Below are 55,443 nucleotides of genomic sequence, written 5' to 3'. Positions count from 1 at the left end.
CCGGAAAAGCCCATCGGCGCCTTCCTGTTCTCCGGCCCCACCGGCGTGGGCAAGACCGAAGTGGCCCGCCAGCTCGCATTCACGCTGGGCGTGGAGCTGCTGCGCTTCGACATGTCGGAATACATGGAACGCCACGCCGTGTCGCGCCTGATCGGCGCGCCTCCCGGCTATGTCGGGTTCGACCAGGGCGGGTTGCTGACCGAGGCCATCACCAAGCAGCCGCACTGCGTGCTGCTGCTCGATGAAATCGAGAAAGCGCATCCGGACGTGTTCAACATCCTGCTGCAGGTCATGGACCACGGCACGCTGACCGACAACAACGGCCGCAAGGCGGATTTCCGCAACGTGATCCTCATCATGACCACGAACGCGGGCGCCGAGACGCTGAACCGTCCGTCCATCGGCTTCGCCAACTCGCGCGTGGTCGGCGACGAAATGGCCGAGATCCGCCGCATGTTCACGCCCGAGTTCCGCAACCGCCTGGACGCGATCATCCCGTTCGCGGCGCTGGACCGCGAGATCATCCTGCGCGTGGTGGACAAGTTCCTGATGCAGCTCGAAGACCAGCTGCACGAGCGCCGCGTGGAGGCCGTGTTCACCACGCGCCTGCGCGATCATCTGGCCAAGGAGGGTTTCGACCCGCTGATGGGCGCGCGTCCCATGCAGCGCCTCATCCAGGACACCATCCGCCGCGCGCTGGCCGACGAGCTGCTGTTCGGCAAGCTGGTCGAGGGCGGCACGGTCACGGTGGACCTGGACGACGAAGGCAAGGTCACGCTGAGCTTCGACGACAACGGCAAGCCGCCGTCCTCGGACGCGCCGGACAAGCAGGAAGTCGAGCTCGTCGACTAGGGCAACGCAACCCCCTCTATGACCGCGGACCGCCAGCCGCTGATCGAGTGCGAACACTGCGCGAGCATCTATCGCCGGCATCAGCTCGAACCTGACGAGACTGCCAATTGCGCCCGCTGCGGCGCCACCCTGTGGCGCTACAGCGGGCTTAGTTTGTCCAATTGGCTGGCTCTCGCCATCGCCGCCCTGATCGTGTTCGGGGTGGCCAACGCCTATCCCGTCGCGTCCATGTCCGTGCAGGGCATGACGCAGCAGGCCTCGCTGCTGGACGCCATTTCCATCACCTGGCGCCAGGGGCACTGGGTGGTGGCCGTCATGACCGGTCTGGCCGGCTTCGCGTTGCCGCTCTTGCAGCTGGGAGTGCTGCTGTGGGTGCTGGGCCCGCTCTCGCGGGGCCGCGAGCCGCTGGCTTTCCGTCCTGCCATGCGCTTGCTGGGTATCTTGCGTCCCTGGTGCATGGTGCCGGTGTTCCTGCTCGGCGTGCTGGTGGCGGTGGTCAAGCTGGCGGGCATGGCGGCCGTGTCCCCCGGGATCGGGCTGGGCGCTTTCGGCATACTCACCATCCTGCTGACCATGCTGGGGCGGTTGTCGCCGCATGCGCTGTGGCGCTACGCCGAAGACACCGGCGTGGTGCCGGTGCACGTGCCGCAGGCCGGCCCCGACCGGGTGCTGACCGGCTGCCACGTCTGCGGCCAGGTGCAGGCGCTGCCGCGCGAGGCCGACCCCGAGGCGCTGCATCATTGCGTGCGCTGCGACGCGCTGGTGCACCACCGCAAGCCCGACCATCTGGCGCGCACCTGGGCGCTGTTGCTGGCGGCCATCGTGTTCTACATTCCCGCCAACGTGCTGCCCGTCATGAAGGTCAGCTCGGTGCTGGGCGACAGCGCCCACACCATCCTGGGCGGCGTGGTCGAACTGTGGGAGATGGGCTCCTGGGACATCGCGCTCATCGTCTTCATCGCCAGCGTGGTGGTGCCGCTGACCAAGCTGCTCGCGATCATCCTGCTGCTGCTCACCGAGCAATGGCGCAGCACCACCAATCTGCGTCCGCGCACCCGGCTCTACCAGATGGTGGAATTCATCGGCCAGTGGTCCATGCTGGACGTGTTTGTCGTTATATTGCTGGCGGCGCTGGCGGATTTCCAGGGCCTGATGGAAATCAGCGCGGGGGCGGGCGCGGCGGCCTTCGGCGTGGTGGTGATCCTGACCATGCTGTCGGCCATGAGCTTCGACCTGCGCCGCAGCTGGGACCTGGAAACGCAAAGTGAAATAGAATCGGCGCCGGTCGAAAGCCGGCGCCGCCCGACGACTGGCGCGGGCCAGGAAACGGGCTAGGAAATTGGGCGGGGACGGGGGCCGACCCTCGGCTCCCCCCACTAAAAAGGAAGAATAGATGTCCGAGCAAGCACCCGGATCGGGCGAGGAACCGTTCGCTTCGCCCTCGATCTCGCGCAAGCAGAAAAGCCGGGTCTCGTGGATCTGGCTGGTGCCCATCGTGGCCGCGCTGATGGGCCTGTCGCTGGTCGTGCGGACCTGGATGCAGGCCGGGCCGGACATCTCCATTTCGTTCAACACCGCCGAAGGGCTGGAAGTCGGCAAGACCCAGCTGCGCTACAAGGACGTGACCATCGGCACCGTGCGCGCCATCGGCTTCAACGAAGACCGCAGCAAGGTGGTGGTGCGCGCCGAACTGGCCAAGGAAGTCTCGGACCTGGCGCGGGAAGGCACCAATTTCTGGGTGGTGCGCCCGCGCCTGGACGTCAGCGGCGTCTCCGGCCTGGGCACCTTGCTGTCGGGCGCCTACATCGGCGTGGACGCCGAGGAAGGCAAGAACGGCAACAAGGCCACCAAGCTGGAATTCGAAGGGCTGGAAGTGCCGCCCGCGGTCACCCACGACCGCGCCGGCAAGCGCTTCAAGCTCAAGGCGGCCGACCTGGGGTCGCTGGACATCGGCTCGCCGGTCTATTTCCGCCGCATCAACGTCGGCCGCGTCATCGGCTATGCCCTGGACCAGACCGGCAAGGCCGTCAACGTCGAGGTGTTCGTGGACGCGCCCAACGACAAGTTCGTCACCAACGCCACGCGTTTCTGGAACGCCAGCGGCGTGGATTTCAGCGTCAACGCCGACGGCCTGAAGGTGCGCACCCAGTCGCTGGTGTCGATGGCGATGGGCGGCGTGGCGTTCGAGCCGGTGCTGAACACGCGCGATTCCGGCACGCCGGCCGCCGACGATACCGAATTCGAACTCTATCCCACCGAGACCGCGGCCAAGGCCAACCCGGATGGCGAGGCCTTCCCGATCCGCCTGCGCTTCGACCAGTCGATCCGCGGCCTGACGGTGGGCGCGCCCATCGATTTCAGCGGCATCACGCTGGGCAACGTCACGCAGATCAACCTCGATTTCGATCCGCAGGCCAAGCGCTTCTACTCGCTGGTGGACGCCACGCTGTATCCGGAACGCCTGGGCCGCGTGTTCGACGAGGTGCGCGAGCGCGCCGTCCAGAACGGCGACGTGGCCGGCAACCGCCTGCTGGGCAGCATGATCAAGCACGGCCTGCGCGCCCAGCTGCGCACCGCCAACCTGCTGACCGGCCAGCTTTACGTGGCGATGGACTTCTTCCCGAACGCCAAGCCGGTCGAGTTCGTCGATTCCGAGCCGGCGCAGATACCGACCGTGCCGGGCAACCTCGACCAGCTGCAGCAGCAAGTCAGCAACATCATCGCCAAGGTCGAGAAGATTCCGTTCGACAAGATCGGCGAAGACCTGCGCGCCACGCTGGCCAGCACCTCCAAGCTGATGGGCCGGCTCGACAAGCAGGTGGCGCCCGAGGCGCAGAAGATGCTGAAACAGGCCAGGGATTCGATGGCGCAGATCAACTCGCTGCTGGCCTCCGACTCCTCGCTGCCGGTGAACACGGAGCGCGCCATGCAGGAGCTGGGCCGCGCCGCGCGTTCGCTGCGCGCGCTGGCCGATTTCCTGCAAGCCAACCCCGAGGCCCTGCTGCGCGGCCGCGGTCCAGACCCGATTCCAGGCGCCGGTCCTGTCAGGAACTGATACCCATGAATAGACGCCCATTCCGCTGTACCCGCCCGCGCGCGGCCCTGTCCTCGCTGCTCCTGTCGGCCGCGCTGGCGGGCTGCGGCGCCTCGGCGCCGGTGAACTACTACACGCTGCAAGGCCCGGCCGCGCCGGGCGGCGCCGGCGCCGGCGCCGGCGCTTCCGCTCCCTACCTGATCGACGTGCAGCCGGTCAACGTGCCGACCCAGGCCGACCAGCCCCAGCTGATGGTGCGCACCGGCGACGGCAGCCTGTCGGCGCTGTATTCCGAGCGCTGGAGCGCGCCGCTGGGCGACGAACTGCGCGGCGCGCTGTCGGACGCGCTCAAGCGCGAGCTGGGCGCGCTGGACGTGCAGATGGTCAAGCCCGGGCCGGGCGCCGCCACCTGGCGGGTGCAGACCGACGTGCAGCGCTTCGAACTGGTCTCGGGCCGCATGGCGCAGCTCGACGTCACCTGGCGGGTGCGGCCGGTCAACATGAAGGGCACGGGGCTGCTGTGCCGCAGCGTGGTGACCGAAACCGTGGCCGACGCCGGCGTGCCGGCGCTGATCGCCGCGCAGCAGCGCGCCGTGGCCGCCCTGGGCGGGGCCGTCGCGACGGCCATCCGGGGGCAGACCCCGGCGGGATCGGGCGCGGTCCAGATGTACGGCTGTTCGGCGCTCAAGGACTGACTCCCGGATTTTTCCGAAATCCGGTAGTTCTCAAGCGGTTAACCTAGGGTTAACCGCAATATATGCGCGGTTGCAACCTGTCTAGCATACGGTTCGAATCCGGCTCCAGTCCGGTTCCACTCCCAGGGCCCGGTCGGGCCCGAACGAACTCTGCCCTGTGACAGGAAGCAATCTCTCATGGCCAGCACGACCCTAGGCGTCAAAGTCGACGACGCGCTGCGCGACCGGCTCAAGGCCGCCGCGCAAAAGCTCAACTGCACCCCGCACTGGCTGCACAAGCAGGCGATACTCGCGTACCTGGACCGCATCGAGCGCGGCCAGCTGCCGGCCGAGATGTCGCACCTGGGCGCCGACGGCGACGGCGAGGACGAGTCGGGCGACGGGCACGCCGCGCCCACGCCGCCGTTCTACGAGTTCGGCCAGGATGTGCAGCCGCAATCGGTGCTGCGCGCGGCCATCACGGCGGCCTACCGCCGTCCCGAACCGGAATGCGTGCCGCTGCTGCTGGGCCAGGCGCGCATGCCCAACCTGGAAAAAATCCACGCGATGGCCGCCGACCTGGTCAGGAAGCTGCGCGGCAAGCGCAGCGGCGGCGGCGTGGAGGGGCTGATCCAGGAATTCTCGCTGTCCAGCCAGGAGGGCGTGGCCCTGATGTGCCTGGCCGAGGCGCTTTTGCGCATCCCCGACCGCGCCACGCGCGACGCGCTGATCCGCGACAAGGTGGCGCGCGGCGACTGGAAGTCGCACATGGGCGGCTCGCAGTCGCTGTTCGTCAACGCCGCCACCTGGGGCCTGATGATTACCGGCAAGCTGGTCGCGGTCAGCAGCGAGCAGTCGCTGTCGCGCGCGCTGACCCGCCTGATCGGCAAGGGCGGCGAGCCGCTGGTGCGCAAGGGCGTGAACATGGCCATGCGCATGATGGGCGAGCAGTTCGTGTCGGGCCAGACGATTTCCGAGGCGCTGGCCAACAACCGCAAGATGGAATCGCGCGGTTTCCGCTATTCGTACGACATGCTGGGCGAGGCCGCCACCACGGCCGAGGACGCCGAGCGCTACTACGCCTCGTACGAGCAGGCCATCCACGCGATCGGCAAGGCCGCCGCCGGCCGGGGCATCTATGAAGGCCCGGGCATCTCGATCAAGCTGTCGGCGCTGCATCCGCGCTATTCGCGCGCCCAGCGCGAGCGCGTCATGGCCGAGCTGCTGCCGCGCGTCAAGGCGCTTACGCTGCTGGCGCGCAGCTACGACATCGGCCTGAACATCGACGCCGAGGAAGCGGACCGCCTGGAAATCTCGCTCGACCTGCTGGAAGCGCTGTGCTTCGAGCCGGAGCTGGACGGCTGGAACGGCATCGGCTTCGTGATCCAGGCCTACCAGAAGCGCGCGCCCTTCGTCATCGACTACGTGATCGACCTGGCCCGCCGCAGCCGCCACCGCGTGATGGTGCGGCTGGTCAAGGGCGCGTACTGGGACACCGAAATCAAGCGCGCCCAGGTCGACGGCCTGGAAGGCTATCCGGTGTACACGCGCAAGGTCTACACCGACGTGGCCTACCTGGCCTGCGCCCGCAAGCTGCTGGGCGCGCCCGAGGCGGTGTACCCGCAGTTCGCCACGCACAACGCCTACACGCTGGCGGCCGTCTACCACCTGGCCGGCCAGAACTACTATCCCGGCCAGTACGAGTTCCAGTGCCTGCACGGCATGGGCGAGCCGCTCTACGACGAAGTGGTGGGGCCGCTGGCGCAGGGCAAGCTGAACCGCCCGTGCCGCATCTACGCGCCGGTGGGCACGCATGAAACCCTGCTGGCCTACCTGGTGCGCCGCCTGCTGGAAAACGGCGCCAACACCTCGTTCGTGAACCTGATCGGCGACGACAGCATTCCGGTGGAGCAGCTGGTGGCCGATCCGGTCGAGGCCGCCTCGCGCATCGCGCCGCTGGGCGCGCCGCACGAGAAGATCCCGCTGCCGCGCGAACTCTACGGCGATCCTCAGGCCGGCGCGCGCGCCAACTCCGCCGGCCTGGACCTCAGCAACGAGCACCGCCTGGGCTCGCTGTCGGCGGCGCTGCTGGCCAGCGCCTCGATGCCGTGGCGCGCCGCGCCCATGCTGGGCGAGGGCGGCGAGACCTGGGACGCGGCCCGCGCCGTCGAGGTCCGCAACCCCGCCAATCTGCGCGACCTGGTGGGCCACGTCATCGAGGCCAGCCCCGAAGAGGCCGAGGCCGCGCTGCGCGACGCCGCCAACGCCGCGCCCATCTGGCAATCCACGCCGGTGGCCGAGCGCGCCCAGTGCCTGCGCCGCGCGGCGCAATTGCTGGAAGAGCAGATGCAGACCCTGCTGGGCCTGATCGTGCGCGAAGCCGGCAAGTCGCTGCCCAACGCCATCGCCGAGGTGCGCGAGGCCGTGGACTTCCTGCGCTATTACGCCGACCAGGCCGAAAGCGAATTCGACAACGACACGCACCGTCCGCTGGGCACCGTGCTGTGCATCAGCCCGTGGAACTTCCCGCTGGCCATTTTCACCGGCCAGGTCGCGGCCGCGCTGGCCGCCGGCAATACGGTGCTGGCCAAGCCGGCCGAGCAGACCCCGCTGATCGCGGCCCAGGCGGTGGCCATCCTGCGCGCCGCCGGCGTGCCGCCCGGCGCCGTGCAGCTGCTGCCCGGCCGCGGCGAAACCGTGGGCGCCCAGCTGGTGGCCAGCCCCGGCGTGCGCGGCGTGATGTTCACCGGCTCCACCGACGTGGCGCGCATCATCTCGCGCACGCTGGCCGAGCGCCTGGACGACGCCGGCCACACCATTCCGCTGATCGCCGAGACGGGCGGCCAGAACGCCATGGTGGTCGATTCCTCGGCGCTGGCCGAACAGGTGGTGTACGACGTGCTGACCTCGGCCTTCGACTCGGCCGGCCAGCGCTGTTCGGCGCTGCGCGTGCTGTGCGTGCAGGAAGACAGCGCCGACCACGTGCTGACCATGCTGCGCGGCGCCATGCGCGAACTCAGCGTGGGCAATCCCGACCGCCTGTCGGTGGACGTGGGGCCGGTGATCGATGCCGAGGCCCGCAACGGTATCCAGCGCCACATCGAAACCCTGCGCACCGCCGGCCACCGCGTGGACCAGGTGGAGCTGAACGGCGAATGCCGCCACGGCACCTTCGTGCCGCCCACGCTGATCGAGATCGACGACATCGGCGAACTCACGCGCGAAGTGTTCGGCCCGGTGCTGCACGTGGTGCGATACAAGCGCGACGAGCTGGACGGCTTGCTCGAGGCCATCAACGGCACCGGCTACGGCCTGACTTTCGGCGTGCATACCCGCATCGACGAGACCATCGCGCACGTGACCGGCCAGGTCATGGCGGGCAACGTCTACGTCAACCGCAACATCGTCGGCGCCGTGGTGGGCGTGCAGCCCTTCGGCGGCGAGTGCCTGTCCGGCACCGGCCCCAAGGCCGGCGGCCCGCTGTATATGTACCGTCTGCTGGCCACCCGTCCGGCCGGCCTGCCGCCGGCGCTGGACGCCTCGGCGCCGCTGCCGCAGCGGCTGGCGCTGCCCGGCCCGACCGGCGAGACCAATACCTACGTGGTCGAGCCGCGCGGCGCCGTGTATTGCGTGGCCGCCACCGAGGCCGGCGCGCGCGCCCAATGGTCGGTGGCCCGGCTCACCGGCAACCATGCCTGGTTCGCCGATACGCCGGCCGCGCAGGCGCTGCTGCAGAGCCTGGACGCCGAGCAGCGCGAACGCGCGGGCATCCTGGCCGACGAAGACGTGGACCAGGCCGACTACCAGGCCGTGCTGTTCGAAGGCGACGGCGACGCGCTGCAGGCGCTGAACCGGCGCATCGCGCAGCGCCCCGGGGCCATTCTGTCGGTGCAGGGCCTGACGCCGGACGCGATCGCGGCGGGCGCGGCCTACGTGCCGGAACGCCTCCTGGCCGAGCGTTCCGTCAGCGTCAACACGGCCGCGGCCGGCGGCAACGCCAGCCTCATGACCATAGGTTGACGGCCGGGAGAGGGCCTTTGGACACCCAAGGGTTATCTCCAATATCGGGCAAGGTTGCACTGGAAGCAAAATCCGGTCGCACCGCAAATCCGGATGTCGCAACCCGGCATCCGGACGCAACAAGCCAGGCAGGCGCAGCGTCCCGCCACCCTCGGGACCTGCCTCGTAAAAAACCAGAAACCTGGCTAAAAGCTCAGGTATAACAAGGTCTAACGTCCGACACACCGGAGGATACCCATGAAGTTCCGCACCACTTTGAAGCTCGTCGCCGCCAGCCTCGCCGCCGCCGGCATGGTCGCCGCCGCGCAGGCCGCCGACATCAAGTTCGGCTTCGCCGCGCCGCTGACCGGCCCGCAATCGCATTACGGCGAGGACATGCAGAACGGCCTGAACCTGGCCCTGGAAGAGGCCAACAAGAAGGGCATCAAGGTCGACGGCAAGCCGGCCACCTTCGTGCTGGTGTCGCGCGACGACCAGGCCGATCCGCGCGTCGGCGTGCAGGTCGCCCAGCAGCTGGTCGACCAGGACGTGGTCGGCATCCTGGGGCACTTCAATTCCGGCACGACGATCCCGGCTTCGCGCGTCTACCATGACGCCGGCCTGCCGCAGATCGCCATGGCCACCTCGCCCGAATACACCAAGCAGGGCTACGAGACCACCTTCCGCATGATGACCAGCGACACCCAGCAGGGCGCCGCGGTCGGCAAGTTCATGGTCGAGAAGCTCAAGGCCAAGAAGATCGCCATCATCGACGACCGCACCGCCTACGGCCAGGGTCTGGCCGACGAGGTCGAGAAGGCCGTCAAGGCCGCCGGCGGCCAGGTCGTGCGCCGCGAGTACACCACCGACAAGGCCAACGACTTCACCGCCATCCTGACCAACATCAAGGGCGCCGCGCCCGACGCGATCTTCTACGGCGGCCTGGACGCGCAGTCCGGCCCCATGAAGCGCCAGCTCGCGACGCTGGGCCTGAAGGCGCCGCTGGTCTCGGGCGAAATGACCCGCAGCGACACCTTCATCAAGCTGGCCGGCGACGCCGCCGACGGCACCTACGCCTCGCTGGCCGGCGTGCCGCTGGACAAGATGGCCGCGGGCAAGGACTTCGCGCAGCGCTACGAAGCGCGCTTCAAGAAGGCGCCCGGCGTCTACGCCCCGTACGCCTACGACGGCGCATGGAACATGATCACCGCCATCGAGCAGGCCGGCTCGGCCAAACCCGAGAAGTACCTGCCGGCGCTGGCCAAGCTCAACCGCAAGGGCGCGACCAGCGAGCACATTTCCTACGACGCCAACGGCGACCTCAAGGAAATCTCGGTCACCATCTACGAAGTCAAGAACGGCAAGTGGGAGATGGTCGAGACCATGGTCAGCCAGGCCAACTGACGGCTGCTGACCGGGGCGGACGCGGCCGGGCCGCGACCGCCTCTTCATAAGCGCGCGCCCCGCGGCGCGCGCTGCGCGGCGACGCGGCGGGCCCGACGGCCCGCCCGGCGCGATTCTTCCAGGCTCAAAGCGCGGCCCCTATGGACATCTTCATTCAACAACTGATTAACGGCGTCACGCTAGGCAGCGTGTACGCCCTGGTCGCCCTTGGCTACACCATGGTGTACGGCATCATCGGGCTGATCAACTTCGCGCATGGCGACGTCGTCATGATCGGGGCGATGGCCGCCACCACGGCCGCCATCGCGCTGGTCGGCGGCGACCCGGGCACCTCGGCCTTCGTGGTGCTGGGCGTGGGCCTGCTGGTCTCGGTGCCGCTGTGCATGGCGGTGGGCTGGACCGCCGAGCGCGTGGCCTACCGGCCGCTGCGCCGGGCGCCGCGGCTGGCGGCGCTGATCACCGCCATTGGCGTTTCCATCATCCTGCAGAACGTGGCGATGATGAGCTGGGGCCGCAACTACCTCAACTTTCCGCAAGTGCTGTCGCCGCAGGTCTTCGAGATCGGCGGGGCCCGCATGAGCACGCTGCAGATCGCCATCGTGGTGATCGCGGCGCTCATCATGGGCGGGCTGCTGGCGGTGGTGCACAAGACCCGCCTGGGCACGGCCATGCGCGCCACGGCCCAGAACCGCGAAGTCGCGGGGCTGATGGGCGTGAACATCAATACCGTGATCTCGGCCGCCTTCCTGATCGGCTCGGCGCTGGCCGCGGTGGCCGGCATGATGGTCGCGACCTACTACGGCGTGTCGCAATACACCATGGGCTTCATGCTCGGCCTGAAGGCGTTCACCGCCGCGGTGCTGGGCGGCATCGGCAACCTGGTGGGCGCCATGGCCGGCGGCCTGCTGCTGGGCATCATCGAATCGCTGGGCGCCGGCTACATCGGCGACCTGACCGGCGGATTCCTCGGCAGTCACTACCAGGACGTGTTCGCGTTCTTCGTGCTGGTGCTGGTGCTGATCTTCCGTCCGTCGGGCCTGCTGGGCGAACGCGTGGGGGACCGGGCATGAGCGCGCAAGCCAACCGCAGCGGGTTCTCGACCCGCAACCTGATCGGCATCGCGCTGATCGGCATCGTGCTGGCGGTGCTGCCCTTCGTGCTGGGCATGGCCGGCCAGAGCTGGGTGCGCATCCTCAATTTCGCGCTGCTGTACGTGATGCTGTCGCTGGGCCTGAACATCGTGGTGGGCTTCGCCGGGCTGCTGGACCTGGGCTATATCGCGTTCTACGCGGTGGGCGCCTACGCCTGGGCGCTGCTGGCCTCGCCGCACTTCGGCCTGCACCTGCCGTTCTGGGCGATCCTGCCGATCGCGCTGGCCGTGGCCTGCCTGTTCGGCGTGCTGCTGGGCGCGCCCACGCTCAAGCTGCGCGGCGACTACCTGGCCATCGTGACGCTGGGCTTCGGCGAGATCATCCGGATCTTCCTGAACAACCTGAACGCGCCGGTCAACATCACCAACGGCCCGCAGGGCATCAACCGCGTCGACACGTTCAAGATAGGCGAATTCGCCTTCGGCCGCACCGAGAGCCTGCTCGGCATCCGGGTGACCGGGCCCGAGAAGTACTACTACCTGCTGCTGGCGCTGACGCTCATCATCGTGGTGGTGTGCGTGCGCCTGCAGAACTCGCGCATCGGGCGGGCCTGGGAAGCCATCCGCGAAGACGAGATCGCCGCCAAGGCGATGGGCATCAACACCCGCAACATCAAGCTGCTGGCGTTCGCGATGGGCGCGTCCTTCGGCGGCGTGGCCGGCGCGCTGTTCGCCTCGATGCAGGGCTTCGTCAGTCCCGAGAGCTTCTCGCTAATGGAATCCATCTCGATCCTGTGCATGGTGGTGCTGGGCGGCATGGGCCATATCCCGGGCGTGATCCTGGGCGCGCTGATCCTGGCCGCCTTGCCCGAATTCCTGCGCGCGGTGGTCGAGCCGGTGCAGCACATGCTGTTCGGCGCCGTGGTGCTGGACCCCGAAGGCATACGCATGCTGCTGTTCGGCCTGGCCATGGTGTGCGTGATGCTGTTCCGGCCCGCCGGCCTGTGGCCGTCGGCGGTGCGCCGCCGCGAGCTGGCCAGCAAGACCCAGGGAGGCGCGGCATGAGCAATAAACTGCTGCAAGCCCAGGGGCTGGGCAAGCGCTTCGGCGGCCTGCAGGCCTTGTCCGAAGTGAGCTTCGACATCGAGGAAGGCGAGATCTACGGTTTGATCGGGCCCAACGGCGCGGGCAAGACCACGCTGTTCAACGTGCTGACCGGCCTGTACATCCCGGAGGAGGGCTCCTGCACCTTCAACGGCGTGTCGCTGTCGGGCAAGAAGCCGCACGAGGTCGCCTACGCGGGCCTGGCGCGCACCTTCCAGAACATCCGCCTGTTCGCCAACCTCAGCGCCATCGAGAACGTCATGATCGGGCGCCACATGCGCACCCGCTCGGGCGTGTTCGGCGCGGTGCTGCGCACGCGCGCCACGCGCGCCGAAGAGGCGGCCACCGAGGCGCGCGCGCACGAACTGCTGGAATACGTCGGCATCGGCCATCGCGCCAACGACGTGGCGCGTTCGCTGCCCTACGGCGACCAGCGCCGCCTGGAGATCGCGCGCGCGCTGGCCACCGATCCCAAGCTGCTGGCGCTGGACGAGCCGGCGGCCGGCATGAACGCCTCTGAGACGGTGGTGCTGCGCAAGCTCATCGAGAAAATCCGCGCCGACGGCATCACGGTGCTGCTGATCGAACACGACATGAAACTCGTCATGGGACTGTGCGACCGCGTGCTGGTGCTGGAATACGGCAAGGTGCTGGCCATGGGCAAGCCCGCCCAGGTCCAGCGCGACCCCAAGGTCATCGAAGCGTATCTGGGCGCGGGCGCCGCCCAGGACCCGCTGATTCACCAGGAGCGCCCGGCATGACGGCAGCAGCATCCCAACCCTTGCTCGAATTGCGCGGCCTGCAGGTCGCCTACGGCGGCATCCGCGCGGTGCGCGGCATCGACCTGCGTGTCGACGAAGGCGAGCTGGTGTGCCTGATCGGCGCCAATGGCGCCGGCAAGAGCACCACCCTGCGCGCCATCTGCGGCCTGGTGCCGCTGGCCGGCGGCGAAGTGGTCTACGCCGGGCAATCCATCGGCGGCCAGAAATCGCACGAACTGGTGCGCCGCGGCCTGGTCATGGTGCCCGAGGGACGCGGCATCTTCGGCCAGCTCACCATCGAGGAAAACCTCGCCATGGGCGGCTACGTGCGGCGCGACGCGGCGCAGGTGCGCCAGGACACGGACCGGGTCTTCACCCTGTTCCCGCGCCTGGCCGAGCGCCGCAGGCAGGCGGCCGGCACCCTGTCCGGCGGCGAACAGCAGATGGTGGCCATGGGCCGCGCCATGATCGCGCGCCCCAGGCTGCTGCTGCTGGACGAGCCCTCGATGGGACTGGCGCCGCTGATGGTCGAGAAAGTCTTCGAGGTGGTGCGCACCATCGCCAGCGAAGGCGTCACCATCCTGCTGATCGAGCAGAACGCGCGCCTGGCGCTGGAGAACAGCCATCGCGGCTACGTGATGGAGTCGGGCGAGATCATCCTGTCCGGTCCGGCAGGCCAGATGCTGCACGATCCCAAGGTCCGTGCGGCTTATCTGGGCGAGACGGAGTAGGGCGCGACGCTAGACGGTGGCCGGCTCCCGGCCCACCGCCGCGACCACGCCGGCTTCGATCAGCGCGCCGATCTCCTGCTCGCCGTAGCCGAATTCCCCCAGGATCGCGATCGTGTCCTCGCCCAGGCGGGGCGCGGCGCGATGGTACTGCGCGGGCGTGGCCGACAGCTTGACGGGCATGCCGACGGTGCGGACCTTGCCCGCCACCGGATGGTCCTGTTCCACCACCATGCCGCGCGCCAGCGTCTGCGGGTGCGACAGCGCCTGCGCGATCGAGTGCACCGGGCCGGCCGGCACGCCGGCCGCGTCGAAGATGTCCAGCCACGCCTGCGCGGGGCGGGTTTTCAGGATCGCCGACATTTCCTCCACCAACTGCTCGCGGTTCTGCATGCGGTCGCGGTTGCGCGCGTAGCGCGGGTCCTCGGCCCATTGCGGCTGGCCCAGCGCCTGCGCGATGCGCTGCCAGTTCTTTTCGTTGGCCCCGCCGATGATGATCCAGTCGGTGGCGGTGGGGAATGCCTGGTAGGGCGCGCTCAGCACGTGCGCCGAGCCGGTGGGGCCGGGCGAGACGCCGCTGCCGAAGTAGATGGCGGCATGCCAGTAGAGCTGCTGCAGGCTGGCTTCGAGCAGCGAGGTCTCGACGATCTGGCCTTCGCCGGTGCGCTGCTTGTGCTGGTAGGCCGCCAGCACCCCGAAGGCCGCCAGCAGGCCGGCGTTGATGTCGGCCACGGAGTTGCCGGTGCGCAGCGGCGGGCCGCCAGGCTCGCCGGTGATCGCCATCAGGCCGGAGAAACCCTGCGCCACGAGGTCGAAGCCGCCCTTGTCGGCGTAGGGGCCGGTGGTGCCGTAGCCCGACACCGCGCAATAGATGAGGCCGGGGTTTTCGCGGCGCAGGGTGTCGTAGCCCAGGCCCAGCTTTTCCATCGTGCCCTTGCGGAAGTTCTCGGTCACCACGTCGGCGTCGCGGATCATGCGCAGCAGGATTTTCTTGCCCTCGGGATGCTTGAGGTCCAGCGCGATGGCGCGCTTGTTGCGGTTGAGCATGAGATAGGGCGCCGAGATGCCGTTGATCTGCGGGTCGCGGTACTGGCGCGAATCGTCGCCGCCGTCGAGCTTCTCGACCTTGATGACGTCGGCGCCCAGATCGGCCAGCATCATGCCGCAGGTCGGGCCGGCCATGATCTGCGACAGCTCGATCACGCGCATGCCGGCCAGCGCGCCGGCCGGACGCCGGGTATCGTCGTTATGCATGTGGACTCCTAGCGCCGCGTTCAGCGGCCGTTGAATTGCGGCTTGGCCTTGGCCAGGAAGGCGCGGTAGCCCGCGCGGAAGTCTTCGGTGTCGAAACAGTCGAACGCCTCGTCGCGGTCGGCGTCGGTCAGGGCCTTGCCGCCGACCAGGTTGCGGACGAATTTCTTGTGCCAGCGCGCCACCAGCGGCGCGCCGTCGGCGATGCGCCGGGCGGTGGCCTGGGCCTGCGCGGCCACCTGGTCGTCGGGCTCCACGCGCGTGACCACGCCCAGCCGCAAAGCCTCCCGGGCGTCGAAGATGCTGCCTTCGAGCAGCACCTGCAGCGCCGCCGACGGGCCGACCAGCCGCACCAGCGGCGCCAGCTCCGAATACGACATCACCAGGCCCAGGTTCTTGATCGGCACGCCGAAGCGCGAGCTTTCGCCGCAGATGCGGATGTCGGCCAGGCTGGCGATCTCCAGCCCGCCGCCCACGCAGATGCCGTGGATCTGCGCGACCACCGGATGGCGGCACCCGCCGATGGCTTCGATGGTGCGGCGCATGACGGCGCCGTACTCGATCGCCTGGCGCTTGTTGCTGCGCGCGGTTTCGAATTCGCCGATGTCGTTGCCCGGCGAAAAGGCCTTTTCCCCGGCGCCGCGCAGCAGCACGCAGCGCACGCTGTCGTCGGCGTCCAGTTCCAGGAAGGCGTCGCCCAGCAGCCGCCAGCTGTCGATGGTGAAGGCATTGAGCTTGTCGGGACGGTTCAGCACCACCGTCACGATGTCGCCGTCGCGCTGGCGCAGGATGAGGGAGGCGTCGGAAGAGGGGGATGCGCTCATGGCGTTCCTTTGCATGGGCGGGGGCGCGGCCCCCGCGGGGTTACTGTTTGCTCAGGCCCAGGCTGGCGGTGAGCTTGCCGTACTTGCTCCATTCGTCGCGCACATAGCTGGCGAAGGCCGCCGGGGTCTGCGGGCCGCCGCCCAGGTCCATGCCCTGTTCGGCCAGCTTGGACTGGATCTCGGGATCGGCCAGGGTCTGGGCCAGCGCGCGGTCGAGCTTGTCCAGCACCGGCTGGGGCAGCCTGGCCGGGGCCAGCACCGCGTACCACTGCACCACGTCCAGGCCCTTGATGCCGGACTCGGCCAGCGTGGGCACGTCGGGCAGCCGCTTGCTGCGCTCGGCGCTGGTCACGGCCAGGGGCCGCAGCTTGCCGGCCTGGATCTGGTTGATGGCGCCCGGCAGGGTGTCGAAGTTCAGGTCCACGCTGCCGCCCAGCAGGTCGGTCATGGCCTGGCCGCTGCCCTTGTAGGGCACGTGCTCCATGGTGACGCCGGCGATCTGCGAGAAGCGCGCCGCGCTCAGGTGCTGCGGGCTGCCCATGCCGGAGGAGGCATACAGCAGCTGCTTGGGCTTGGCGCGGGCGTCGTCGACCAGGTTCTGCACGCTGGTGTAAGAGTGCTTGGCGGGATTGACCACCAGCACGTTGGGCACCGAGCCGATGTAGCGCACTGCGGTGAAGTCCTTGATCGGATCCAGGTTGGACTGCACCACATACGGCGCGGCGACGGTGGACTGCATATTGGCCAGCAGCAGGGTGTAGCCGTCGGCGTCGGCCTTGGCCACGTAGTCGGCCGCGATCAGTCCCGAGGCGCCGGGCTTGTTCTCGACCACCACCTGCTGGCCCAGCACCGTGGACAGGCGGGCGGAAAGAATACGGGCCGATACGTCCGTGCCGCCGCCGGGCACGAAGCCGACGATCAGGCGCAGCGGCCGTTGCGGCCAGGCGGATGCGTCCTGGGCCAGGGCGGGGCCGGCGGCGGCCAGGCCGGCGCCTAGCGCCAGTGCGCCGGCCCAGGCGCGAGCATGCTTGTTCATGAAGGTCTCCTTGGTGGGGGGATACCTGCCCGCGTGTTGCTTGCTCTATGATGGGGTCAGGTTGGTATTCCGGTGGTGTCTGGTATACCAGATACAAAAATAATCGAATCAGCGAGCACGTACAACTCATGGCTAACCCTGAAGTCCTGGATCAATCCGTCCCCGATCTGGCCATCCATCACCCGACGCTGCCGGCCGTGGTGGCCGAAAAACTGCGTCAGCTCATCATCGACGGCACCTTCAAGCCGGGCACCTGGCTGAACGAGCGCGACCTGTGCGATCAGTTGAAGATTTCACGCACGCCGCTGCGCGAGGCCTACCGCATGCTGGCCTCGGACGGGCTGCTGGCGTTGCAGCCCAAGCGCGGCGCGATGGTGATCGAATTGTCGGCCGACGACGTCGAGAACATTTTCGATGTGCTGTCGGTGCTGGAAGGACTGGCGGTGCGCAGCGCCGCCGAACGCGCGAGCGACGCCGAACTGGCGCAGATTGCGCAATTGCACGCGCAGATGCGCGAGAACTATGAAAAGCGCGACATCCGCGCCTATTTCGCCGCCAGCATGGGCACCCACATCGCGATCAACCGCGCGGCGCACAACCCGGCGCTGACCCATGCCTATGACCGCCTCAACCTGCAGGTGCAGGCGCTGCGCTACAAGTCCAATTTCGACAGCGACGAATGGACCGCGGCGGTGGCCGACCACGAGGCCTTCGTGCAGGCGCTGATGCGGCGCGACGGCGCGCTTGCCGAATCGCTGATCCGCAAGCACGTGGGCAGCAAGAAGGCCTACAACCTGCGCGCCCGGCACGCGGGCGCGCCCCAGCGCTGAGCGGCGCCGGGACGCGCGCGCTTCAGGCCGGCTGCGCCGCCGCCTGGCGGCGCCGGCCTATCATCAGCGCGATGACGGCGGCGATCAGGCCGGTGGCGCCCGAGATCACGAAGGCCATCAGGTAGCTGCCCTGCGCGGCGCGCAGCGCGCCCGCCATCCACGCGGCGCTGGCTGCGCCCAGCTGGTGGCCGGCCACGATCCAGCCGAACACGATGGCGGCGTCGCGCTCGCCGAAGGCCTCGGTGGTCAGGCGCAGCGTGGGCGGCACGGTGGCGATCCAGTCCAGCCCGAAGAAGATGGCGAAGATCGACAGGCTGTAGAACGAGAAATCGGAATAGGGCAGGTAGATCAGCGACAGGCCGCGCAGCCCGTAGTAGACGAACAGCAGCTTGCGCGGATCGTAGCGGTCGGTCAGCCAGCCGGACGCGGTGGTGCCGATCAGGTCGAAAACGCCCATCAACGCCAGCAGGCCGGCGGCCTGCACCTCGGGCATGCCGTGGTCTCCGCAAAGCGCGATCAGGTGCGTGCCCACCAGGCCGTTGGTGGTGAAGCCGCAGACGAAGAAGGTGGCGAACAGGAACCAGAAGGTGCGCGTGCGGGCCGCGCGCGCCAGCACGCCGAAGGTGGTGGCCAGCAGGCCGGGGCGCGGCGCCGGCGCGACCGGCGCGGCGTGCGGATCGCTGCCGTACGGCGTCAGGCCCACGCTGGCCGGGCTGTCGGGCACCAGCCACCAGGCCAGCGGCACCAGCGCCGCGGCGGCGGCGGCCACCGCCCACACCACCCGGGTCCAGTCGCCGGACGAGGCCAGCGCCGCCAGCACCGGCAGGAACACCAGCGTGCCGGTCGCGGTGCTGGCCGTCAGCAGGCCCATCATGACGCCACGGTGGCGGGTGAACCAGCGGTTGACGACGGTGGCGCCCAGCACCACGGCGACCGCGCCCGAACCGATGCCCGAGAACACGCCCCAGGTCATGAGCAGGTGCCAGGGCTGGGTCATGAACGCGCTGGCCGCGCTGGAGGCGGACATCAGCGCCAGCGCGCCGATCAGCACGCGGCGCGGTCCGAAGCGCTCCATCGCCGCGGCCGCGAACGGGCCGACCAGGCCGTACAGGAAGATCCCCATCGCGGCGGCGAACGAGATCGTGCTGCGGCTCCAGCCGAAAGCCTCTTCCAGCGGCACCAGCAATACGCCGGGCGAGGAGCGCAGGCCGGCCGAGACCAGCAGGGACAGGAAGATCACGGCGACGACGACGAACGCGTACTTCTGGCCGACGCGCCGGAAAGGCATGGGGGGTTGGGCTATACTCATGTTACTTACCGGTACGTATGAAGAGTCGAGAAGCGCATAGTACGTACCGGTCAGTAACACAGTCAAGCGCTTTTTGTGGCGCTGTCAGCCAGACAAGGAGCACGAGCATGGCCAGCAAGACCGCCGACACCCGGCCCGCCGCCAAGCAGCCGCTGGCGGCCGACCGCATCCGCAAGACGGCGCGGGAAATGTTCTACCGCGACGGCATCCGCGCCGTGGGGGTGGACGCCATCGTCAACGAGGCGGGGGTGACCAAGCCCAGCCTGTACCGCAGCTTTTCGTCCAAGGACGAGTTAGCGGCCGCCTACCTGCGCGATTACGACGCGGAATTCTGGGCCCGCTTCGACGCGGCCTGCGCCGCCCATCCCGGCGATCCGCGGGCGCAGATCCTGGCCTACCTGTCCGGCCTGGGCGCGCGCGCCGTGCAGAGCGGCTATCGCGGCTGCGGCCTGACCAATGCGGCGGTGGAATATCCGGAATCCGACCACCCCGCGCGTGCCGTGGCGGTGGCCCACAAGGCGCAATTGCGCACCCGGCTGGCGGCGATGGCTAGGGAAATGGGCGCGGCCGATCCCGACGCGCTGGGCGACGGGCTGCTGCTGCTGCTGGAAGGCGCGTTCGTGTCCAGCCAGCTGTTCGGGCAGGGCGGGCCGGCCGGCCGCGTGGCGCAGATGGCGGACAAGCTGATCGAGGCGCACCTGGCCCGCTGAGCCGGCGCACCCGGATGGTGCGCAACACGGTGCCTCATGCACCAGAATTTCGCGTTTGTACTCATTGTGCAACGAACAAAAAAATGCTTGGAGATTCTTATTGCGACGCAGCAGACTCAGGTCTAAGATGAGTTCGTGCTGTTCCACATCGCGCTTTCTCAAGGAGAGAATCATGAGCGATACCGCATTGAAGAACACCCGGGAACACTCTGTGGCCGGCAAGGGCGCAAAAGCGCAGGCGCTGGGTCCGACCGGCGGCTGGCGGCGGCTGAAGCTGCGCCTGGCGGCCCTGGGCGGCGCGGTAGGCGAAGTGCTGCACGATATGGACGAAGGCCGCCGCCAGCATCCGGTGATTTCGGCCTACCACTAGCAGCACGCAGCAAGCCAAAAAAAGCCAGCAGATGCTGGCTTTTTTGCGTCTGGAGCGCTCGATCAGGACTTGAGCTTCGCGTCCATCGTGATCTTGGCGTTGAGCACCTTGGAGACCGGGCAGCCCTTTTCGGCCTTGCGGGCCGCCTCTTCGAAGGCCTGCGCGCTGGCGCCGGGAATCACGGCTTCGACCGTCAGGTGCACGGCTGAAATCGAAAAGCCGTCGGCCACCTTGTCCAGCGTGACCTCGGCCTTGGTGTCCAGGCTTTGGGCCACCATGCCGGCCTCGCCCAGGATGGCCGACAGCGCCATGGTGAAGCAGCCGGCATGCGCTGCGCCCAGCAGTTCTTCGGGGTTGGTGCCCGGGGTGTCGCCGAAGCGCGTGTTGAAGCCGTAGGGTTGGTCCTTGAGTACGCCGCTTTGGGTGGAAAGGGTGCCCTTGCCGGTCTTCAGGTCGCCCGACCAGGCGGCGGTTGCGGTTTTCTTCATGCGTGACTCCTGTAAGAAGGGCGCCCGTTGCGGGCGCATCCGGTGGGTGGGAGCGGGCCGCGCGGGCCGCCTTGTCGATGATACGGCCCGCGGCTTGCGGCGGCTTGCGCGCATCGGCAAGCCGATGTAACGGCGGCGTGGGCACGGGGCGCTACGCGGATAAGGCAGAATACGGGGATTGCCTTCAATTCCTTCAATCTTTCCGAGAAACGTAGTCATGTCTGCCGCATTCCTCCGCTGCGCCTGTGCCATTGCGCTGGCCGTTCCCGTCTTTACCGCCCAGGCCGAAGTCGTCATCGGCGTGGACGTGTCCACGACCGGTCCGGCCGCCGCCATCGGCATCCAGACCAATAACGCGATCCGCCTCTGGCCCGCCACGCTGGGCGGCGAGCCGGCCCGCTACGTGGTGCTGGACGACGGCACCGACGTCAGCCGCGCGGTGAAGAACATGCGCAAGCTGACCTCGGAGGACAAGGTCGACGCCATCGTCGGCCCCAACACCACCGCGGCGGCGCTGGCCGGCCTGGACGTGCTGGCCGAGACCGGCACGCCGATGATCGCGCTGGCCGCCTCCAGCGTCATCGTCGAGCCGCTGTCCGACCCCAAGCGCGCCTGGGCGTTCAAGATGCCGCAGAACGATTCGCTGATGGCGACCGCGCTGGTCGAGGACATGAAAAAGAAGGGCTTGAAGAACGTGGCCTTCATCGGCTTCGCGGATTCGTACGGCGACAGCTGGTGGAAGGAGTTCAGCGCCGCCGCCGGCGACGACCTGAAGATCGTGGCGCAGGAGCGCTTCCAGCGCACCGACGCCTCGGTGGTGGGCCAGGCGCTGAAAATCATCGCCGCCCATCCGGACGCCGTGCTGATCGCCGGCGCGGGCACGCCCTCGGCGCTGCCCCAGAAGACGCTGCTGGAGCGCGGCTACACCGGCGCCATCTACCAGACCCATGGCATCGCCACGCTGGAATTCCTGCAGATCGGCGGCGCCGACGTGGAAGGCACGCTGTTTCCGACCGGCCCGGGCGTGGTGGCCCGCGAGCTGCCCGACGGCAATCCGGTCAAGCCGGTAGCCGTGGCCTTCGCCGACAAATACGAAGCCCAGTACGGCAAGAACACGATGACGCAGTTCGCCGGCGACGCCTATGGCGCGTGGATGCTGCTGGATTCGGCGGTGGCGCGCGCGCTCAAGACCGGCGCCAAGCCGGGCACGCCGGCGTTTCGCGCCGCGCTGCGCGACGCCATCGAGGACACCCGCGACCTGGTCGTGCCCAACGGCGTGCTGAACATTTCCAAGGAAGACCACCAGGGCTTCGACGAACGCGCGCGGGTCATGGGCGTCATCAGGAACGGCCGGTTCTCGTACGCGCAATAGCCATCCGGCGGCCGGGTCATGGACGCCAACGGTTCGTAACCAGTCCTAACGTCCCATAGGGGCAGGGCAGGGAAAAGCAGGCTGCGGCCTGCTTTTTTTCGTCCATATCATTAGCGTCGAAATGATTTAGTGTCGTATCATTTTTAGTGCATTCATGAATCTAGAAATAAATCAGGGAGAAAACGACCCATGAACTCGACCTCGATCCGATCCCGGCGCCTGCTGGCGGCGCTGAGCCTGGGGCTGCTGGCCGCCTGCTCCGATTCCGGCTCAGACAAGCCCGCCGCGGCCGCCGCCGACAAGCCGGCCGCCGCCTCCACGCTGGAAGCGGCCAAGGCGGCCGGCAAGATACGCATCGGCTATGCCAACGAAGCGCCGTTCGCCTACATGGACAGCAAGGAAGCCAAGGTCACCGGCGAATCCGTGGAAATCGCCCGCGTGGTGCTCAAGCGCATGGGCATCGACGAGGTGGAAGGCGTGCTGACCGAATTCGGCTCGCTGATTCCGGGCCTGCAGGCCAAGCGCTTCGACATCATCGCGGCCGGCATGTACGTCACGCCCGAACGCTGCCAGCAGGTGGCGTTCTCCAACCCCACCTACGGCGTGGGCCAGGCGTTCCTGGTCAAGCAGGGCAACCCCAAGAACCTGCACAGCTACGAAGACGTGGTCAAGAACCCCGACGCCAAGCTGGGCGTGGTGGTGGGCGCCATCGAGGGCGAGTACGCCTCCAAGTCCAAGGTGCCGCCCGCCCAGGTGGTGGTGTTCCCGGATGCGGTCAGCGCGCTGTCGGGCGTGCAGGCCGGCCGCGCCGACGCCTACGCCGCCACCGCGCTGACGGTCAACGATCTGATGGGCAAGACCAGCGCCGCCAGCGGCCTGCAGAAGGCCGAGCCGTTCACCGACCCGGTCATCGACGGCAAGAACGTGCGCGGCTATGGCGCCTATGCGTTCCGCAGCGACGACAAGGCCTTCGCCGATGCGTTCAACGCGGAACTGGCCAAGTTCATCGGCACCGAAGAGCACCAGAAGCTGGTGGCGCCGTTCGGCTTCACTTCAGAGGAGCTGCCCAAGGGCGTGACCGCCGCCCAGCTGTGCGCCGGCCAGTAAGGGGGCGGCCATGCAGCTGATCTCCGAGCATTTCGCCGAGCTGGCGCCGCCGCTGCTGGAAGGCCTGGGCGTCACGCTGCAGGTCATGGCGGGCGCGGTGGTGCTGGCCGTCCCGCTGGCGCTGGCCGCGGGCATCTGCCGCCTGTCGAGCCTGGCCCCGGTGCGCTGGATCGCCTCGATCTACGTGGAGGTGTTCCGCGGCACGTCGGCCCTGGTCCAGCTTTTCTGGTTCTATTTCGTGCTGCCGCTGTTCGGGGTGCAGTTGCCGGCCATGCTGGTGGGCATCGTGGTGCTGGCGCTCAACGCCGGCGCCTACGGCGCCGAGGTGGTGCGCGGCGCGATCCGCGCGGTGCCGCCGGGCCAGCGCGAGGCGGGCATCGCGCTGAACCTGACGCGCGCGCAGATCATGCGCCGCATCGTCGTGCCGCAGGCGGTGCCGGCCATGCTGCCGCCGGCCGGCAACCTGCTGATCGAACTGCTGAAGAACACGGCGCTGGTGTCGCTGGTCACCATTACCGACCTGACGTTCCGCGGCCAGCTGCTGCGCAGCGAAACCCTGCGCACCACCGAAATCTTCACCCTGATGCTGCTGCTGTACTTCGCGGTAGCCTTGCTGATCACGGCCGGCGTGCGCCTGCTGGAGCGGAGGGTCCGGGTCCGATGACACCGATATTCGACTGGTCTTTCGCCCTGGAAATCCTGCCCACCCTGGGCTCCGCCCTGGTCGTCACCATCCAGGCCACGCTGCTGGGCATGCTGGTGGCGGTCACGCTGGGCCTGGTGCTGGCCATGCTGCGGCGTTCGCGCCTGCACATCGTGTCGCTGCCGGTCGGCTTCGTGATCGAGTTCGTGCGCAGCACGCCGCTGCTGGTGCAGATGTATTTCCTGTTCTACGTGCTGCCCCTGACCGGCATGCGCATGTCGCCGCTGGCCACCGGCATTCTCGCGCTGGGCCTGCACTACGCGACCTATTGCGCCGAGGTCTACCGCGCCGGCATCGAGGCGGTGCCGCGCGGCCAGTGGGAGGCCGCCACCGCGCTCAACCTGTCGCGCTGGCGCACGGCGGTCGACGTGGTGCTGCCGCAGGCCATACCGCCCGTGGTGCCGGCGCTGGGCAACTACCTGGTGGCCATGTTCAAGGACACGCCGCTGCTGTCGGCCATCACCGTGGTCGAGCTGCTGCAGCAAAGCAAGATGATCGGCTCGGCCACGTTCCGCTACACCGAGCCGCTGACCCTGGTGGGCCTGCTGTTCCTGGCGCTCAGCCTGGTGGCGGCCTGGGGCGTGCGCGGCCTGGAGGCCCGTTTGCAACGATATGGAGGAAGGCGATGAGCGCCAGCGTAAGCATCAAGAACCTGCGCAAGCAGTACGGCGACCTGGAGGTGCTGCGCGGCATCAACCTGGAGATCCCGGCCGGCCAGACCGTGGCCGTGATCGGGCCGTCGGGCTCGGGCAAGTCCACGCTGCTGCGCGTGCTGATGACGCTGGACCGCCCCAGCAGCGGCGAGATCGAGATCGACGGCGTGCCCATGTGGACCGACGCCCAGGGCCGGCCGGTCGGCCCCAACTCCGAGCACCTGCGCAAGGTGCGCGGCAAGATCGGCATGGTGTTCCAGCACTTCAACCTGTTCCCTCACATGACCGCGCTGGGCAACGCCATGGAAGCGCCGCTGCGCGTGTTGGGCATGTCGCGCGACCAGGCCCGCGAGCGCGCCGTGGAGTACCTGGAAATGGTGGGGCTGGGCGACAAGCTCGACGTCTATCCCGCGCAGCTGTCGGGCGGGCAGAAGCAGCGCGTGGGCATCGCGCGGGCGCTGGCCATGTGCCCCGGCATCATGCTGTTCGACGAAGTCACCTCGGCGCTGGACCCGGAACTGGTCGGCGGCATCCTGCAGATCCTGCGCGACCTGTCGGCGCGGCGCAGCATGACCATGATCATCGTCACCCACCAGATGAAGTTCGCCGAACGCAGCTCGGACCGCACGCTGTTCTTCGACGCCGGCAACATCGTCGAGGACGCGGAATCGTCGGTGCTGTTCAGCCAGCCGCGCGAGGAACGCACGCGCCAGTTCCTGGACTCCGTGATCGAGGGCCAGTAGGGCTGCGGCGCAGGCGGTATGCTGTGGTATCCCCTGACACGGAGGTTCCTCGCATGTCCCTGCTTTTCAGCCCCGCCGCCATCGGCAACCTGGAACTGGCCAACCGCATCGTCATCGCGCCCATGTGCCAATACTCGGCAGAACAGGGCCGGGCCGTCGACTGGCACATGATCCACCTGGGCCACCTGGCGCTGTCCGGCGCCGGGCTGATGTTCATCGAAGCCACGGCGGTCGAGCCGGAGGGCCGCATCTCGCCGGGCGATCTCGGCCTGTGGTCCGACGACACCGAGGCCGCGCTGGGCCGCGTGGTGGCCGCCGTACGGCGCCATTCGCCGATCAGGCTCGGCATACAGCTCGGCCACGCGGGCCGCAAGGCCTCCAGCGAGGCGCCCTGGAACGGCGGCCAGTTGGTCGCGCCCGAGGCGGGCGGCTGGCAGCCCTGGGCGCCTTCGGCCCTGCCGCACGGCGCGGCCGAGCCGGCGCCCCGGGTCCTGGACCAGGCTGGCCTGGCGCGCGTGCGCGAGGCCTTCGTCGACAGCGCCCGCCGCGCGCTGCGCCTGGGGCTGGACGCGATCGAGCTGCATGCGGCGCACGGCTACCTGCTGCACCAGTTCCTGTCGCCGCTGGCCAACCGTCGCGACGACGCCTACGGCGGCTCACTGGAGAACCGCATGCGCTTCCCGCTGGAGGTGTTCCAGGCGGTGCGCGAAATCACGCCGCGCAATGTGGCGCTGGGCGTGCGCGTCTCGGCCACGGACTGGGTCGAAGGGGGCTGGGACCTGGAGCAGACCCTGGCCTTCGCGCAGCAGCTCAAGGCGCGCGGCTGCGAGTTCATCGATGTGTCTTCCGGGGGCGTGTCGCCGCAGCAGAAAATTCCGGTCGGGCCGAACTACCAGGTGCCGTTCGCCGAGCAGATCAAGCGCCAGGTGGGCATGCCCACCATCGCCGTCGGCATGATTACCGAGGCGCAGCAGGCCGAGGACATCCTGGCGCAGGGCCAGGCCGACATGGTCGCGCTGGCGCGCGGCATGCTGTATGACCCGCGCTGGCCCTGGCATGCCGCCGCGCAGCTCGGCGGCCAGGTCGCCGCGCCGCACCAGTACTGGCGCTCGCAGCCGCGCGACCAGAAAGCGCTGTTCGGCGAAACCCGCTTCGGCGCGCGCTAGCGGCCGGCCGCGCCGGGCCGGCGGCCTTCGTAGGCGTCCTGCAGCAAGGCGCGCAAGGCCGCGCGTTCCAGCGGACGCGGGTTGGGATAGGGCGTGCGCAGCGCGATGTCGCAGGCCTGGTCCAGGTCCTGCTCGCGCATGCCGATCTCGCGCAGCGCCGTGGGCGCGCCCAGCGAGCGGGCCAGGTCGTACACGCCCTGCGCGGCGTCGGACGCGCCCAGCGCGGCGGCGATGCGCTGCATCGCCTGCGGCGCGGCCGGCGCGTTGTAGGCCAGCGCATGCGGCAGCACCACGGTATGCACCTCGGCGTGCGGCAGGTTGAAGCTGCCGCCCAGCGTATGGCAGAGCTTGTGGTGCAGGGCCATGCCCACACTGCCCAGCACGGTCCCGCAAAGCCAGGCGCCGTACAGCGCGTCGCCGCGCGCCGCCTGCAGGGCCTGGCCGGCCGCGCCGCCGCAGATGACGGGCAGCGCCCGGGCCAGCGCCCGGATGCCTTCCTGCGCCATCAGGTCCATGATGGGATTGCCGTCGGCCGAGTACAGCCCTTCGGCGGCGTGGGCGATGGCGTTCATGCCGCTGGTCGCGCTCATCGCCGCCGGCAGCGACATGCTCAGTTCCGGGTCGTAGACCACGCTGCGCGGCAGCACGCGCTCGTCCTTGCCGGTCTTTTTCAGGCCGGCTTCGGTGATGCCGTAGATCGGCGTCATCTCGGAACCGGCGTAAGTGGTGGGCACCGCGATCACGGGCAGGCCGGCCTCCAGCGCGATGGCCTTGCCCAGTCCGATGGTGGAGCCGCCGCCCACCGCCACGGCGCAATCCGCGCCATGCTCGCGCGCCGCCTGGCGCGCCTGGCGCGCGACCTCGATGGGCACGTGCATCGCCGCCTGGTCGAATATGCCGGCGACGCGGTCGGCGCCGAGCAGCGCGGCCACGCGCTCGGCCTGGGCGCGCTGCGGCGCGGTGCACAGCACCAGCGCCCGCCGCAGGCCCAGCGCGTCGAGCTCGGCCGCCAGACCTTCCAGGCTGCCCGGGCCGAAGACCACGCGCTGCGCGCGGCTGGTGTAGACGAACGGCGAGACGGCGTTCGGGTAAGCGGTGTCGGTCATTGCGGTTCCTATTTTTGTGCAAATTGCCAAACTGCGGCCATGCACGCTATCGTAAGTGCCAGCGCCAGCAGGAAAGCACGCGCCACACGCCAAAGCCTTTTGCGCCATATGCACAAATGAAAGCCGTCAAATTCGCCGAAAACCTGTCGATCTTCGTCGACGTCGCGCGCGCGCAGAGCTTCTCCGAGGTGGCGCGCCGCCGCGGCATGGTGGCCTCGTCCGTGGCGCGCCAGATCGGGGCGCTGGAGTCCGAACTGCAGGTGCCGCTGTTCCTGCGCTCCACCCGCGCCCTGGCCCTGACCGAGGCCGGCGAAGTGCTCTACGAGCGCGCCGTGAAGATCCTGCACGACATGACGGAGGCCCGTTCCGAGGTCATTTCGCTGGAACAGAGCGTCCAGGGCCAGCTGCGCGTGAGCTGCCTGCCTGCTTTCGCGCGGCGCTACGTGGTGCCCATGCTGCCGCGCCTGGGCCTGCGCCATCCGCAATTGCGCGTGGAACTGGAGCTGACCGAGCGGGTGGTGGACCCGGTGGTCGAGCGCATGGACGTGGTGGTCAGGGTGGGGCAGCAGCCCGACAGCAGCCTGATCGGGCAGCGCATCGGCAGCCACCGCTACCTGATCTGCGCGGCGCCGTCCTATCTGGAGCGGCACGGCGTGCCGCGCACGCTGGCGGACCTGGCGCGCCACCGCCTGATCGACCGGCGCCACAGCACCAGCGTGCGCGGCTGGCGCGAGGTGGGCGGCGGGCTGTGGGCGCAGGACGCCCGCTTCGTGCTCGAATGCGACGATTGCGACGCGCGGCGCCAGGCCGCGCTGGAAGGCCTGGGCATCGCGCTCATGCCGAACTGGTCGGCCGGCCCGGACATCGGCGCCGGCCGCCTGGTGCAGCTGGCGCTGCGGGACGCCGTGCCGGCGCCGGACAGCGGCATTTATCTGTTGCGGGCCATGCCGCGCGCCAACGCCAGGATACGCGCCTTCACTGAAGCGCTGCGCCAGCAGGTGGGTTCGCCGTCGGTGTGGGACGTCGCGATCGATTCGGTGGCGGGGCCCGTGGCCCGCAGCGCCTAGAGAGCGGCGTAAGCCTGTTCCAGCCGGGCCTGCAGCTGTTCGGCGAAATCGGCCTGGGCCGGGTCCAGCGCCGACATCAGCCGCGCCAGCACGACGTTGTCTTCTTCGCCGTTCCAGATCTTGACGTAGGTGCCTTCCTTGTAGCCGTGGCGCTGGCGGAAGATGTTCAGCACGTTCTTGGAAACGTACTGCGTGTAGGCGTCGTTCCAGCTCATTTCGCAGGCCGTCATGGCCTGCTCCAGCACCTTGAAGCTGGCGCGCCCGCACACCGCCAGGCCGCCGATCAGTTCGAGCAGCTCGGGCACGTTCAGCGTGTCCAGCGCGTAGGCCTTGCCGTCCAGCGACACCGAGGCCGGTCCGGCCAGATCGGCCACCAGCGCGTCGGCGGCCTGCCCGGCGCTGCCGCCGGCCGCGACGATGGTGTGCGACAGATAGAAGTGCAGGATGTCCACCAGTTCCATCTGCACCTGGGGCAGGTCGATGGTCTGCTTCTTCCACCATTTCCAGCCGTAGTGCTCCAGCGCCTCGGCCGATTCGACGAAGGCGGCCCGCAGGAAACGGGCGCCGCCGTTGACCCAGTCCGGATTGATCATGCTGTTCAAGTGGTCCTGCAACTTGAGCATCGTGGCCGCCTGGGCCTGGTTCAATCCGACTACGTTATTCACTTTCACTCCGGGTTCGTGGGGTCTGTTGGACAGCGGCGGAAATGTTAGCACCATTGCCGCCGCGTCCCGGCCTCACGCGCTACCGTCCTTGCGGTACGCGGAGGTCTTCAAGGGCGGCAGCTTGGCCAGCGGCGGCCGGCGCGGATTGCGCGCGCCGGCGGCGGCCTTGAACAGCATCACCGCGAAGAAAACCAGGAAGGCCGCGGGCATCAGCTCGTCCAGGTCGAACTGCGGGCTGCGCAGCACCTGGAACACGATGCGCGCCGCCGCCCAGCCGGCCAGCACGCCGCCTATGGTCAGGATGATGCCGATCTTGCGCTGGCGCGCGCGCCGCGCCAGCGAGTCCGCGGCGGGGTCTTCCTGGCCGGCGGGGGCGGCCGCCGCGGGCTTGCGCGCGGGCGTGGGGAAGGGGTCGGACAACTGGCCGGCGTCGACGCGCTCGGCCTCGACCCTGCCGCGCGCGGCGCCGCCGGCGCGCGTCAGGTTTTCGATATAGCGCACGAAATCGCCGTCTTTCGGCTCGCCATCGATGGCCATGGAGCTCTCCGGTTCAGTTGCCGCGGCGCTGGCGAGCCGGCACGCGGCGTTTGCGCAGCATGGCCACCAGCAGGCCGCCGCCCAGCAGCACCGACAGGCCGGCGCCTATCATCATGGCGATCTGCTGCGCGTTGTCCGCCGTGCCCAGGCTGCGCGCCGTGATGTAGCCCGGCGCCAGCATCAGCGGCAGCCACAGCGCGGCGGAAATGACATTGGCCAGCTGGAAGCGGCCGTGGGCCATGCCCATCACCCCGGCCACCGTGGGAATGGTGGAACGGATCGGGCCCAGGAAGCGGCCGACCAGCACCGAAGCGAAACCGTAGCGGTAGAAAAACAGGCGGGCGCGCGCGACGCCGGAGCGCTGCTGCTTCAGCGGCCAGCGGCGCAGCACGTTCGGCCCGGCCCAGCGGCCCAGCCAGTAAGACAGCGCATCGCCCACGATGGCCCCGGCGATGCCCCAGGCCAGCACGATCCACGGGCTCAGCGTACCCGCGCCGATCAGCCCGCCGGTCAGCAGCATCAGCGCGGTGGCCGGGATGAAGAGGCCCACCAGCACCAGGGACTCGCCCAGCGTCAGCAGGAAAGTGATCGGACCCGCCCATGCCTGGTTGGTCTCGATGAACGCGGCGATCTGGTCGATGTATTGGTCCACGTATAGGCTCACAAAGGCAAACTTGAAAATAAGCTGAATGCAATCGGGTATCTTAACGCCTGCAAGAGCGGACGCGCCTAGTCCGTACGGTTGAAGTCTACAGTCAGGGAATTATGGATTCGGTTACGCAAGCGGTGCTGGGCGCCGGAATACAGGGCGCGCTGATGGGACGCTTCCAGGGACGCCGGGCGCTGATCTACGGCGCGGCCCTGGCCACCGTGCCGGACCTGGACGTGCTGATGAGCTACCCCGACCCGGTCTCGCTCATGACCTACCATCGCGGCTTCTCGCATTCGGTCTTCGTCCTGACCGGCCTGGCCGCCTTGCTCGCCTGGCTGATCCGCAAATACTGGCCGCAGGCGCCCTACAGCGGGCGGCGGCTGTTCCTCACCTTGTGGCTGGTGCTGGTCACGCACCCCGTGCTGGACGCGTTCACCGTCTACGGCACCCAGCTCTTCTGGCCGCTGGCGCGCATACCGGAAAGCTGGTCCGCCGTTTTCATCATCGACCCCATCTACACCGTGCCGCTGGCCGCCGGCGTGCTGGTGGCGATAGCCTGCGGCATGACCCGCGGCGCGCGCCGCCTGCTGGCCGCCGCCCTGGTGTTCAGCACCGCCTACCTGGGCTTCGGCCTGGCCGGCCGCATGGCCGCCGAGCACCGCGTGCGCGAAGCGATGCAGGCCCGGGGCATCGCCGTCACCGACCTGCGCGCGGTCAACATGCCATTCAACACCCTGGTATGGCGCGTCATCGCCAAGACCGCCGACGGCCACTATTACGAGTCCGTCAGCAGCCTGTTCGACCGCGACCCGCCGGAATGGCTGCGCCAGCCGCTGAACCTGGACCTCGGCCAGGCCCTGGCCGGCGTGCCGCTGCACCAGCGGCTGCGCTGGTTCACCGACGACTGGCTGCGCTACGACGCCATCGGCGACGCCCTGGTCGTCACCGACCTGCGCATGGGCGTGGCGGGCCACTACACCTTCCGCTTCAAGATGGCGCAGCGCGCCGCCGACGGTGGCTGGACGCCGGTCACTCCGTCGAGCTGGCCCACCGCGCGCGGCGGCTGGGCCGAATTGAAACTGGTGCTGGCGCGCATCCTGCACGAACAACCGCCGCTGCCGCTGGCGCAGTGGGCGGAGATGGCGGAGCGGTAGGGAAGGGGCGCCGCAGCGCCACGCCGATTTCAAGCCAGCCAGTTTTCTATGACCAGTCCGCGAATACGCTCGAATTCCCGGGTGTTGCCGGTCACCAGTTGGCGCAACCGTAGCGCAGTTCGGCCGCGACGACGATGCTGGTGCAGACCCGGCGATGGCCGACCCGCTCGACACGGCGCGCGGCCCGGCCATCGGGCTCGCGCAGCAGGACGCTGATGATATTGGTGTCCAGCAGATAGGCGCTCATCGCGGGTTTTGCCGCCCGATCGGCATGTCTTCGAGATCGGGGAACTGGTCCGCGGGTCCTAACGGTTCTTCGTTTCTCCATTCGGCCAGCAAGGTCACGATATTTCCCGGGCCGGCTGCGGGAATGGGTGTGGGCAGAGCTCGATCATTGCGGAACGGCCTCGCGTCACGAGACTTGGAAGAAGGGGGCGGGATGGTCATGGTTCGTCCTTTTCGCATGGGCCACAGGGCGGGGCCGCCTTTGTGTCTCTGCAGTCTGCCGGAAACCCCGCCCATTGCACTTCGTATTGACCGCCATCCACCCTGTGTTTTATTCTTGTTCGTCTATTAGGAACTTGAGTTCCATAATTCGGAACTAATATGAGCATTCTCGACGGAGTCCAGCGCGTCTTGTCGCTGTATGCGGACGGCGCGACGGAATTGAGCTTCACCGATGTGGCGGCGCGCCTTGCGCTGCCCAAGAGCACGGCTTCGCGCCTGCTCAACCAGATGCAGCATTACGGCCTGCTGGACCAGGACCCCGCCACGCGCCGCTACCGCGCAGGGGCCTTGCTGGCCCAGGCGGTGCGCGCCGGCATGGCGGCCACGCCGCTCGATGACGCCTGCCGCGCCGTGCTGGCGCGCCTGTCCGACGAAAGCGGGCTGACCGCCTATCTGTCCACCCTGAACCAGCGCGAGACCGTGGTGCTGCAGCGCCTGAACGGCTCGCACCCGGTGCAGGTGCTGTCTTCGCCCGGCTCGCGCCGCGCGGCCTCGGGCACCGCCATGGGCCGGGCGCTGCTGTCGCGCCTGAGCGATGCCGAGTTCCAGGCGCTGTACGGCGCCGACCCCGGCCAGCCGCTGCCCATGGAGGGACGCGATTGTCCCGCCACCGTGGGCGAACTGGCCGGCCTGGTGGCGCAGGTCCGCGCCGACCGCTGCGGCGTCGCCATCGACCAGGCCATGCCCGGTATCGGCGCGGTGGCCGCGGCGCTGCGCGATCCCGCCACCGGCGAGCTGCGCGGCCTGTGCCTGTCCTTCGTGTCTTTCCAGGTCGACGCCGAGCGCGTCGCGCGGTTGCGCCAGACCGTGCTCGAGCAGGTGGGGGCGCTGGGCCGCGAACTGAACGATCCCTATTGGCTCGCCTGAATCTCCAAACTTCCTTACGGAAATCGCTTTCATGAACCTCCTGCTACTCAGCAATTCCAGCAGCGACGCCGGCTATCTGGTGCATGCGCTGCCCGCCATCCGCGAACTGATCGCGGCGCTGCCGCCGGGCGCGCCGGCCGTGTTCGTGCCGTTCGCGGGCGTGACCCGCAACTGGGACGACTACACCGCGCTGGTGGTCTCGGCGCTGGCCGACACCGGCCTGGACATCCAGGGCCTGCACCGCGCCGAAGATCCGGTGGCCGCGCTGGAAGGCGCCGCCGTGATCATCGTGGGCGGCGGTAACACGTTCAATCTGCTGGGCCAGCTGCGCCGCCAGGGCCTGCTGGGCGTGGTGGCGCGCCGGGTCCGCCAGGGCGCGGCCTATCTGGGCTGGAGCGCCGGGTCCAACCTGAGCTGCCCGACCATCTGCACCACCAACGACATGCCCATCACCGACCCGCAGGGCTTCGACGCGCTGGGCCTGCTGCCGTTCCAGATCAATCCGCACTACACCAACGCCCATCCGCCGGGCCACCGCGGCGAGACCCGCGCGCAGCGCCTGGCCGAGTTCTGCACCCTGAACCCGGCGATGCCGGTGCTGGGCCTGCCGGAAGGCTCCGGGCTGCGGGTGAGCGGCGGCGAGATGACCCTGATCGGCCCGCACGAGGCGCCGCTGTTCCTCGGCCAGCAGGAACCGCGCGTATTCCGCCCGGGTCCGGTGGAGGTCCAGGCATGAAGCAAGTCATCGACACGATCGAGCTGCTGTCGTCCGCCCGCGTCACCGGCGAGTCGGTGGCGCAGCGGCTGCGCGAGGCCGGCGACTGCGAAGTCGAGGTGACCCGGCTCGAGCGCGACGGCGCCGCCACCGAATTCCTTTCCATCGTCATCCCGGGCGCCGACGAGACGGCGCCGCAGCTGGGCATCGTGGGCCGCCTGGGCGGCATCGGCGCGCGCCCGGCCGTCACGGGCCTGGTGTCCGACAGCGACGGCGCGGTGGTCGCGATCGCGGCGGCTTTCAAGCTGATGGCCATGGCCCGCGAGGGCGACGTGCTGCCCGGCACGGTGCGCATCCGCACGCATATCTGCCCGCGCGCCGGCACGCGTCCGCATCATCCGGTGCCGATGATGCGCTCGCCATTCCCGATGCGCGAGATGATGTCGCATGAAGTCGATCCGCGCATGGACGCGATCCTCTCGGTCGACACCACGCGCGGCAACCGTCTCGTCAACAAGCGCGGCGTGGCGCTGACGCCGGTGGCAAAACAGGGCTATCTGCTGCGCATTCCCGAGACGATGCTGGACGTGATGGGCTGGGTCAGCGGCGAACTGCCCGTGACGCTGCCGCTGACCACGCAGGACATCACGCCCTACGAAAACGGCCTGTGGCACGTGAATTCGCTGATGCAGCCCACCATCGTCACCGACGCGCCCGTGGTGGGCGTGGCGCTGACCGCCCAGACCACGGTGCCGGGCTGCGCCACCGGCGTGACCAACGCGGTGGACGCCGACGTCGCCATGCGCTTCTGCATCGAAACCGCCAAGCTCTTCGGCCAGCGCGCCATGACGTTTTTCGACGAGGCCGAATGGGCCGCGCTGCAATCGCGCTACGGCTCCATGGCGCACCTGCAGACCGTGGGCCGCGAAACCGGAGACGCGGCATGAGCGCGCAACCGCGGCGGCGGGTGGCGTTCTTCACCATCGGGCAGTCGCCGCGCAGCGACGTGGTGCCGGAAATCGCGCCGCTGCTGGGCGCGCACGTGCAGGTCGACGAGTTCGGCGCGCTAGACGGCCTGGACGCGGCGGCGCTGGCCGCGCTGGCGCCCAAGCCGGGCGCCTACCGCTTCGCCACGCGCATGCGCGACGGCTCGCAGATCGAGCTGGACGCGGCCGCCGCCGAGGCCCGGCTGGCCCAGGTCATGAGCCAGGCCGACGCCGCCGGCTACGACGTGCTGGTGCCGCTGTGCACCGGCACGGCCATCGCGCCGATGCGCACGCTGGTGGTGGAGCCGCAGCAGGTCGTGGATCACCTGGTCGCGGCGCTGGCGCAGCACTGCCGCAAGGTGGGCCTGGTGGTGCCGCTGGCCGCGCAGGTCGACGCCTTCCACATGGCCGTGCCGCTGCCTTGCGACGTCCAGGTGGCGCACGCCTCGCCTTATGAGGCCGACGCGCAGCAGGCGGCGCGAAATTTCGAGCAGGCCGGCCGCGAGCTGGCCTCCTGTGACCTGATCGTCATGCACTGCATGGGTTACGCCGAGCGCATGCGCGCGGCCGTGGCCCAGGCGTCCGGCCGTCCGGTCCTGCTCTCCAACCGCCTCGTCGCGCAGACGCTGGCGCAAATCCTTGGTCCGGGTGTCTGACACCCCATCTCTACCCGAAGGCCTGGCGCGCCGGGCCTTCGGTGAATCAAATATCGCAGGGAGTTTTTCGTTATGTTCAGCCGTACCCTAAACCGCGCCGTCGGCGCGCTGTTCGCCGTTTCGGCGCTTGCCGCCACGCCGGCGCTGGCCGCCGACGCCTGGAAGCCCGCTAAACCCGTGCGCCTGCTGGTGGGCTTCGCCCCGGGCGGCTCGGCCGATACGCTGGCCCGCCTGCTGGCCGACCCGCTGTCGCAACGCCTGGGCCAGCCTGTCGTGGTCGAAAACCTGGCCGGCGCCGGCGGCAACATCATGGCGTACCGCCTGAGCCAGTCGCCGGCCGACGGCTACGCCATCGGCATCGGCGCCGCCGGCTCCATGGCCATCACCCACGTGCTCAACCCCAAGGGCACCAACTACAAGCCCACTGACTTCACCCCGATCACGCTGGTCGCGGTGCAGCCCAACGTGGTCATCGTGAACAAGGACGTGCCGGCCAACAACCTGGCCGAGCTGAAGGAATACTTCCAGAAGACGCCGACCGCCACCTACGGCACCGCCGGCGTGGGCATCTCCAACCACCTGATCGCCGAGACCATGCTGTACAAGCTGGGCGTGAAAGTGCCGCACGCGCCGTACCGTGGCGCGGCGCCTGTCATCACCGACCTGCTGGGCGGCCATATCGCGATGACGATGGACAACATCTCCACCGCGGCCCCGCTGGCCACGCAAGGCAAGGTCAAGGCCATCGGCGTGGCCTCGCTCAAGCGCGCGCCGCAGCTGCCCAACGTGCCCACGCTGGACGAGCAGGGCCTGAAGGGCTTCGACATGCCGACCTGGCAGGGCGTGTTCGCGCCCGCCGGCCTGCCCGCCGACGTGCTGGCCGCCTACTACGCCGCGCTGCAGGACGTGCTCAAGCAACCCGCCCTGGTCGAGAAAATGGCCGGCCTGGGTTCGGAGCCGGTCACGGGCATGACGCCCGAGCAGTTCGGCCAGTTCCTGGAGAAGGACCGCCAGCAGTGGGCGGACATCGTGAAGGCCGCCAACATCAGCCTCGATTGAACGCGAGGCGCCAGCGCTCGGCCAGCGTTCGCGCTGGCCGAGCGCCCGCCGGTTGCCACACTCCGCCCTTGACTCTGAAGCTGCTTCAGGCTTTGTCATGATGCCTGGCAATACGCCGCGATCGCGGCTCGGAGGCTGATATGGGCATACTGAAACATCTGCTGGGCGGGCGCGCCGGGCATCACGGGTACGGCGGCCATCATGGCTATGACCGTCGCGGCGGCGGGGCCTATGGCGGCGCGCCGCAGGGCGCCGCCGTCGTCTGCAACGGTTGCGGCGCCTCCCAGGCCGCGGGCGGGCGCTATTGTTCGCAATGCGGCGTCTCGCTGGCGCCGCTGGCCTGCTCGCAGTGCCGCGCGGCCATCGCTGCCGGAGCGGGTTTCTGCGCGCAGTGCGGCACCGCCGTCGCGCCGTCGAACCAGCCTTGATCCGCGGACACCAATGAGCGATAGCCATCAGCACGGCGACGTGCGCACCTTACCCGAATCCCGCCTCTGGATCGCGCTGGGCCTGACCAGCACCTTCATGCTGGTGGAAATCGTCGGCGGGATCATGACGGGCAGCCTGGCGCTGATTTCCGACGCCATGCACATGATGACCGACGCCATGGCCCTGCTGCTGGCGCTGGTCGCGATACGCGCGGGCCGCAAGGCGGCGGACCTGATGCGCACCTACGGATACGCCCGCTTCGAGATCCTGGCGGCGGCGGTCAATGCGCTGGTGCTGCTGGGCATCGCGTTCTACATCCTGTACGAGGCCTATCAGCGCCTGTCGGCGCCGTCGGATATCCAGTCCGTGGGGATGCTGGCCGTCGCCGTGGTCGGCCTGATCGTCAACCTGATCGCGATGCGGCTGCTGGCAAGCGCGAAGGACGAAAGCCTGAACGTGAAGGGCGCCTACCTGGAAGTGTGGGCCGACATGCTGGGCTCGATAGGCGTGATCGTCGGCGCCGTGGTGATCTGGTTCACGGGCTGGCGCTGGGTGGATTCGGCGCTGGCGGTGGGCATCGGCTTCATGGTGTTCCCGCGCACCTGGACGCTGTTGCGCGAGTGCGTGAACATCCTGCTCGAAGGCGTGCCGCCGGGCATGAGCCTGCAGGCGGTGCGCGACGCCATCGCCGGCACGGCCGGCGTGGCCGCCATCCATGACATCCACCTGTGGGCGGTGACGCAGAGCAATCCGATGCTGACGGGCCATGTGGTGCTGGAGCCGGGGGCCGACGGCGAGGCGGTGCGCCGCGCCATCGAAGACCGCCTGCAGCAGGACTTCGACCTGCACCATACGACGCTGCAGATGGAGCGTGACGACCGCTCGGCGCAGGAGCACATACACTGAGCGCGGCCGCGGCGCGGGCGCGCAAACAAAAACGCCAGGCCGCGACGCCTGGCGTTTTTTTTTGAGTGCGCAGAGGACTACTTCGGCGGCACCCGCGCCGCGATCTCGGCGATCAGGCGGCGCGCCGCGTCCAGCTTGCCGGCGGCGGGCAGGGGATGCACGCCCTGTTCGTCGAACAGCACCAGTTCGGTGGTGTCGGCGTCCATGACCTTGTGCGCGAGGTTGCCCACCAGCAGGGGGATGCCCTTGCGCGCGCGCTTGGCTTCGGCGTGCTCGGCCAGCTTCTCGGTTTCGGCCGCGAAGCCCACGCACCAGGGACCGTCGGCCAGCTTGGCGACTTCGGCCAGGATGTCGGGATTGGGTTCGAACTCCATGACGGGGGCGCCGCCGCCCTCGCTGGTCTTTTTCAGTTTCTGGGTGCTGACGTTCTTCACGCGCCAGTCGGCCACGGCGGCCACGGCGATGAAGATGTCGGCGTCGGCCGCGCTGGCCATCACCGCATCGTGCATCTGGCGCGCGGTGGTGACCGACAGCGCGGTGACGCCGCGCGGCACCGGCAGGAAGGTGGCGCCGGTGATCAGCGTGACGCGGGCGCCGGCCTCGCGCGCGGCGCGCGCCAGCGCGTAGCCGGTCTTGCCCGAGGAGCGGTTGCTCAGCACGCGCACCGGGTCCACCGGCTCGGACGTGGGGCCGGCGGTCAGCAGCACGTGGCGGCCGGCCAGCAGCTTGGGCTGGAAGAAGGCGATCAGGTCGGTCAGCAGTTCGTGCGCTTCCAGCATGCGGCCGTCGCCGGTCTCGCCGCAAGCCTGTTCGCCGGCGGCGGGTCCCAGCACGCTGACGCCGTCGGCGCGCAGTTGCGCGACATTGCGCTGCGTGGCCGGGTTGGCCCACATTTCGCGGTTCATGGCGGGCGCGACCAGCAGCGGACAAGCGCGCGCCAGGCACAGCGTGGACAGCAGGTCGTCGGCCATGCCGTGGGCCAGCTTGGCCATGAAATCGGCGCTGGCGGGCGCGATCAGCACGGCGTCGGCGCCGCGTGTCAGGTCGATGTGCGCCATGTTGTTGGGCACGCGCGCGTCCCAGGCGTCCACGAACACCGGGCGGCCCGACAGGGCCTGCATGGTGACGGGCGTGATGAAGTGCGTGGCCGCCTCGGTCATCACCACGTCGACCGTGGCGCCCTGTTCGGTCATGCGCCGCACCAGCTCGGCGATTTTGTAGCAGGCGATGCCCCCGGTCAGGCCGAGGACGATGCGTTTGCGGGCGAGGTCGAGCATGGGGGCGGGGCGGCGGGTTCAGCGCCGCGTAAACGAGGAACGGACAGTGATTTTATTCTGCATTGCGGCATCGCGCCGTTCGCCATCCGTTCAGGGGGGATCAAACGCGGCGAAACTCAGGCTTGCGGCTTGCGCGAGCGCAGCAGTTCGTCCAGCACCAGCAGCACGGCGCCGCAGGTGATGCCGACGTCGGCCAGGTTGAAGGCGGGGAATTGCCAGTTGTTCCAGTAGAACAGCAGGAAGTCCACCACGTGGCCATGCACCACCCGGTCGATGACGTTGCCGATGGCGCCGCCCAGAATCAGCGTGAGCGCCAGGCAGAAGCGCGGCTGGCCGTGGGTGCGGCGCAGGATGATGGTGATGACCACGGCCGCCACGCAGCCCAGCCCGGTGAACAGCCAGCGCTGCCAGCCTTCCTCGGACGCCAGGAAACTGAACGCGGCGCCGCGGTTGTACACCAGGGTGAAGTCGAAGAACGGCAGCAGGTTGACGCGCTGGCCGTACTGGTAAGCGGTGTTGAAGTAGATCTTGGTCAGCTGGTCCAGCACGATGATGGCCAGCGCGATGGCCAGCCAGCGCCCCACGCGCGCGGGCGCGGGGCGGGTGCCGGACTGGACGCCGGTGGGGGCGGGCCCGGCCATGTTCAGGCCTTGTCGCGGGCTTCGCCCGAGCCGAACAGGTTGGACACGCAGCGGCCGCAGATCTCGGGATGATCCGCGTCCTGGCCCACGTCCAGGCGCCAGTGCCAGCAGCGCTCGCACTTCTTGTGCGCCGAGGGCGTGACTTCGATGCGGGTCTCGCCTTCGCCGGCGTGCACGGCGGCCCGCGAGACGATCAGCACGAAGCGCAGGTCGTCGCCCAGGCTGGCCAGCAGTTCGCGGTCCGCGCCGCTGGCGTAGAGGTCGACCTCGGCCTGCAGCGACGAACCGATGTCGCCGGCCGTGCGCACTTCTTCGAGCTTGCGCTGGACTTCGGCGCGGATGGCGCGCAGGCGCGTCCACTTGGCCGTCAGCGCCTCGGCGTCGGCGTACGGCGGCAGCGCGTGGTAGACCTCGGTGAAGATCGTGGTGCGGGCGGCGTCGGCCTGGTTCTTCAGGGCGGAGTCGACCAGTTCCTTCCAGGCTTCTTCGGCCGTGAACGACAGGATCGGCGCCATCAGCTTGAGCAGCGTCTGGGTGATGTCGAGCAGCGCGGTCTGGGCCGAGCGGCGGGCGCGGCTGTCTTCGGCCGAGGTGTACAGGCGGTCCTTCAGAATGTCCAGGTAGAACGCGCCCAGGTCTTCCGAGCAGAAGGTCTGCAGGCGGGCGACGGCCGGGTGGAAATCATAGCGTTCGTAGTTGGCCTGGACCTCGGCCTGCATCTGCGCCGTCATGGCCAGCGCGTAGCGGTCGATCTCGAACAGTTCGCCGTAGGGCACGGCCTGCGACACCGCGTCGAAGTCGGCCAGGTTGGCCAGCAGGAAGCGCAGCGTATTGCGGATGCGGCGGTAGCCTTCGACCACGCGCTTGAGGATCTCGTCGGAGATGGACAGTTCGCCCGAGTAGTCGGTGGAGGCCACCCAGAGGCGCAGGATTTCGGCGCCCAGCGAGTCGGACACCTTCTGCGGGGCGATCACGTTGCCCACCGACTTGCTCATCTTGCGGCCCTGGCCGTCGACCACGAAGCCGTGCGTCAGCAGCGCCTTGTAGGGCGGCTGGCCGTAAAGCATGCAGCCGGTCAGCAGCGAGGAATGGAACCAGCCGCGGTGCTGGTCCGAGCCTTCCAGGTAGAGGTCGGCGGGCCAGCCCAGTTCGGCGCCGTGCGAGCCGGCGAAAGCGCCGTCCTTGCCGCCCAGCACCGTGGCGTGCGTGCTGCCGGAGTCGAACCACACGTCCAGCGTGTCGCGGTTCTTCTCGTACTGGTCGGCCTCGTCGCCCAGCAGTTCGCGCGGGTCCAGCGCCTGCCAGGCCTCGATGCCGCCTTTTTCGACGCGCTGCGCCACCTGTTCGAGCAATTCGATGGTGCGCGGATGCAGCTCGCCGGTCTCCTTGTGCACGAAGAAGGCCATCGGCACGCCCCACTGGCGCTGGCGCGACAGGGTCCAGTCCGGACGGTTGGCGATCATGGCGTGCAGGCGGGCGCGGCCCCAGGCCGGATAGAAGGCCGTGGCGTCGATGCCGGCCAGCGCCGATTCGCGCAGGGTCGGGCCGCCGTCCTTGGGGGCCACGTCCATGCCGGCGAACCACTGGCTGGTGGCGCGATAGATGATGGGCGTCTTGTGGCGCCAGCAGTGCATGTAGCTGTGCTTGTGCTTTTCCACGTGCATCAGCGCGCCGGCTTCCTTCAGCGCCTCGACGATCTTGGGGTTGGCGTCCCAGATCGACAGGCCGCCGAACAGCGCCAGGCTGTCGGCATACTTGCCGTCGCCCATCACCGGGCTGATGAAGTCGGTGTCTTTCATGCCGTGCGCCTTGCACGAGATGAAGTCCTCGATGCCGTAGGCCGGGGCCGAGTGCACCACGCCCGTGCCGGAGTCGGCGGTCACGTAGTCGCCCAGGTAGACGGGCGCCTTGCGGTCGTAGGCGGCCTCGAACTGCGCCAGCGGATGGCGGAACTGGATCTCGGACAGCGCCGCGCCCGGGGCGGTGGCGATGATTTCGCCTTCCAGCTCCCAGCTCTTCAGGCAGTCCTCGACGCGTTCCTTGGCGATCAGCAGCAGAGGGCCGAACTTGGGCGCCGGCGACACGCGCACCAGGGCGTATTCGATTTCGGGATGCACGTTCAGCGCCTGGTTGGACGGGATGGTCCAGGGCGTGGTGGTCCAGATGACGATGGCGCCGTCGTCCACCGAATCCAGGCCGAAGGCCGCGGCCAGCCTGGCGTGTTCGGCGAACGGGAAGGCCACGTCCACCGCCGGGTCGACGCGGTCGGCGTATTCGACCTCGGCCTCGGCCAGGGCCGAGCCGCAGTCGAAGCACCAGTTCACGGGCTTCAGGCCGCGGAAGACGTAGCCCTTGTCCAGGATGCGGCCCAGCGCGCGGATCTCGTCGGCTTCGTTGCTGAAGTTCATCGTCATGTAGGGACGATCCCACTCGCCCAGCACGCCCAGGCGCTTGAAGTCCTTGCGCTGGCGGTCGATCTGTTCGAGCGCGTAGGCGCGGGCCTTGGACTGGACTTCGGCCACCGGCAGGTGCTTGCCGTACTTTTTCTCGATCTGGATTTCGATCGGCATGCCGTGGCAGTCCCAGCCCGGCACGTAGTGCGCGTCATAGCCGGCCATGTTGCGGCTCTTGACGATGATGTCCTTCAGGATCTTGTTGACCGCGTGGCCGATATGGATGTCGCCGTTGGCGTAGGGCGGGCCGTCGTGCAGCACGAAACGCGGGCGGCCGCGGCTGGCGGCGCGGATCGCCTGGTAGACGTGGTTTTCCTCCCACTGCGAAATCCAGGCGGGCTCGCGTCGGGCGAGGTCGCCCCGCATGGGGAAAGGGGTATCGGGCAGGTTGAGGGTCTTTTTATAGTCCATGGACGGCAAAATAGGCGCGCGCGTTTCGCGCGTCTTCGGCGATGGCGGCAGTCAGGGAAGGGAGGTCAGGGAATTTTTCTTCGTCCCGCAGCTTTTGCAGGAATTCGACGCGTACGAGTTTACCGTAAGCGTTGATGGTCTCGTCGAGCAGGTGCGCCTCGAGCAGTACGCGGCCGCGGTCTTCGACCGTGGGGCGCACGCCCAGGCTGGCCACCGCGGGCAGGGCGCGCTCGCCCAGGCCGTGGACCTGCACCACATAAATGCCCGAGCGCGCGGCGCAGCGTTCGGCCACGCGCAGGTTCATGGTGGGAAAGCCCAGCGTGCGGCCCAGCTTCTGGCCGTGTATGACGTGGCCGCTGATGTGATACGGATGGCCCAGCAGGTGGCGGGCGCGCTCCAGGTCGCCCACCGCCAGCGCGGTACGCACTTCCGAGCTGGAGATGCGGTGCCCGTGCTGGTCGGTTACGTCGGCCAGCGTCTGCACCTCGAAGCCGTGGCGCAGCCCGGCTTCGCGCAGCAGGTCGATGTCGCCGCTGCGCTTGTGGCCGAAGCGGAAATCCTCGCCCACCAGCAGCCATCTGGTGTGCAGGCCCTGCACCAGCAGCTGTTCGATGAAGGCGTTGGCCGACATCTCGGCCAGGCGGGCATTGAAACGCTCGACCACGACCTGGGAGATGCCGTAGCGCGCCAGCGCCGCCAGTTTGTCGCGCAGCCCGGAGATCCGGGTGGGCGCCAGTTCCGGGCGCTGGTGCAGCGTGGCGAAATATTCCCGCGGATGCGGCTCGAAGGTCATGACGGCGGGCGCCAGCGCGCGTTCGCTCGCGACCTGGCAGACGCGCGCCAGCATGGCCTGGTGTCCGCGATGGACGCCGTCGAAATTGCCGATCGTCAGCGCGCACGGGGCGCGCCGCTCGGGCGGGGGCAGGGATCGGTAGATATGCAGCGATGGTTTCACGAGCGAGAGTTTACAATTTTGGATTCCGGGTTTGTTCCCATCCCGCCCAAATCGCGCGGGACTCGCGCGCACAAACCCGATTTCCCTTGGAATTCCTTATCTTGCCGGAAATATCTACCACCAAGCGCCGCCTGGTCATCCTGATCTCGGGGCGGGGCAGCAACATGCGGGCGCTGGCCGAAGCGTGCCGCGACCAGGGCTGGCCGGCCGAAGTGGCCGCCGTGATCGCCAGCCGGCCGGACGCCGCCGGCCTGGAATGGGCCGCCCACCAGGGCATTCCCACCGCGGCCCTGTTCCACAAGGACTACGCCAGCCGCGAGGCCTTCGACGCCGCGCTGGCCGCCGAGATCGACCGCTACGAGCCCGATTACGTCATCCTGGCCGGCTTCATGCGCGTGCTGACGCCGGGCTTCGTCAACCATTATGCGAGCCGGCTGGTCAACATCCATCCTTCGCTGCTGCCGGCCTTCCCCGGCCTGCACACCCACGCCCAGGCGCTGGCCACCGGCGTGCGGGTGCACGGCTGCACGGTGCATTTCGTGACCCCGGTGCTGGACCACGGCCCCATCATCGCCCAGGGCTGCGTTCCGGTGCTGGCCGGCGATACGCCGGAAGCGCTGGCCGAGCGCGTGCTGACGGTCGAGCACCAGGCTTTCCCGGCGGCGGTGCGCTGGCTGGCCGAAGGCCGGGTTACCCTGACGAGCGACCACCGCGTGAACGTGGCGGGCGATCCCGAGCGCCTGTTCACCTGGTCGCCGGCCGCCTGACCGTCCGCGCAACGCGCTGCAACGCATTTACCGGGCGGCAAACCTCCGCCCCACTGGAATACGCCATGACTAAATCCCAACCTCCGCGTTCCCGTCCGGCCGGCGCCCCGCGCGCCGCCGAAGGCCGCGACGGCCGGAGCTTCTTTTCGCGCCCCAAGGGCGAGGCCCGGCAGGCGCTGGAGCGCGGCCGCGACGGTCGCCGCGACGAGCGGCGCGAAGGCCGTCCCGACGGCAGGCGCGAAGAACGCCGCGACGAGCGGCAGGGCGAGCGCGCCTCCTACGGCGCCGAGCGCCGCGAAGGCCGCCCCGGCCAGCGTCCGTCCTACGACGCGCCGCGCGGCGGCGAGCGCGCCTCCTATGGCGCCGAGCACCGCGAAGGCCGTCCCGGCCAGCGTCCCCACGACGCCCCGCGCGGCGAGGCCCGCGCGCCGCAGAAGCCCCAGTACAACCGTCCGCGCCAGCCGTACGCCGCCATCCGGATCGAGCAGGTGCAGCGCGCCCTGGGCGAAATCCTGCAATGGACCCACCCGGCCGACGCGGCGCTGTCGCACTGGCTGCGCAGCCATCCCAACCTGGGCGCGCGCGACCGCTCCGAGGTCGCCGAGGCCGTCTACGACGTGCTGCGCCATCTCCGCCGCTACCGCCAGTTCGGCGAAAGCGGCGTGGGCCCGGCCTCGCGCCGTCTGGCCATCCTGGGCCTGGCGGCCACGCTGGGTGCCGGCGAGCTGGCCGAAGGCCTGGACGCCGCCGAGGCCGAGTGGCTGCGGCGCGTGTCGCAGATCGACCTGGCGACGCTGCCGCGCGCGGTGCGCGGCAGCATCCCCGACTGGCTCGACGAGCGCCTGGGCGCGATGGACAGTCCCGAAACGCTGATCGAGGCGCTCAACCGCCAGGCCAGCCTGGACCTGCGCGTCAATCCGCTGAAGGCCGAACGCGACGCCATGCTGGCCGAGCTGCAGCAGGGCGCCGGCCGCTACCAGCCCGTCGCCATGCCGTATTCGCCCTGGGGCATCCGCATGGAAGGCCGGCCGGCCATCAACCGCTGGCCGCAATTCGAAAACGGCAGTATCGAGGTGCAGGACGAGGGCAGCCAGCTGCTGGCGCTGCTGGTCGGGCCGCGCCGCGGCGAGATGATCATCGATTTCTGCGCCGGCGCGGGCGGCAAGACGCTGCTGCTGGGCGCGCTGATGCGTTCCACCGGCCGCCTGTACGCTTTCGACGTGTCGGCGGCGCGCCTGGCGCGCGCCAAGCCGCGCTTCGCGCGCAGCGGCCTGTCCAACGTGGTGCCGGTCGTCATCGACAACGAGAACGATGCCCGCGTCAAGCGCCTGGCCGGCAAGGCCCAGCGCGTGCTGGTCGACGCCCCGTGCAGCGGCATCGGCACGCTGCGCCGCAATCCCGATCTCAAATGGCGCCAGCACCCCGAGGCGCTGGCCGAGCTGGGCCAGTTGCAGGAGCGCATCCTCAAGAGCGCCGCGCGCTGCGTGGCGCCCGGCGGCCGCCTGGTCTACGCCACCTGCAGCCTGCTGGCCGAGGAAAACGAGGTGCAGGCCGAGCGTTTCCTGGCCAGCCACCCCGATTTCGAACGCCTGGACGCCGCCGCCATCCTGGCGGCCCGCTGCGAGAACCTTCAGCTCGACGGCCCTTATGTCCAGCTGCGCCCCGACGTGCACGGCACCGACGGCTTCTTCGCCGCGGTGTTCGAGCGCAAGAAAAAGGGGGCCGTAGCCGAATCCGAGGAATCGGCCGAGGCGGCGCAGGCGTCGGATCAGGAACCCGGCGTGACGCCCACCGTGGCGCTGTAGCGGCGGGTGCCGAGCGTCTTGTCCTGGTACTTCACCTCCCAGGCCAGGGAATCCTGGCCCGGCCGGTCGGCCTGGTACACGAGTTGCGAGACGGGCACCGTCTTGTAGGCGCAGCGCCCGGAGGCGCCCGACTGGCCGCGCGTTTGCATGACGCTGGCCTTGCCCAGGCGCGGCGCCAGGGTGATGGACAGCCGCGGCGCGCGCAGGGCCAGGCAGTCCGACCCGCGGATCTCGTAATAAGAGGCCAGCACCACCACGTCGCCCGGCTTCAGCGTCTGCGACGCGGCGGGCGCGGACAGGCCGGCGCCCACCAGGGCCAGGGCGCAAGTAAAATGGGGACGTATTTTGAGGCGGGGTTTGTTCGGCAACATCAGTGGGGCAAAAGAGACAGTCGGGGCGTGGCGGACGGCAGGGCGCGCGGCCGCGCGGCTGACAGGAACTTTAATGCCAAAATCTGGCCCAAACCACTTGTCCCGGCGATTGCGCTACCCTTGTTACAGGGTAGATGCAGGGTCGCAGGGCCTGGCCTCGCGCTCGTCTTTTATGGTCGCGAGTAGGGATGTTTACGTGTCAAAACCCTGGCTTAGTCCTTGATTTCTCTCAAAAACTATTTTGAAACTCCCTTGTCATAAGACGGCAAAGGTAAGCTAAACTTCACGCACTTCTCAAGCGAGGCTCATAACAGCTTTATGGATTACATCCTCTCCTTCATTGCCGGCGGTCTGACGCAAGCCACCTGGTGGCAGATCGTCGTGTTCACCCTGGTGATGACGCACATCACGATCGTTTCGGTCACGGTATTCCTCCATCGCAGCCAAGCGCACCGCGGCCTGGACCTCCATCCAGCCGTCATGCACTTCTTCCGTTTCTGGCTCTGGATGACGACCGGCATGGTCACCAAGGAATGGGTTGCCATTCACCGCAAGCACCACGCCAAGTGCGAAAAGGAAGGCGATCCCCATTCGCCCATCCTGTTCGGCATCTGGAAAGTGCTGTTCCGCGGCGCCGAGCTGTACCGCGAGGAATCGTCCAACAAGGAAACCATGGCCAAGTTCGGCCACGGCACGCCCGATGACTGGCTCGAGCGCAACATCTACAGCAAGCACAGCCTGTGGGGCGTGCTGACCATGCTCGCCATCGACATCGCCCTGTTCGGCGCCATCGGCGTGACGGTGTGGGCCGTGCAGATGGCCTGGATTCCGTTCTGGGCCGCCGGCGTGGTCAACGGCATCGGCCACTACTGGGGCTACCGCAACTACAACAGCCCGGACACCAGCACCAACTTGTTCCCGTGGGGCATCGTGATCGGCGGCGAAGAGCTGCACAACAACCACCACGCCCACGGCACGTCGGCCAAGTTCTCGGCCAAGTGGTACGAGTTCGACATCGGCTGGTGCTACATCAACATCCTGAAGTTCTTCGGCCTGGCCAAGATCAAGAAGGTCGCGCCCAAGCTCAAGCTGGACGACAGCCGCACCGGCATCGATCTGCGCACCCTGCAGGGCGTGATCACGCACCGCTACGAAGTCATGGCCCGCTACGCGGACGTGATCAAGAGCGCCGCCCGCGAAGAACTCGCCAAGCTGAAGGATTCGCGCAAGAAGGGCAGCGCCGAATGCGACTGGACCCAGCTGCACCGCGTGCGCCGCGCCATCCACCGCAACGAGGACATCCTCCAGCCCGAACAGGTTGCCGCCGTGGACCAGGCCATCGCCCGCAACAAGTCGCTGGCCACGCTGGTGCAGATGCGCCGCGAACTCGGCCGCATCTGGGAAAGCTCCAGCGCCAGCAGCGAACAGCTCCTCAATGATCTGCAGGCCTGGTGCCAGCGCGCCCAGCAAAGCGGCATCGCCGGGCTCGAGCAATTCGCTCAACGTCTGCGCCGCTACGCGGCATGATGCTAGAGAAGCTCAATCCTGAACAACGCGCCGCAGTAACGTTAGAACCGCAGCACGCCCTGGTCCTGGCCGGGGCGGGCAGCGGCAAGACCCGGGTGCTCACCACCCGCATGGCCTGGCTGATTCAAACCGGCCAGGCCTCGCCTTTTGGGCTGCTGGCGGTCACGTTCACCAACAAGGCCGCCCGCGAGATGCTGGCGCGCATGTCGGCCATCCTGCCCATCGATATGCGCGGCCTGTGGATAGGCACCTTCCACGGCCTGTGCAACCGCATGCTGCGCGCCCATCACCGCGATGCCGGCCTGCCGCAGAGCTTCCAGATCCTGGACGTCACCGATCAGCTCGCGGCGATCAAGCGCCTCATGAAGGCCAACGGCGTCGACGATGAAAAGTATCCGCCGCGCGACGTGCAGCGCTTCATCAACGGCGCCAAGGAAGAGGGCCTGCGTCCGGCCGACGTCGAAGCCTACGACGCCCACCGCCGCCGCCTGATCGAGATCTACCAGCTCTACGAGGCCCAGTGCCAGCGCGAGGGCGTGGTCGACTTCGCCGAACTGCTGCTGCGCGCCTATGAACTGCTGTCGCGCAACGCGCCCGTGCGCGAGCACTACCAGCGCCGTTTCCGCCACATCCTGGTCGACGAGTTCCAGGACACCAACACGCTGCAGTACAAGTGGCTGCGCCTGCTGGCCGGCGGCGGCGCCGCCATTTTCGCGGTGGGCGACGACGACCAGTCCATCTACGCATTCCGCGGCGCCAACGTCGGCAACATGGCCGACTTCGAGCGCGACTACGCGCGCGGCACCGTGATCCGCCTGGAGCAGAACTACCGCTCCTACGGCCACATCCTGGATTCGGCCAACGCGCTGATCGGCCACAACACCGGCCGGCTGGGCAAGAATCTCTGGACCGAGCAGGGCGAGGGCGAGCCGGTGCGCGTCATCGAGCAACCGTCCGACGGCATGGAGGCGCAATGGATCGTCGACGAGATCCGCGCGCTGATCCGCGACGGCAGCCTGCGCCGCGAGATCGCCGTGCTCTACCGCAGCAACGCGCAGTCGCGGGTGCTGGAACACGCCATCTTCTCGGCCGGTATTCCCTACAAGGTGTACGGCGGCCTGCGCTTTTTCGAGCGCCAGGAAATCAAGCACGCGCTGGGCTACCTGCGCCTGATGGCCAACCCGCACGACGACACCTCATGGATGCGGGTGGTGAACTTCCCGACCCGCGGCATCGGCGCGCGCACGCTGGAGCAGCTGGCCGACGCCGCGCGCGCCCATGACACCAGCCTGTATTCGGCGGTGGCCCTGGTGGGCGGCAAGGGCGGCTCCAACCTGGCGCAGTTCGCCCAGCTGATCCACCGCCTGATCGAGGAAACGCGCGACCTGCCGCTGCCGGAGATGGTCGAGCACATGCTCGAGGCCAGCGGGCTGAACGCCCATTACAAGGCCGAGCGCGAAGGCGCCGAGCGCCTGGAAAACCTGAACGAACTGATCACGGCGGCCGCCGTGTTCGCGTCCGAGGAAAACTACGACGGCCTGCCGGCCGGCGTCGTGCCCGAGCAGGACGCTTCCTCGACGCTCATGCCGGGCGTGGTGGACGCGCCGGCCATCGGCGGCGACGGCCTGACGCCGCTGGCGGCGTTCCTGTCGCACGCGGCGCTGGAGGCCGGCGACAACCAGGCCCAGCAGGGCCAGGACGCGGTGCAGCTCATGACCGTGCACGCGGCCAAGGGCCTGGAGTTCGACGCGGTCTTCATCACCGGCCTGGAAGAGGGCCTGTTCCCGCACGAGAACAGCATCCTCGAGCCGTCCGGGCTGGAAGAAGAGCGCCGCCTCATGTACGTGGCCATCACGCGCGCGCGCCAGCGCCTGTACATCAGCCTGGCGCAAAGCCGCATGCTGCACGGCCAGACGCGCTACGCGATGCGCTCGCGCTTCCTGGACGAAATTCCGGAGCAGCACCTGAAATGGCTGACCCCCAAGGCCGGCCTGGCGCAGGTCGGCGCCACCAGCGCGAGCTGGGGCGGCGGCAACCGCGGCGACGCGTTCGGACGCAAGCCCACCAACACCATTGCGCCGCGTCAACCGCGCAGCGTGGCCAGCGGCGTTACCGTGGGCGACAAGCAGTATCGTGTAGGTCAGGGCGTGCGCCACGCGCGGTTCGGCGAGGGCACGATCATCGGCCTGAGCGGCGCAGGACAGGACGCCCAGGCCCAAATCCAGTTCCGCGACGTGGGCGCCAAGACCCTGGCGCTGGGCATCGCGAAACTCGATATCGTTCAGGGTTGAAAAACATGGCCGAGCACGAATCCCCCGAAGACGAGCTGGCGTCGCTGCGCGCCGAGATCGACGAGATCGACCAGCAGATCATCCTGCTGCTGGGCGTGCGCTTTCGCTGCACGGACATGATCGGCGAACTGAAGCAGGCCCACGGCATGGACCTGCTCGACACCCGGCGCGAGTCCCAGCAGGTCGCGCGCATCCGGCGCCTGGCCGAGGAAGCGGGCGTGCCGCCCGAACTGGCCGAAAACATACTGCACGAAGTGATCGATACGGTGGTCGCGCACCATACCCGGTTGCGCGAACGCCCTTATTCGTGAGGGGGGGCGATGGGTTCCGCGCGCTTGATACCTGAGTTCTTGCCCTAGGATTCTCGCGCTGCACCCATCCTACGATGACGCGACCGTAGGATGGGTGCAGCGCGAGCGTCCTTAAGCAAGAACCCAATCATCGAACGCGCGGAACCCATCGGACACCCCCAGCCGCCATCCCTTCAAGGCTCCGACTGCTCGATCTCCTCGAGCGAGCCCTGGATCTCCAGCCACTGCTCTTCCAGCTCGTCCATGCGCTTGCCGTGCTCGCCATGCTCGGCCATGACCTTCTGGCGTTCCGCGCGGCGCGCGTCCGAATACAGGTCCGGGTCGGCGATGACGGCGTCCAGCGCCTGCAGCTTGGCGCGCAGTTTTTCCATCTCGGCATCCACCTTGGCGAGTTTCGCTTCCAGCGGCTTGCGCAGCGCCGACAGGCGCTGGCGCTGTTCGGCCTCGGCGCGGCGCTGCGCTTTGCGGTCGATGACGGGCTCGCCGTTGGCCGCGTTCTCGCGCGCCGCTTCGGCGCGTTCGCCGGCGTTGCGCGCGGCCAGCCAGTCGCGGTAGTCCTCCAGGTCGCCGTCGAATTCGCGCACCGCGCCGTCGGCCACGATCCAGAAGCTGTCCACCGTGGTGCGCAGCAGGTGCCGGTCGTGAGACACCAGCAGCATGCTGCCGCCGAAGTCCGCCAGCGCGGTGGCCAGGGCCTCGCGGGTTTCCACGTCCAGGTGGTTGCTGGGCTCGTCCAGCAGCAGCAGGTTGGGCTTCTGCCAGACGATCAGGGACAGCGCCAGGCGCGCCTTTTCTCCGCCGGACATGGGGCCGACCTTGCTGGTCACCGTGTCGCCTGAAAAGCCGAAGCCGCCCAGGTAGTTGCGCAGCTCCTGCTCGCGCGCCTCGGGCGCCAGGCGCGCCAGGTGGGCGATGGGTGTGCTGTCCACGTCCAGCATGTCGAGCTGGTGCTGGTGGAAATAGCCGATGGCCAGCCCGCGCGAGGCGCGGCGCTCGCCGGCCTGCACCGGCAGTTCCTCGGCCAGCGTCTTGATCAGCGTGCTCTTGCCGGCGCCGTTGGCGCCCAGCACGCCTACCCGGCTGCCGGCGCGCACCATCAGCGTCACGTCGCGCAGGATGGGCACGGCATTGCCGGCCGCGTCGGTATAGCCGGCCGACAGGTGCTCCAGCGTCAGCAGCGGGTCGGGCACCTGCTCGGGCGACGGGATGCGGATGTCGATGCCGGCCTCGGCCTGCAGGGGCGCCAGCACCTGCATGCGGGCCAGCGCCTTGACCCGGCTTTGCGCCTGCTTGGCCTTGGAGGCCTTGGCCTTGAAGCGGTCGATGAAGCCTTGCAGCCGCGCGGCTTCGCGCGTCTGGCGTTCGTAGGCGATGTTGCTCTGGCGCAGGCGCTCGGCGCGCTGCGTCAGGAAGTCGCCGTAGCCGCCGCGGTAGCGCACCAGCTTGGCGTGGTCGAAATGCAGGATGGACTTGGCCACCGCGTCCAGGAACTCGGTGTCGTGCGAGATCAGCATCACGGTGCCGGGGTAGGCGCCCAGCCACTTCTCCAGCCACAGCATGGCGTCGAGGTCCAGGTGGTTGGTGGGCTCGTCCAGCAGCAGCAGTTCGGACGGCGCCATCAGCGCGCGCGCCAGCGCCAGGCGCATGCGCCAGCCGCCCGAGAAGCTCGCCACCGGCTGCATCCATTCGGCGGGCTTGAAGCCCAGGCCGGCCAGCAGCTGCTCGGCGCGCGAGGCCGCGCTCCAGGCGCCGGCTTCCACCAGCGCCGCCTCGACCTCGGCGATCTGCGTGCCTTGCTCGTCCGTCAGCGCCGCGCGGCGCGCCTGCAGCTCGCGCAGATGCACGTCGCCGTCGATGACGAACTCGCGCGCCGGGCGCTCGTCGGCCTCGATTTCCTGCTTGACGCTGGCGATGCGCCAGCCGGCCGGCATGGCCAGCGTGCCGGCGTCCACGTCCAGCGCGCCGGTCAGCAGCGCGAAGAGGGACGACTTGCCGGCGCCGTTCTTGCCGACGATGCCGACGCGCTCGCCCGGGTGCACGACGAATTCGGCGCCGTCCAGCAGCACTTTCGTGCCCCGGCGCAGGGTCAATCCAGTAGCGCGTATCACGTTGTCAATTGCTCACGGGTAAACAGCAGGATCTGGTCGGACGCCTGCTCGGTATCCAGCCACATGGGCGACAGTTCGGGGAAGGCCGCTTCGAAGAAAGGCCGCTCGTGGCCGATCTCCAGCACCAGCACGCCGTTCTCGCTCAGGTAGCGCGGGGCGGCCTCGAGGATGCGGCGCACCAGGTCCATGCCATCGGCGCCGCCGGCCAGCGCCAGCTGCGGCTCGTGGCGGTATTCCTCGGGCAGCACCTCCATCGAGCCGCTGTTGACGTACGGCGGATTGCAGATGATGACGTCGTAGCGCTGCGCGGGCAGGCTTTCGAACAGATTGCTCTGGTGCAGCGCCAGCCGGTCCTCCAGCCCGTAGTCCTCGACGTTGCGCCGCGCCACCTCCAGCGCATCGGAGGACACGTCCACCGCGTCCACCTGCGCATGAGGAAACGCCAGCGCGCCCAGGATGGCCAGGCAACCCGAGCCGGTGCACATGTCCAGCACGCGCCCGACCTCGGCCGGGTCCGCGACCCAGGGCGCCAGGCCCTGGTCCAGCAGTTCGGCTATCGGCGAGCGCGGCACGATGACGCGCTGATCCACGTAAAAACGATGGCCGCGCAGCCAGGCCTCGTTGGTCAGGTAGGCGGCGGGGAGCCGCTCGGTCACGCGGCGGTCTATCAGGTCCAGGACGCGGGCGCGCTCTTTGTCGAGCACGCGGGCGTCGAGGAAGGGTTCCAGCGTGTCCAGCGGCAGGTGCAGGGCGTGCAGGACGAGGTATACCGCCTCGTCCCAGGCGTTGTCGCTGCCGTGGCCCAGCGCCACCCCGGCGGCGTTCAGCCGGGAGACGCCATAACGGATCAGGTCGCGCAGGGTCAGCAGTTCTAGGCGGGCGGATGGTTGCATGGCTGGCATTCTTGATGAATTCGCCCCTCGGGAAACGGCGTCTCCCGAGGGGCGCAGGGCCCGCGCGATCGGCGCGGGACGGATTACGCCTTGGCGGGCAGGAGGTTTTCCAGCGTGCGCCGGTAAATATTTTTCAGCGGCGCGAGCGAGGCGATCTCGACGCGTTCGTTGACCTTGTGGATGGTGGCGTTGCACGGGCCGAACTCGATCACCTGCGGGCAGATCTTGGCGATGAAGCGGCCGTCGGACGTGCCGCCGGTGGTCGACAGCTCGGTCGTCACGCCGGTCTCGTCCTTGATGGCCGAGGACAGCGCTTCGCTGAGCGTGCCGCGCGGGGTCAGGAAAGGCTCGCCGCCCAGCTCCCAGTCCAGCGCGTATTCCAGGCCGTGGCGGTCCAGCACCTCATGCACGCGCGCCTTTAGGCCGTCCGGCGTGCTGGCGGTGGAGAAGCGGAAGTTGAACAGCGCCACCGCCTCGCCCGGCACCACGTTGGTGGCGCCGGTGCCCGAGTTCAGGTTGGACACCTGGAATGTGGTGGGCGGGAAGTACTCGTTGCCCTGGTCCCATTCGATCGCGACGATCTCGGCCAGCGCCGGCGCCAGCTGGTGCACCGGGTTGCGCGCCAGGTGAGGGTAGGCCACGTGGCCCTGGATGCCCTTGACCGTGAGCTTGCCCGACAGCGAGCCGCGGCGGCCGTTCTTGCAGATGTCGCCGAGCGCCTCGCCCGAGGTCGGCTCGCCCACGATGCAGTAGTCCAGCTGCTCGCCGCGCGCCTTGAGCGCGTCGCAGACGATGGCGGTGCCGTCGATCGACGGGCCTTCCTCGTCGGACGTGATCAAAAGCGCGATGGAGCCGCCGTGCTGCGGATTGGCCGCCACGAATTCCTCGGCCGCCACCACGAAGGCGGCGATCGAGCTCTTCATGTCGGCCGCGCCGCGGCCGTACAGGTAGCCGTCGCGTTCGGTGGGCACGAACGGATCGCTCTCCCACTTCTCGCGCGGCCCCGGGGGCACCACGTCCGTGTGGCCGGCGAACACCGCCAGCGGCGCGGCGCTGCCGCGCCGGGCCCACAGATTGGTCACGCCGCCCTGGGCGATGGTTTCGCATTTGAAGCCGATGCGCTCCAGGCGCGCGGCAAGCGTGGCCTGGCAGTCTTCATCGGCGGGCGTCACCGACGGGCGGGCGATCAGGTCCTTGACCAGATCCAGTACGGCGCAGGCCGACGCGGACGCGGGTGTGCTCATCAGGCCCTCAGCAGATCGTTGATGCTGGTCTTGGCGCGGGTCTGCGCGTCGACACGCTTGACGATGACGGCGCAGGCCAGGCTGTGCGTGCCGTCGGCCGACGGCAGCGAGCCGGGCACCACCACCGAGCCCGAAGGCACGCGGCCGTAGGTGATCTTGCCGGTGGCCCGGTCATAGATCTTGGTGCTTTGCGACAGGAACACGCCCATGGCCAGCACCGAGTTCTCTTCCACCACCACGCCTTCCACGACTTCCGAGCGCGCGCCGATGAAGCAGTTGTCCTCGATGATGGTGGGGTTGGCCTGCAGCGGCTCCAGCACGCCGCCGATACCCACGCCGCCCGACAGGTGCACGTTCTTGCCGATCTGGGCGCACGAACCGACCGTGGCCCAGGTGTCGACCATCGTGCCTTCGTCGACGTAGGCGCCGATGTTCACGTAGGAGGGCATCAGCACCACGTTGCGGGCGATGTAGGCGCCGCGGCGCGCCACCGCCGGCGGCACCACGCGGTAGCCGCCCTGCTTGAAGGCGTTGTCGCCGTATTCCGAGAACTTGAGCGGCACCTTGTCGTAGAACTGCAGCGGCGCCTGGCCCATGATGGCGTTGTCGCTCAGGCGGAACGACAGCAGCACGGCCTTCTTGATCCACTGATGCACGACCCAGTCGTCGCCGATCTTCTCGGCCACGCGCAGGCGGCCCAGATCCAGGCCGTCGATGGTGTGCTCGACCGCTTCGCGCACTTCGGCGCTGGCGTCGGTGGGCGACAGGTTGGCCCGGTTTTCCCAGGCTTGTTCGATGGTGGTCTGCAGGTCGAGAGTCATAGCGGCTCAGCTTTTAAGGGTTGATCAAACAGAAGTATGCACAAAATGGGCAAT

Annotated in this window: 53 protein-coding genes (2 of these 53 running past the window's edge); 33 read left to right on the top strand and 20 right to left on the bottom strand. The window is 68.7% G+C overall.

The genetic code is table 11. The features are described 5' to 3' along the window. The 10 genes from clpA to C1I89_RS07490 all read left to right on the top strand — a co-directional run. Positions 1-852, top strand: partial view of an ATP-dependent Clp protease ATP-binding subunit ClpA gene (clpA, locus tag C1I89_RS07535; protein ID WP_168202101.1) — the final stretch only. Its footprint begins 1,461 nt before the window's first position; only the last 852 of its 2,313 coding nucleotides appear in the window; its start codon lies off the left edge, out of view; its stop codon occupies positions 850-852. Positions 853-870: 18 nt separating this feature from the next. Further along, positions 871-2,187, top strand: coding sequence for a paraquat-inducible protein A (locus tag C1I89_RS07530; protein WP_102772167.1), 1,317 nt, complete (start codon positions 871-873; stop codon positions 2,185-2,187). Between the two features lie 58 nt (positions 2,188-2,245). Next, on the top strand, positions 2,246-3,907 hold the full coding sequence (locus C1I89_RS07525) for a PqiB family protein (RefSeq protein WP_102772166.1): 1,662 nt from the start codon (positions 2,246-2,248) through the stop codon (positions 3,905-3,907). A gap of 5 nt (positions 3,908-3,912) precedes the next feature. Continuing rightward, the gene (locus tag C1I89_RS07520) at positions 3,913-4,581 is read left to right on the top strand and encodes a PqiC family protein (protein ID WP_102772165.1); all 669 of its coding nucleotides are present in this window, start codon (positions 3,913-3,915) and stop codon (positions 4,579-4,581) included. Between the two features lie 177 nt (positions 4,582-4,758). Further along, on the top strand, positions 4,759-8,580 hold the full coding sequence (gene putA, locus C1I89_RS07515) for a trifunctional transcriptional regulator/proline dehydrogenase/L-glutamate gamma-semialdehyde dehydrogenase (protein WP_102772164.1): 3,822 nt from the start codon (positions 4,759-4,761) through the stop codon (positions 8,578-8,580). 237 nt (positions 8,581-8,817) lie between these two features. Continuing rightward, complete coding sequence (locus tag C1I89_RS07510) at positions 8,818-9,963, top strand: branched-chain amino acid ABC transporter substrate-binding protein (RefSeq protein ID WP_102772163.1); 1,146 nt, start codon at positions 8,818-8,820, stop codon at positions 9,961-9,963. 140 nt (positions 9,964-10,103) lie between these two features. Then, on the top strand, positions 10,104-11,033 hold the full coding sequence (locus tag C1I89_RS07505) for a branched-chain amino acid ABC transporter permease (RefSeq protein ID WP_102772162.1): 930 nt from the start codon (positions 10,104-10,106) through the stop codon (positions 11,031-11,033). Next, the gene (locus C1I89_RS07500) at positions 11,030-12,118 is read left to right on the top strand and encodes an ABC transporter permease subunit (protein ID WP_102772161.1); all 1,089 of its coding nucleotides are present in this window, start codon (positions 11,030-11,032) and stop codon (positions 12,116-12,118) included. The genes C1I89_RS07505 and C1I89_RS07500 overlap by 4 nt, the downstream gene beginning before the upstream one ends. Further along, on the top strand, positions 12,115-12,918 hold the full coding sequence (locus C1I89_RS07495) for an ABC transporter ATP-binding protein (protein ID WP_102772160.1): 804 nt from the start codon (positions 12,115-12,117) through the stop codon (positions 12,916-12,918). The genes C1I89_RS07500 and C1I89_RS07495 overlap by 4 nt, the downstream gene beginning before the upstream one ends. Then, entirely contained in the window at positions 12,915-13,649 is a 735-nt protein-coding gene (locus tag C1I89_RS07490; protein WP_102772159.1) for an ABC transporter ATP-binding protein, read from the top strand. The genes C1I89_RS07495 and C1I89_RS07490 overlap by 4 nt, the downstream gene beginning before the upstream one ends. Before the next feature lie 9 nt (positions 13,650-13,658). On the opposite strand, the gene C1I89_RS07485 is transcribed toward C1I89_RS07490, so the two are convergent. The 3 genes from C1I89_RS07485 to C1I89_RS07475 are packed head-to-tail and all read right to left on the bottom strand — an operon-like array spanning position 13,659 to position 16,757. Next, a complete protein-coding gene (locus C1I89_RS07485) occupies positions 13,659-14,900 on the bottom strand; it encodes a CaiB/BaiF CoA transferase family protein (protein WP_102772158.1) in 1,242 nt (413 codons plus the stop codon). 20 nt (positions 14,901-14,920) lie between these two features. Then, on the bottom strand, positions 14,921-15,721 hold the full coding sequence (locus C1I89_RS07480; protein WP_102772157.1) for an enoyl-CoA hydratase/isomerase family protein: 801 nt from the start codon (positions 15,719-15,721) through the stop codon (positions 14,921-14,923). A 40-nt stretch (positions 15,722-15,761) separates the two neighbouring features. Then, complete coding sequence (locus tag C1I89_RS07475; protein ID WP_102772156.1) at positions 15,762-16,757, bottom strand: Bug family tripartite tricarboxylate transporter substrate binding protein; 996 nt, start codon at positions 16,755-16,757, stop codon at positions 15,762-15,764. A gap of 128 nt (positions 16,758-16,885) precedes the next feature. On the opposite strand from C1I89_RS07475, the gene C1I89_RS07470 reads away from it, so the two are divergent. Then, the gene (locus C1I89_RS07470) at positions 16,886-17,587 is read left to right on the top strand and encodes a GntR family transcriptional regulator (protein WP_102772155.1); all 702 of its coding nucleotides are present in this window, start codon (positions 16,886-16,888) and stop codon (positions 17,585-17,587) included. 22 nt (positions 17,588-17,609) lie between these two features. On the opposite strand, the gene C1I89_RS07465 is transcribed toward C1I89_RS07470, so the two are convergent. Next, positions 17,610-18,896, bottom strand: coding sequence for an MFS transporter (locus tag C1I89_RS07465; RefSeq protein WP_102772154.1), 1,287 nt, complete (start codon positions 18,894-18,896; stop codon positions 17,610-17,612). 107 nt (positions 18,897-19,003) lie between these two features. Here C1I89_RS07465 and C1I89_RS07460 point away from each other — a divergent pair, with 107 nt between their 5' ends. Next, positions 19,004-19,606, top strand: a complete 603-nt coding sequence (locus tag C1I89_RS07460) for a TetR/AcrR family transcriptional regulator (protein ID WP_102772153.1) — start codon at positions 19,004-19,006, stop codon at positions 19,604-19,606. 172 nt (positions 19,607-19,778) lie between these two features. After that, a complete protein-coding gene (locus C1I89_RS07455) occupies positions 19,779-19,976 on the top strand; it encodes an XRE family transcriptional regulator (RefSeq protein WP_102772152.1) in 198 nt (65 codons plus the stop codon). Positions 19,977-20,038: 62 nt separating this feature from the next. Here the strand turns inward: C1I89_RS07455 and C1I89_RS07450 are convergent, their stop codons facing one another. Continuing rightward, on the bottom strand, positions 20,039-20,464 hold the full coding sequence (locus C1I89_RS07450) for an OsmC family protein (protein WP_102772151.1): 426 nt from the start codon (positions 20,462-20,464) through the stop codon (positions 20,039-20,041). A gap of 217 nt (positions 20,465-20,681) precedes the next feature. On the opposite strand from C1I89_RS07450, the gene C1I89_RS07445 reads away from it, so the two are divergent. From C1I89_RS07445 to C1I89_RS07420, 6 genes are all read left to right on the top strand, one after another. Beyond that, positions 20,682-21,836 carry an ABC transporter substrate-binding protein gene (locus C1I89_RS07445; RefSeq protein ID WP_102772150.1) on the top strand — a complete coding sequence of 385 codons (1,155 nt, stop codon included), beginning with the start codon at positions 20,682-20,684 and terminating at the stop codon, positions 21,834-21,836. A gap of 189 nt (positions 21,837-22,025) precedes the next feature. After that, a complete protein-coding gene (ehuB, locus tag C1I89_RS07440) occupies positions 22,026-22,943 on the top strand; it encodes an ectoine/hydroxyectoine ABC transporter substrate-binding protein EhuB (RefSeq protein ID WP_102772149.1) in 918 nt (305 codons plus the stop codon). A 10-nt stretch (positions 22,944-22,953) separates the two neighbouring features. Then, positions 22,954-23,607, top strand: a complete 654-nt coding sequence (gene ehuC / locus C1I89_RS07435; protein WP_102772148.1) for an ectoine/hydroxyectoine ABC transporter permease subunit EhuC — start codon at positions 22,954-22,956, stop codon at positions 23,605-23,607. Next, the gene (gene ehuD, locus C1I89_RS07430) at positions 23,604-24,275 is read left to right on the top strand and encodes an ectoine/hydroxyectoine ABC transporter permease subunit EhuD (protein ID WP_102772147.1); all 672 of its coding nucleotides are present in this window, start codon (positions 23,604-23,606) and stop codon (positions 24,273-24,275) included. Before ehuC ends, ehuD begins: the two co-directional genes overlap by 4 nt. Then, the gene (gene ehuA, locus C1I89_RS07425; RefSeq protein WP_102772146.1) at positions 24,272-25,042 is read left to right on the top strand and encodes an ectoine/hydroxyectoine ABC transporter ATP-binding protein EhuA; all 771 of its coding nucleotides are present in this window, start codon (positions 24,272-24,274) and stop codon (positions 25,040-25,042) included. The genes ehuD and ehuA overlap by 4 nt, the downstream gene beginning before the upstream one ends. A gap of 53 nt (positions 25,043-25,095) precedes the next feature. Continuing rightward, positions 25,096-26,208: an NADH:flavin oxidoreductase/NADH oxidase gene (locus tag C1I89_RS07420; protein WP_102772145.1), complete on the top strand. Its 1,113-nt coding sequence runs from the start codon at positions 25,096-25,098 to the stop codon at positions 26,206-26,208. Here the strand turns inward: C1I89_RS07420 and C1I89_RS07415 are convergent. Further along, on the bottom strand, positions 26,205-27,314 hold the full coding sequence (locus tag C1I89_RS07415) for a maleylacetate reductase (RefSeq protein WP_102772144.1): 1,110 nt from the start codon (positions 27,312-27,314) through the stop codon (positions 26,205-26,207). The two genes, C1I89_RS07420 and C1I89_RS07415, sit on opposite strands and share 4 nt — an antisense overlap. Before the next feature lie 116 nt (positions 27,315-27,430). Here C1I89_RS07415 and C1I89_RS07410 point away from each other — a divergent pair, with 116 nt between their 5' ends. Continuing rightward, on the top strand, positions 27,431-28,381 hold the full coding sequence (locus C1I89_RS07410; protein ID WP_102772143.1) for a LysR family transcriptional regulator: 951 nt from the start codon (positions 27,431-27,433) through the stop codon (positions 28,379-28,381). Here the strand turns inward: C1I89_RS07410 and C1I89_RS07405 are convergent. From C1I89_RS07405 to C1I89_RS07395, 3 genes are all read right to left on the bottom strand, one after another. After that, complete coding sequence (locus C1I89_RS07405) at positions 28,378-29,028, bottom strand: dUTPase (RefSeq protein WP_102772142.1); 651 nt, start codon at positions 29,026-29,028, stop codon at positions 28,378-28,380. The two genes, C1I89_RS07410 and C1I89_RS07405, sit on opposite strands and share 4 nt — an antisense overlap. 90 nt (positions 29,029-29,118) lie before the next feature. Beyond that, a complete protein-coding gene (locus tag C1I89_RS07400; RefSeq protein ID WP_102772141.1) occupies positions 29,119-29,583 on the bottom strand; it encodes a hypothetical protein in 465 nt (154 codons plus the stop codon). A 13-nt stretch (positions 29,584-29,596) separates the two neighbouring features. Further along, complete coding sequence (locus C1I89_RS07395; RefSeq protein WP_102772140.1) at positions 29,597-30,235, bottom strand: DedA family protein; 639 nt, start codon at positions 30,233-30,235, stop codon at positions 29,597-29,599. A 113-nt stretch (positions 30,236-30,348) separates the two neighbouring features. Here C1I89_RS07395 and C1I89_RS07390 point away from each other — a divergent pair, with 113 nt between their 5' ends. Then, positions 30,349-31,389: a metal-dependent hydrolase gene (locus tag C1I89_RS07390; RefSeq protein ID WP_102772139.1), complete on the top strand. Its 1,041-nt coding sequence runs from the start codon at positions 30,349-30,351 to the stop codon at positions 31,387-31,389. Between the two features lie 91 nt (positions 31,390-31,480). Here C1I89_RS07390 and C1I89_RS07385 read toward each other — a convergent pair whose 3' ends face one another. Continuing rightward, positions 31,481-31,636: a PIN domain-containing protein gene (locus C1I89_RS07385; RefSeq protein ID WP_440130623.1), complete on the bottom strand. Its 156-nt coding sequence runs from the start codon at positions 31,634-31,636 to the stop codon at positions 31,481-31,483. Positions 31,637-31,995: 359 nt separating this feature from the next. Here C1I89_RS07385 and C1I89_RS07375 point away from each other — a divergent pair, with 359 nt between their 5' ends. The 7 genes from C1I89_RS07375 (at position 31,996) to C1I89_RS07345 (ending at position 37,514) form a co-directional block, all read left to right on the top strand. Continuing rightward, entirely contained in the window at positions 31,996-32,763 is a 768-nt protein-coding gene (locus tag C1I89_RS07375; RefSeq protein WP_102772137.1) for an IclR family transcriptional regulator, read from the top strand. A 31-nt stretch (positions 32,764-32,794) separates the two neighbouring features. Next, on the top strand, positions 32,795-33,499 hold the full coding sequence (pepE, locus tag C1I89_RS07370; protein ID WP_102772136.1) for a dipeptidase PepE: 705 nt from the start codon (positions 32,795-32,797) through the stop codon (positions 33,497-33,499). After that, positions 33,496-34,425 (top strand): DUF1177 domain-containing protein, encoded by a 930-nt coding sequence (locus C1I89_RS07365; RefSeq protein ID WP_102772135.1) that lies wholly within the window; start codon positions 33,496-33,498, stop codon positions 34,423-34,425. The genes pepE and C1I89_RS07365 overlap by 4 nt, the downstream gene beginning before the upstream one ends. Further along, the gene (locus tag C1I89_RS07360) at positions 34,422-35,120 is read left to right on the top strand and encodes an AroM family protein (RefSeq protein ID WP_102772134.1); all 699 of its coding nucleotides are present in this window, start codon (positions 34,422-34,424) and stop codon (positions 35,118-35,120) included. Before C1I89_RS07365 ends, C1I89_RS07360 begins: the two co-directional genes overlap by 4 nt. A 72-nt stretch (positions 35,121-35,192) precedes the next feature. Beyond that, a complete protein-coding gene (locus C1I89_RS07355; RefSeq protein ID WP_102772133.1) occupies positions 35,193-36,179 on the top strand; it encodes a Bug family tripartite tricarboxylate transporter substrate binding protein in 987 nt (328 codons plus the stop codon). 140 nt (positions 36,180-36,319) lie between these two features. Further along, complete coding sequence (locus C1I89_RS07350; protein ID WP_102772132.1) at positions 36,320-36,607, top strand: double zinc ribbon domain-containing protein; 288 nt, start codon at positions 36,320-36,322, stop codon at positions 36,605-36,607. 13 nt (positions 36,608-36,620) lie between these two features. Continuing rightward, on the top strand, positions 36,621-37,514 hold the full coding sequence (locus C1I89_RS07345; protein WP_102772131.1) for a cation diffusion facilitator family transporter: 894 nt from the start codon (positions 36,621-36,623) through the stop codon (positions 37,512-37,514). 77 nt (positions 37,515-37,591) lie between these two features. Here the strand turns inward: C1I89_RS07345 and coaBC are convergent, their stop codons facing one another. From coaBC to C1I89_RS07325, 4 genes are all read right to left on the bottom strand, one after another. Further along, positions 37,592-38,791, bottom strand: coding sequence for a bifunctional phosphopantothenoylcysteine decarboxylase/phosphopantothenate--cysteine ligase CoaBC (gene coaBC, locus C1I89_RS07340; protein ID WP_102772130.1), 1,200 nt, complete (start codon positions 38,789-38,791; stop codon positions 37,592-37,594). A 116-nt stretch (positions 38,792-38,907) separates the two neighbouring features. Next, on the bottom strand, positions 38,908-39,432 hold the full coding sequence (gene lspA / locus C1I89_RS07335; RefSeq protein WP_102772129.1) for a signal peptidase II: 525 nt from the start codon (positions 39,430-39,432) through the stop codon (positions 38,908-38,910). Positions 39,433-39,434: 2 nt separating this feature from the next. Further along, positions 39,435-42,296: an isoleucine--tRNA ligase gene (gene ileS, locus C1I89_RS07330; RefSeq protein WP_102772128.1), complete on the bottom strand. Its 2,862-nt coding sequence runs from the start codon at positions 42,294-42,296 to the stop codon at positions 39,435-39,437. After that, positions 42,286-43,251, bottom strand: a complete 966-nt coding sequence (locus C1I89_RS07325) for a bifunctional riboflavin kinase/FAD synthetase (protein ID WP_102772127.1) — start codon at positions 43,249-43,251, stop codon at positions 42,286-42,288. The genes ileS and C1I89_RS07325 overlap by 11 nt, the downstream gene beginning before the upstream one ends. Positions 43,252-43,361: 110 nt before the next feature. Here C1I89_RS07325 and purN point away from each other — a divergent pair, with 110 nt between their 5' ends. Together purN and C1I89_RS07315 are read left to right on the top strand one after the other, a co-directional pair. Continuing rightward, positions 43,362-44,018, top strand: coding sequence for a phosphoribosylglycinamide formyltransferase (purN, locus tag C1I89_RS07320; protein ID WP_102772824.1), 657 nt, complete (start codon positions 43,362-43,364; stop codon positions 44,016-44,018). 500 nt (positions 44,019-44,518) lie between these two features. Further along, positions 44,519-45,823, top strand: a complete 1,305-nt coding sequence (locus C1I89_RS07315; RefSeq protein WP_102772825.1) for an RsmB/NOP family class I SAM-dependent RNA methyltransferase — start codon at positions 44,519-44,521, stop codon at positions 45,821-45,823. On the opposite strand, the gene C1I89_RS07310 is transcribed toward C1I89_RS07315, so the two are convergent. Next, complete coding sequence (locus C1I89_RS07310) at positions 45,787-46,194, bottom strand: hypothetical protein (RefSeq protein ID WP_102772126.1); 408 nt, start codon at positions 46,192-46,194, stop codon at positions 45,787-45,789. The genes C1I89_RS07315 and C1I89_RS07310 overlap by 37 nt on opposite strands. A gap of 318 nt (positions 46,195-46,512) precedes the next feature. Here C1I89_RS07310 and C1I89_RS07305 point away from each other — a divergent pair, with 318 nt between their 5' ends. Genes C1I89_RS07305 through C1I89_RS07295 form a run of 3 tightly spaced genes read left to right on the top strand, consistent with a single transcriptional unit; the run spans position 46,513 to position 50,323 of the window. After that, a complete protein-coding gene (locus tag C1I89_RS07305; protein ID WP_102772125.1) occupies positions 46,513-47,721 on the top strand; it encodes a DesA family fatty acid desaturase in 1,209 nt (402 codons plus the stop codon). Further along, positions 47,718-50,012 carry a UvrD-helicase domain-containing protein gene (locus C1I89_RS07300; RefSeq protein WP_102772124.1) on the top strand — a complete coding sequence of 765 codons (2,295 nt, stop codon included), beginning with the start codon at positions 47,718-47,720 and terminating at the stop codon, positions 50,010-50,012. The genes C1I89_RS07305 and C1I89_RS07300 overlap by 4 nt, the downstream gene beginning before the upstream one ends. Positions 50,013-50,017: 5 nt before the next feature. Further along, on the top strand, positions 50,018-50,323 hold the full coding sequence (locus C1I89_RS07295; protein WP_102772123.1) for a chorismate mutase: 306 nt from the start codon (positions 50,018-50,020) through the stop codon (positions 50,321-50,323). A gap of 173 nt (positions 50,324-50,496) precedes the next feature. Here the strand turns inward: C1I89_RS07295 and C1I89_RS07290 are convergent, their stop codons facing one another. The 5 genes from C1I89_RS07290 to dapC all read right to left on the bottom strand — a co-directional run. Beyond that, on the bottom strand, positions 50,497-52,431 hold the full coding sequence (locus C1I89_RS07290) for an ABC-F family ATP-binding cassette domain-containing protein (protein ID WP_102772122.1): 1,935 nt from the start codon (positions 52,429-52,431) through the stop codon (positions 50,497-50,499). Beyond that, positions 52,428-53,324, bottom strand: coding sequence for a 50S ribosomal protein L3 N(5)-glutamine methyltransferase (gene prmB, locus C1I89_RS07285; RefSeq protein ID WP_102772121.1), 897 nt, complete (start codon positions 53,322-53,324; stop codon positions 52,428-52,430). Before prmB ends, C1I89_RS07290 begins: the two co-directional genes overlap by 4 nt. An 83-nt stretch (positions 53,325-53,407) precedes the next feature. Then, positions 53,408-54,568, bottom strand: coding sequence for a succinyl-diaminopimelate desuccinylase (dapE, locus tag C1I89_RS07280; RefSeq protein ID WP_102772120.1), 1,161 nt, complete (start codon positions 54,566-54,568; stop codon positions 53,408-53,410). Further along, a complete protein-coding gene (dapD, locus tag C1I89_RS07275) occupies positions 54,568-55,389 on the bottom strand; it encodes a 2,3,4,5-tetrahydropyridine-2,6-dicarboxylate N-succinyltransferase (RefSeq protein ID WP_102772119.1) in 822 nt (273 codons plus the stop codon). Before dapD ends, dapE begins: the two co-directional genes overlap by 1 nt. A gap of 24 nt (positions 55,390-55,413) precedes the next feature. Next, positions 55,414-55,443, bottom strand: the 3' portion of a protein-coding gene (gene dapC, locus C1I89_RS07270; RefSeq protein ID WP_181390909.1) for a succinyldiaminopimelate transaminase. The gene runs 1,167 nt beyond the window's last position; only the last 30 of its 1,197 coding nucleotides appear in the window; its start codon lies off the right edge, out of view; the stop codon is at positions 55,414-55,416.

Source organism: Achromobacter pulmonis, assembly GCF_002885955.2.
In the GTDB taxonomy this organism is placed as follows: Bacteria; Pseudomonadota; Gammaproteobacteria; order Burkholderiales; family Burkholderiaceae_B; genus Achromobacter; species Achromobacter pulmonis_A.
The sequence above is the reverse complement of the archived record's forward strand: the minus strand, read 5'-3'. Positions and strand labels throughout refer to the sequence as shown.

What these genes read in the sequence shown, in the direction of transcription:
- C1I89_RS07480 (WP_102772157.1), bottom strand. Translation starts at nt 15,721, where the DNA reads ATGAGCGCATCCCCCTCTTCCGACGCCTCCCTCATCCTGCGCCAGCGC.
- ehuA (WP_102772146.1), top strand. Translation starts at nt 24,272, where the DNA reads ATGAGCGCCAGCGTAAGCATCAAGAACCTGCGCAAGCAGTACGGCGAC.
- C1I89_RS07310 (WP_102772126.1), bottom strand. Translation starts at nt 46,194, where the DNA reads ATGTTGCCGAACAAACCCCGCCTCAAAATACGTCCCCATTTTACTTGC.
- coaBC (WP_102772130.1), bottom strand. Translation starts at nt 38,791, where the DNA reads ATGCTCGACCTCGCCCGCAAACGCATCGTCCTCGGCCTGACCGGGGGC.
- C1I89_RS07450 (WP_102772151.1), bottom strand. Translation starts at nt 20,464, where the DNA reads ATGAAGAAAACCGCAACCGCCGCCTGGTCGGGCGACCTGAAGACCGGC.
- ehuD (WP_102772147.1), top strand. Translation starts at nt 23,604, where the DNA reads ATGACACCGATATTCGACTGGTCTTTCGCCCTGGAAATCCTGCCCACC.
- C1I89_RS07460 (WP_102772153.1), top strand. Translation starts at nt 19,004, where the DNA reads ATGGCCAGCAAGACCGCCGACACCCGGCCCGCCGCCAAGCAGCCGCTG.
- lspA (WP_102772129.1), bottom strand. Translation starts at nt 39,432, where the DNA reads ATGGCCGGGCCCGCCCCCACCGGCGTCCAGTCCGGCACCCGCCCCGCG.
- dapE (WP_102772120.1), bottom strand. Translation starts at nt 54,568, where the DNA reads ATGAGCACACCCGCGTCCGCGTCGGCCTGCGCCGTACTGGATCTGGTC.
- C1I89_RS07385 (WP_440130623.1), bottom strand. Translation starts at nt 31,636, where the DNA reads ATGAGCGCCTATCTGCTGGACACCAATATCATCAGCGTCCTGCTGCGC.
- C1I89_RS07355 (WP_102772133.1), top strand. Translation starts at nt 35,193, where the DNA reads ATGTTCAGCCGTACCCTAAACCGCGCCGTCGGCGCGCTGTTCGCCGTT.
- C1I89_RS07495 (WP_102772160.1), top strand. Translation starts at nt 12,115, where the DNA reads ATGAGCAATAAACTGCTGCAAGCCCAGGGGCTGGGCAAGCGCTTCGGC.
- putA (WP_102772164.1), top strand. Translation starts at nt 4,759, where the DNA reads ATGGCCAGCACGACCCTAGGCGTCAAAGTCGACGACGCGCTGCGCGAC.
- dapD (WP_102772119.1), bottom strand. Translation starts at nt 55,389, where the DNA reads ATGACTCTCGACCTGCAGACCACCATCGAACAAGCCTGGGAAAACCGG.
- C1I89_RS07400 (WP_102772141.1), bottom strand. Translation starts at nt 29,583, where the DNA reads ATGGCCATCGATGGCGAGCCGAAAGACGGCGATTTCGTGCGCTATATC.
- C1I89_RS07350 (WP_102772132.1), top strand. Translation starts at nt 36,320, where the DNA reads ATGGGCATACTGAAACATCTGCTGGGCGGGCGCGCCGGGCATCACGGG.
- C1I89_RS07465 (WP_102772154.1), bottom strand. Translation starts at nt 18,896, where the DNA reads ATGAGTATAGCCCAACCCCCCATGCCTTTCCGGCGCGTCGGCCAGAAG.
- C1I89_RS07410 (WP_102772143.1), top strand. Translation starts at nt 27,431, where the DNA reads ATGAAAGCCGTCAAATTCGCCGAAAACCTGTCGATCTTCGTCGACGTC.
- C1I89_RS07300 (WP_102772124.1), top strand. Translation starts at nt 47,718, where the DNA reads ATGATGCTAGAGAAGCTCAATCCTGAACAACGCGCCGCAGTAACGTTA.
- C1I89_RS07345 (WP_102772131.1), top strand. Translation starts at nt 36,621, where the DNA reads ATGAGCGATAGCCATCAGCACGGCGACGTGCGCACCTTACCCGAATCC.
- C1I89_RS07375 (WP_102772137.1), top strand. Translation starts at nt 31,996, where the DNA reads ATGAGCATTCTCGACGGAGTCCAGCGCGTCTTGTCGCTGTATGCGGAC.
- C1I89_RS07390 (WP_102772139.1), top strand. Translation starts at nt 30,349, where the DNA reads ATGGATTCGGTTACGCAAGCGGTGCTGGGCGCCGGAATACAGGGCGCG.
- C1I89_RS07485 (WP_102772158.1), bottom strand. Translation starts at nt 14,900, where the DNA reads ATGCATAACGACGATACCCGGCGTCCGGCCGGCGCGCTGGCCGGCATG.
- C1I89_RS07520 (WP_102772165.1), top strand. Translation starts at nt 3,913, where the DNA reads ATGAATAGACGCCCATTCCGCTGTACCCGCCCGCGCGCGGCCCTGTCC.
- C1I89_RS07365 (WP_102772135.1), top strand. Translation starts at nt 33,496, where the DNA reads ATGAAGCAAGTCATCGACACGATCGAGCTGCTGTCGTCCGCCCGCGTC.
- C1I89_RS07415 (WP_102772144.1), bottom strand. Translation starts at nt 27,314, where the DNA reads ATGACCGACACCGCTTACCCGAACGCCGTCTCGCCGTTCGTCTACACC.
- pepE (WP_102772136.1), top strand. Translation starts at nt 32,795, where the DNA reads ATGAACCTCCTGCTACTCAGCAATTCCAGCAGCGACGCCGGCTATCTG.
- C1I89_RS07420 (WP_102772145.1), top strand. Translation starts at nt 25,096, where the DNA reads ATGTCCCTGCTTTTCAGCCCCGCCGCCATCGGCAACCTGGAACTGGCC.
- C1I89_RS07305 (WP_102772125.1), top strand. Translation starts at nt 46,513, where the DNA reads ATGGATTACATCCTCTCCTTCATTGCCGGCGGTCTGACGCAAGCCACC.
- ehuC (WP_102772148.1), top strand. Translation starts at nt 22,954, where the DNA reads ATGCAGCTGATCTCCGAGCATTTCGCCGAGCTGGCGCCGCCGCTGCTG.
- ileS (WP_102772128.1), bottom strand. Translation starts at nt 42,296, where the DNA reads ATGGACTATAAAAAGACCCTCAACCTGCCCGATACCCCTTTCCCCATG.
- C1I89_RS07470 (WP_102772155.1), top strand. Translation starts at nt 16,886, where the DNA reads ATGGCTAACCCTGAAGTCCTGGATCAATCCGTCCCCGATCTGGCCATC.
- prmB (WP_102772121.1), bottom strand. Translation starts at nt 53,324, where the DNA reads ATGCAACCATCCGCCCGCCTAGAACTGCTGACCCTGCGCGACCTGATC.
- C1I89_RS07525 (WP_102772166.1), top strand. Translation starts at nt 2,246, where the DNA reads ATGTCCGAGCAAGCACCCGGATCGGGCGAGGAACCGTTCGCTTCGCCC.
- C1I89_RS07295 (WP_102772123.1), top strand. Translation starts at nt 50,018, where the DNA reads ATGGCCGAGCACGAATCCCCCGAAGACGAGCTGGCGTCGCTGCGCGCC.
- C1I89_RS07475 (WP_102772156.1), bottom strand. Translation starts at nt 16,757, where the DNA reads ATGAACAAGCATGCTCGCGCCTGGGCCGGCGCACTGGCGCTAGGCGCC.
- C1I89_RS07505 (WP_102772162.1), top strand. Translation starts at nt 10,104, where the DNA reads ATGGACATCTTCATTCAACAACTGATTAACGGCGTCACGCTAGGCAGC.
- C1I89_RS07500 (WP_102772161.1), top strand. Translation starts at nt 11,030, where the DNA reads ATGAGCGCGCAAGCCAACCGCAGCGGGTTCTCGACCCGCAACCTGATC.
- C1I89_RS07510 (WP_102772163.1), top strand. Translation starts at nt 8,818, where the DNA reads ATGAAGTTCCGCACCACTTTGAAGCTCGTCGCCGCCAGCCTCGCCGCC.
- C1I89_RS07530 (WP_102772167.1), top strand. Translation starts at nt 871, where the DNA reads ATGACCGCGGACCGCCAGCCGCTGATCGAGTGCGAACACTGCGCGAGC.
- C1I89_RS07360 (WP_102772134.1), top strand. Translation starts at nt 34,422, where the DNA reads ATGAGCGCGCAACCGCGGCGGCGGGTGGCGTTCTTCACCATCGGGCAG.
- C1I89_RS07455 (WP_102772152.1), top strand. Translation starts at nt 19,779, where the DNA reads ATGAGCGATACCGCATTGAAGAACACCCGGGAACACTCTGTGGCCGGC.
- C1I89_RS07490 (WP_102772159.1), top strand. Translation starts at nt 12,915, where the DNA reads ATGACGGCAGCAGCATCCCAACCCTTGCTCGAATTGCGCGGCCTGCAG.
- C1I89_RS07445 (WP_102772150.1), top strand. Translation starts at nt 20,682, where the DNA reads ATGTCTGCCGCATTCCTCCGCTGCGCCTGTGCCATTGCGCTGGCCGTT.
- ehuB (WP_102772149.1), top strand. Translation starts at nt 22,026, where the DNA reads ATGAACTCGACCTCGATCCGATCCCGGCGCCTGCTGGCGGCGCTGAGC.